Source organism: Bowdeniella massiliensis (assembly GCF_023634005.1).
Taxonomy (GTDB): Bacteria; Actinomycetota; Actinomycetes; order Actinomycetales; family Actinomycetaceae; genus Bowdeniella; species Bowdeniella massiliensis.
The window spans coordinates 1-57,503 of record NZ_JALIQR010000007.1; the positions used below are offsets into that span (position 1 = coordinate 1).

Annotated in this window: 54 protein-coding genes and 2 tRNA genes (1 of these 56 running past the window's edge); 42 read left to right on the forward strand and 14 right to left on the reverse strand. The window is 64.2% G+C overall.

Going from position 1 to position 57,503, the window contains the following annotated elements; genetic code table 11:
• Positions 1-148: 148 nt before the first annotated feature.
• From MUN85_RS05980 to MUN85_RS05990, 3 genes are all read right to left on the reverse strand, one after another.
• Complete coding sequence (locus tag MUN85_RS05980) at positions 149-2,185, reverse strand: M3 family metallopeptidase (protein WP_250505846.1); 2,037 nt, start codon at positions 2,183-2,185, stop codon at positions 149-151.
• A 25-nt stretch (positions 2,186-2,210) separates the two neighbouring features.
• The gene (locus tag MUN85_RS05985; protein ID WP_250505847.1) at positions 2,211-3,221 is read right to left on the reverse strand and encodes a GNAT family N-acetyltransferase; all 1,011 of its coding nucleotides are present in this window, start codon (positions 3,219-3,221) and stop codon (positions 2,211-2,213) included.
• 70 nt (positions 3,222-3,291) lie between these two features.
• On the reverse strand, positions 3,292-3,447 hold the full coding sequence (locus MUN85_RS05990; RefSeq protein ID WP_176780795.1) for a hypothetical protein: 156 nt from the start codon (positions 3,445-3,447) through the stop codon (positions 3,292-3,294).
• A gap of 290 nt (positions 3,448-3,737) precedes the next feature.
• Here MUN85_RS05990 and MUN85_RS05995 point away from each other — a divergent pair, with 290 nt between their 5' ends.
• The gene (locus tag MUN85_RS05995) at positions 3,738-4,172 is read left to right on the forward strand and encodes a hypothetical protein (RefSeq protein ID WP_250505848.1); all 435 of its coding nucleotides are present in this window, start codon (positions 3,738-3,740) and stop codon (positions 4,170-4,172) included.
• Between the two features lie 100 nt (positions 4,173-4,272).
• Here the strand turns inward: MUN85_RS05995 and MUN85_RS06000 are convergent.
• Positions 4,273-4,358 (reverse strand) — tRNA-Leu (locus MUN85_RS06000).
• A 112-nt stretch (positions 4,359-4,470) separates the two neighbouring features.
• On the opposite strand from MUN85_RS06000, the gene MUN85_RS06005 reads away from it, so the two are divergent.
• Together MUN85_RS06005 and MUN85_RS06010 are read left to right on the forward strand one after the other, a co-directional pair.
• Positions 4,471-5,799, forward strand: coding sequence for a M20/M25/M40 family metallo-hydrolase (locus MUN85_RS06005; RefSeq protein WP_250505849.1), 1,329 nt, complete (start codon positions 4,471-4,473; stop codon positions 5,797-5,799).
• Between the two features lie 46 nt (positions 5,800-5,845).
• A complete protein-coding gene (locus MUN85_RS06010; RefSeq protein WP_250505850.1) occupies positions 5,846-6,184 on the forward strand; it encodes a DNA primase in 339 nt (112 codons plus the stop codon).
• Here MUN85_RS06010 and MUN85_RS06015 read toward each other — a convergent pair whose 3' ends face one another.
• Entirely contained in the window at positions 6,185-7,123 is a 939-nt protein-coding gene (locus tag MUN85_RS06015; protein WP_250505851.1) for an aldo/keto reductase, read from the reverse strand.
• A 59-nt stretch (positions 7,124-7,182) separates the two neighbouring features.
• Between MUN85_RS06015 and MUN85_RS06020 the strand changes: the two genes are divergently transcribed.
• From MUN85_RS06020 to MUN85_RS06030, 3 genes are read left to right on the forward strand one after another with little or no spacing between them, the layout of a single operon-like run.
• Complete coding sequence (locus tag MUN85_RS06020; protein WP_250505852.1) at positions 7,183-8,034, forward strand: undecaprenyl-diphosphate phosphatase; 852 nt, start codon at positions 7,183-7,185, stop codon at positions 8,032-8,034.
• Between the two features lie 4 nt (positions 8,035-8,038).
• A complete protein-coding gene (gene mshC / locus MUN85_RS06025; protein WP_250505853.1) occupies positions 8,039-9,304 on the forward strand; it encodes a cysteine--1-D-myo-inosityl 2-amino-2-deoxy-alpha-D-glucopyranoside ligase in 1,266 nt (421 codons plus the stop codon).
• Entirely contained in the window at positions 9,301-9,963 is a 663-nt protein-coding gene (locus tag MUN85_RS06030; protein ID WP_250505854.1) for an HAD family hydrolase, read from the forward strand. Before mshC ends, MUN85_RS06030 begins: the two co-directional genes overlap by 4 nt.
• On the opposite strand, the gene MUN85_RS06035 is transcribed toward MUN85_RS06030, so the two are convergent.
• Positions 9,960-10,868 (reverse strand): RecB family exonuclease, encoded by a 909-nt coding sequence (locus MUN85_RS06035; protein ID WP_250505855.1) that lies wholly within the window; start codon positions 10,866-10,868, stop codon positions 9,960-9,962. The genes MUN85_RS06030 and MUN85_RS06035 overlap by 4 nt on opposite strands.
• A gap of 97 nt (positions 10,869-10,965) precedes the next feature.
• On the opposite strand from MUN85_RS06035, the gene MUN85_RS06040 reads away from it, so the two are divergent.
• The 7 genes from MUN85_RS06040 (at position 10,966) to MUN85_RS12895 (ending at position 17,945) form a co-directional block, all read left to right on the forward strand.
• Complete coding sequence (locus MUN85_RS06040; protein ID WP_348647956.1) at positions 10,966-11,970, forward strand: tRNA (adenine-N1)-methyltransferase; 1,005 nt, start codon at positions 10,966-10,968, stop codon at positions 11,968-11,970.
• 91 nt (positions 11,971-12,061) lie between these two features.
• A complete protein-coding gene (arc, locus tag MUN85_RS06045; RefSeq protein ID WP_250505856.1) occupies positions 12,062-13,615 on the forward strand; it encodes a proteasome ATPase in 1,554 nt (517 codons plus the stop codon).
• Positions 13,616-13,628: 13 nt separating this feature from the next.
• A complete protein-coding gene (gene dop / locus MUN85_RS06050; protein ID WP_250505857.1) occupies positions 13,629-15,170 on the forward strand; it encodes a depupylase/deamidase Dop in 1,542 nt (513 codons plus the stop codon).
• A gap of 9 nt (positions 15,171-15,179) precedes the next feature.
• Positions 15,180-15,359 carry a ubiquitin-like protein Pup gene (locus MUN85_RS06055; protein ID WP_250505858.1) on the forward strand — a complete coding sequence of 60 codons (180 nt, stop codon included), beginning with the start codon at positions 15,180-15,182 and terminating at the stop codon, positions 15,357-15,359.
• Positions 15,356-16,738, forward strand: coding sequence for a Pup--protein ligase (pafA, locus tag MUN85_RS06060; protein WP_250505859.1), 1,383 nt, complete (start codon positions 15,356-15,358; stop codon positions 16,736-16,738). The genes MUN85_RS06055 and pafA overlap by 4 nt, the downstream gene beginning before the upstream one ends.
• Positions 16,729-17,595, forward strand: coding sequence for an FKBP-type peptidyl-prolyl cis-trans isomerase (locus MUN85_RS12890; RefSeq protein ID WP_250505860.1), 867 nt, complete (start codon positions 16,729-16,731; stop codon positions 17,593-17,595). The genes pafA and MUN85_RS12890 overlap by 10 nt, the downstream gene beginning before the upstream one ends.
• Positions 17,592-17,945 carry an ArsC/Spx/MgsR family protein gene (locus MUN85_RS12895; RefSeq protein ID WP_250505861.1) on the forward strand — a complete coding sequence of 118 codons (354 nt, stop codon included), beginning with the start codon at positions 17,592-17,594 and terminating at the stop codon, positions 17,943-17,945. Before MUN85_RS12890 ends, MUN85_RS12895 begins: the two co-directional genes overlap by 4 nt.
• Here the strand turns inward: MUN85_RS12895 and MUN85_RS06075 are convergent.
• Positions 17,942-18,460: a nucleoside/nucleotide kinase family protein gene (locus MUN85_RS06075; RefSeq protein WP_250505862.1), complete on the reverse strand. Its 519-nt coding sequence runs from the start codon at positions 18,458-18,460 to the stop codon at positions 17,942-17,944. The genes MUN85_RS12895 and MUN85_RS06075 overlap by 4 nt on opposite strands.
• A gap of 81 nt (positions 18,461-18,541) precedes the next feature.
• Between MUN85_RS06075 and hisF the strand changes: the two genes are divergently transcribed.
• From hisF to MUN85_RS06130, 11 genes are all read left to right on the forward strand, one after another.
• A complete protein-coding gene (gene hisF / locus MUN85_RS06080; RefSeq protein WP_250505863.1) occupies positions 18,542-19,306 on the forward strand; it encodes an imidazole glycerol phosphate synthase subunit HisF in 765 nt (254 codons plus the stop codon).
• Positions 19,303-19,674, forward strand: coding sequence for a phosphoribosyl-AMP cyclohydrolase (gene hisI, locus MUN85_RS06085; protein WP_250505864.1), 372 nt, complete (start codon positions 19,303-19,305; stop codon positions 19,672-19,674). The genes hisF and hisI overlap by 4 nt, the downstream gene beginning before the upstream one ends.
• On the forward strand, positions 19,671-21,197 hold the full coding sequence (locus MUN85_RS06090; protein ID WP_250505865.1) for a chorismate-binding protein: 1,527 nt from the start codon (positions 19,671-19,673) through the stop codon (positions 21,195-21,197). The genes hisI and MUN85_RS06090 overlap by 4 nt, the downstream gene beginning before the upstream one ends.
• The gene (locus MUN85_RS06095) at positions 21,194-21,769 is read left to right on the forward strand and encodes a Trp biosynthesis-associated membrane protein (RefSeq protein WP_250505866.1); all 576 of its coding nucleotides are present in this window, start codon (positions 21,194-21,196) and stop codon (positions 21,767-21,769) included. The genes MUN85_RS06090 and MUN85_RS06095 overlap by 4 nt, the downstream gene beginning before the upstream one ends.
• Before the next feature lie 28 nt (positions 21,770-21,797).
• Complete coding sequence (locus MUN85_RS06100; protein WP_092564561.1) at positions 21,798-22,052, forward strand: HGxxPAAW family protein; 255 nt, start codon at positions 21,798-21,800, stop codon at positions 22,050-22,052.
• Between the two features lie 27 nt (positions 22,053-22,079).
• Positions 22,080-22,895, forward strand: a complete 816-nt coding sequence (gene trpC / locus MUN85_RS06105; RefSeq protein WP_250505867.1) for an indole-3-glycerol phosphate synthase TrpC — start codon at positions 22,080-22,082, stop codon at positions 22,893-22,895.
• A gap of 26 nt (positions 22,896-22,921) precedes the next feature.
• Complete coding sequence (gene trpB, locus MUN85_RS06110) at positions 22,922-24,163, forward strand: tryptophan synthase subunit beta (protein ID WP_250505868.1); 1,242 nt, start codon at positions 22,922-22,924, stop codon at positions 24,161-24,163.
• Between the two features lie 4 nt (positions 24,164-24,167).
• Positions 24,168-24,962 carry a tryptophan synthase subunit alpha gene (gene trpA / locus MUN85_RS06115; protein ID WP_250505869.1) on the forward strand — a complete coding sequence of 265 codons (795 nt, stop codon included), beginning with the start codon at positions 24,168-24,170 and terminating at the stop codon, positions 24,960-24,962.
• A 41-nt stretch (positions 24,963-25,003) separates the two neighbouring features.
• Positions 25,004-26,434 (forward strand): pyruvate kinase, encoded by a 1,431-nt coding sequence (gene pyk, locus MUN85_RS06120; RefSeq protein WP_250505870.1) that lies wholly within the window; start codon positions 25,004-25,006, stop codon positions 26,432-26,434.
• A gap of 75 nt (positions 26,435-26,509) precedes the next feature.
• A tRNA-Leu gene (locus MUN85_RS06125) sits at positions 26,510-26,591 on the forward strand.
• Positions 26,592-26,623: 32 nt separating this feature from the next.
• Complete coding sequence (locus MUN85_RS06130; protein WP_250505871.1) at positions 26,624-27,295, forward strand: ANTAR domain-containing response regulator; 672 nt, start codon at positions 26,624-26,626, stop codon at positions 27,293-27,295.
• A gap of 47 nt (positions 27,296-27,342) precedes the next feature.
• Here the strand turns inward: MUN85_RS06130 and MUN85_RS06135 are convergent, their stop codons facing one another.
• The gene (locus tag MUN85_RS06135) at positions 27,343-27,783 is read right to left on the reverse strand and encodes a PaaI family thioesterase (RefSeq protein ID WP_250505872.1); all 441 of its coding nucleotides are present in this window, start codon (positions 27,781-27,783) and stop codon (positions 27,343-27,345) included.
• On the opposite strand from MUN85_RS06135, the gene polA reads away from it, so the two are divergent.
• The gene (polA, locus tag MUN85_RS06140) at positions 27,773-30,451 is read left to right on the forward strand and encodes a DNA polymerase I (protein ID WP_250505873.1); all 2,679 of its coding nucleotides are present in this window, start codon (positions 27,773-27,775) and stop codon (positions 30,449-30,451) included. The genes MUN85_RS06135 and polA overlap by 11 nt on opposite strands.
• Here polA and MUN85_RS06145 read toward each other — a convergent pair.
• Positions 30,448-31,248 carry a class I SAM-dependent methyltransferase gene (locus MUN85_RS06145; protein WP_250505874.1) on the reverse strand — a complete coding sequence of 267 codons (801 nt, stop codon included), beginning with the start codon at positions 31,246-31,248 and terminating at the stop codon, positions 30,448-30,450. The genes polA and MUN85_RS06145 overlap by 4 nt on opposite strands.
• A 173-nt stretch (positions 31,249-31,421) precedes the next feature.
• Here MUN85_RS06145 and rpsA point away from each other — a divergent pair, with 173 nt between their 5' ends.
• The 6 genes from rpsA to rarD all read left to right on the forward strand — a co-directional run bounded on the left by rpsA (position 31,422) and on the right by rarD (position 38,637).
• Positions 31,422-32,888 carry a 30S ribosomal protein S1 gene (gene rpsA / locus MUN85_RS06150; RefSeq protein WP_250505875.1) on the forward strand — a complete coding sequence of 489 codons (1,467 nt, stop codon included), beginning with the start codon at positions 31,422-31,424 and terminating at the stop codon, positions 32,886-32,888.
• A gap of 79 nt (positions 32,889-32,967) precedes the next feature.
• On the forward strand, positions 32,968-33,810 hold the full coding sequence (locus tag MUN85_RS12900; RefSeq protein WP_250505876.1) for a siderophore-interacting protein: 843 nt from the start codon (positions 32,968-32,970) through the stop codon (positions 33,808-33,810).
• Between the two features lies 1 nt (position 33,811).
• Positions 33,812-34,450, forward strand: a complete 639-nt coding sequence (gene coaE / locus MUN85_RS06160) for a dephospho-CoA kinase (RefSeq protein WP_250505877.1) — start codon at positions 33,812-33,814, stop codon at positions 34,448-34,450.
• Positions 34,451-34,552: 102 nt separating this feature from the next.
• The gene (locus tag MUN85_RS06165) at positions 34,553-35,557 is read left to right on the forward strand and encodes a TerC family protein (RefSeq protein ID WP_250505878.1); all 1,005 of its coding nucleotides are present in this window, start codon (positions 34,553-34,555) and stop codon (positions 35,555-35,557) included.
• A gap of 25 nt (positions 35,558-35,582) precedes the next feature.
• Positions 35,583-37,676, forward strand: a complete 2,094-nt coding sequence (uvrB, locus tag MUN85_RS06170; protein ID WP_250505879.1) for an excinuclease ABC subunit UvrB — start codon at positions 35,583-35,585, stop codon at positions 37,674-37,676.
• 67 nt (positions 37,677-37,743) lie between these two features.
• Positions 37,744-38,637 (forward strand): EamA family transporter RarD, encoded by an 894-nt coding sequence (gene rarD, locus MUN85_RS06175; protein ID WP_250505880.1) that lies wholly within the window; start codon positions 37,744-37,746, stop codon positions 38,635-38,637.
• Positions 38,638-38,641: 4 nt separating this feature from the next.
• Here rarD and MUN85_RS06180 read toward each other — a convergent pair whose 3' ends face one another.
• Entirely contained in the window at positions 38,642-39,280 is a 639-nt protein-coding gene (locus MUN85_RS06180; RefSeq protein ID WP_092564535.1) for an MBL fold metallo-hydrolase, read from the reverse strand.
• Positions 39,281-39,341: 61 nt separating this feature from the next.
• Here MUN85_RS06180 and MUN85_RS06185 point away from each other — a divergent pair, with 61 nt between their 5' ends.
• The 11 genes from MUN85_RS06185 to MUN85_RS06235 all read left to right on the forward strand — a co-directional run bounded on the left by MUN85_RS06185 (position 39,342) and on the right by MUN85_RS06235 (position 53,836).
• Complete coding sequence (locus MUN85_RS06185; protein ID WP_250505881.1) at positions 39,342-41,780, forward strand: HAD-IC family P-type ATPase; 2,439 nt, start codon at positions 39,342-39,344, stop codon at positions 41,778-41,780.
• Entirely contained in the window at positions 41,777-44,611 is a 2,835-nt protein-coding gene (gene uvrA, locus MUN85_RS06190; protein WP_092564531.1) for an excinuclease ABC subunit UvrA, read from the forward strand. Before MUN85_RS06185 ends, uvrA begins: the two co-directional genes overlap by 4 nt.
• A 180-nt stretch (positions 44,612-44,791) precedes the next feature.
• Positions 44,792-46,828 (forward strand): excinuclease ABC subunit UvrC, encoded by a 2,037-nt coding sequence (uvrC, locus tag MUN85_RS06195; protein ID WP_250505882.1) that lies wholly within the window; start codon positions 44,792-44,794, stop codon positions 46,826-46,828.
• A gap of 39 nt (positions 46,829-46,867) precedes the next feature.
• Entirely contained in the window at positions 46,868-47,803 is a 936-nt protein-coding gene (rapZ, locus tag MUN85_RS06200; protein WP_250505883.1) for an RNase adapter RapZ, read from the forward strand.
• A 9-nt stretch (positions 47,804-47,812) separates the two neighbouring features.
• Positions 47,813-48,814, forward strand: a complete 1,002-nt coding sequence (locus tag MUN85_RS06205) for a gluconeogenesis factor YvcK family protein (protein WP_250505884.1) — start codon at positions 47,813-47,815, stop codon at positions 48,812-48,814.
• Positions 48,815-48,817: 3 nt separating this feature from the next.
• Positions 48,818-49,801 (forward strand): DNA-binding protein WhiA, encoded by a 984-nt coding sequence (gene whiA / locus MUN85_RS06210; protein WP_250505885.1) that lies wholly within the window; start codon positions 48,818-48,820, stop codon positions 49,799-49,801.
• A gap of 166 nt (positions 49,802-49,967) precedes the next feature.
• Positions 49,968-50,972 (forward strand): type I glyceraldehyde-3-phosphate dehydrogenase, encoded by a 1,005-nt coding sequence (gene gap, locus MUN85_RS06215; RefSeq protein ID WP_250505886.1) that lies wholly within the window; start codon positions 49,968-49,970, stop codon positions 50,970-50,972.
• A 108-nt stretch (positions 50,973-51,080) separates the two neighbouring features.
• Positions 51,081-52,271, forward strand: coding sequence for a phosphoglycerate kinase (locus tag MUN85_RS06220; protein ID WP_250505887.1), 1,191 nt, complete (start codon positions 51,081-51,083; stop codon positions 52,269-52,271).
• Positions 52,272-53,060 carry a triose-phosphate isomerase gene (gene tpiA, locus MUN85_RS06225; protein ID WP_250505888.1) on the forward strand — a complete coding sequence of 263 codons (789 nt, stop codon included), beginning with the start codon at positions 52,272-52,274 and terminating at the stop codon, positions 53,058-53,060. It begins immediately after the preceding gene.
• A 165-nt stretch (positions 53,061-53,225) separates the two neighbouring features.
• A complete protein-coding gene (gene secG, locus MUN85_RS06230; RefSeq protein ID WP_092564514.1) occupies positions 53,226-53,471 on the forward strand; it encodes a preprotein translocase subunit SecG in 246 nt (81 codons plus the stop codon).
• Between the two features lie 5 nt (positions 53,472-53,476).
• Positions 53,477-53,836, forward strand: coding sequence for an RNA polymerase-binding protein RbpA (locus MUN85_RS06235; protein ID WP_250505889.1), 360 nt, complete (start codon positions 53,477-53,479; stop codon positions 53,834-53,836).
• On the opposite strand, the gene pgl is transcribed toward MUN85_RS06235, so the two are convergent.
• The 4 genes from pgl to tal form a co-directional block, all read right to left on the reverse strand.
• The gene (gene pgl, locus MUN85_RS06240) at positions 53,833-54,621 is read right to left on the reverse strand and encodes a 6-phosphogluconolactonase (RefSeq protein ID WP_250505890.1); all 789 of its coding nucleotides are present in this window, start codon (positions 54,619-54,621) and stop codon (positions 53,833-53,835) included. The genes MUN85_RS06235 and pgl overlap by 4 nt on opposite strands.
• A complete protein-coding gene (locus MUN85_RS06245; RefSeq protein ID WP_250505891.1) occupies positions 54,621-55,547 on the reverse strand; it encodes a glucose-6-phosphate dehydrogenase assembly protein OpcA in 927 nt (308 codons plus the stop codon). The genes pgl and MUN85_RS06245 overlap by 1 nt, the downstream gene beginning before the upstream one ends.
• 16 nt (positions 55,548-55,563) lie before the next feature.
• On the reverse strand, positions 55,564-57,111 hold the full coding sequence (gene zwf / locus MUN85_RS06250; protein WP_250505892.1) for a glucose-6-phosphate dehydrogenase: 1,548 nt from the start codon (positions 57,109-57,111) through the stop codon (positions 55,564-55,566).
• A gap of 78 nt (positions 57,112-57,189) precedes the next feature.
• Positions 57,190-57,503 carry the 3' portion of a transaldolase gene (tal, locus tag MUN85_RS06255; RefSeq protein ID WP_250505893.1) on the reverse strand. 811 nt of this gene lie beyond the right edge of the window, so the window shows 314 of its 1,125 coding nt (coding positions 812-1,125); its start codon lies off the right edge, out of view; it ends in the stop codon at positions 57,190-57,192.

Here is a 57,503-nt window from a genome sequence, read left to right on the forward strand (position 1 = left end):
GCAACCGCAACGTCATCGAGCGTCGCTACTGCCACATCAAGCAATGGCGCGGACTCGCCACCCGCTACGACAAGCTCGCGATCGTCTACCGCGCGGCCGTGATCCTCAACGCCGTCATCTCCTGGACCCGGCAATTGTCAGACACGCCCTAGGCCAGGCCGCGGCGCGACATGAGTGCGCCGATTTCGGGGTCACGGCCACGGAAGGCGAGGAAGGATTCGCGTGGATCGCGCGAATAGCCGCGCGAGAGTACCTCGGCGGCCAGGTGCGCGCCGGCCTCACGGTTGAGTCCGCCATCGCCCTCACGGGTGGCCTCGGTACGGAACCACTCGGCGGTGTCGGCATCGAGGACCTCGGCCCACACGTAGGAGTAGTAGCCCGCGTCGTAGCCGCCACCGAAGGTGTGGTTGAAGAACGTCGTGCGGTAGCGCGGCGGCACGACGTCGATCCCAAACTCACGCAGCGTCTTCGCCTCGAAGTCTGCCACCTCGGAAACATCGGTGGGAATCTCGTCGGGACCGAGGCGATGCCACGCCTGGTCCAGCAGCGCCGCTCCGAGGTACTCGCTCGTAGCAAATCCTTCGCCGTAGGCGCCCATGGAGGTCAGCGTCTCGATGTAGCTCGCGGGGATTTCCTCGCCCGTTTCGTGGTGGCGTGCGAAGCTCTTGATGACCTCGGGATTCTCCATCCACATTTCGTTGAGCTGGGAGGGGTATTCGACAAAGTCGCGCGGCACCGAGGTGCCGGATTGGCTCGGCCAGCGCACATCGGAGAGCAGGCCGTGCAGCGCGTGCCCGAATTCGTGGAAGCAGGTACGAACCTCGTCCCAGGTGAGCAGCGTCGGGAAGCCCTCTTGCGGCTTCGCAACGTTCAGATCGTTAGTGACGACGGCCTTGCGGTCAAGCAGGTGGGACTGCTCGACGAAGCCGCTCATCCACGCACCGCCGCGCTTGCCCTCGCGGGCGTAATAATCGGCGCTGAACAGTCCGATGCCCTCACCGGCTTCGTTGAAGACCTCCCAGACGCGCGCATCGGGGGTGTGCCCGGTGATGTCCTCTCGGCGGGTGAAGCTCAGGCCGTAGAGCTTATTGGCCGCGAAGAAGACGCCGTTATCGATGACGTTTTCCAGCAGCAGGTACGGCTTGAGTACGGAGTCGTCGAGGTTGAACTTCTCGCCGCGCAGCTTTTCCGAGTAGTAGGACCAGTCAGACACAGCGAATGGCCGCGGATCCTCGCGCGCCATCAGCTCGGCGAGTTCGGCCGATTCGGCCTTGGCATTGCGCGCTGCCGGCGCGGCCATCGCGGTCAGGCGCTCCATGATGGCCTGCGAGGTACCGGCGGCGGCATCCTCGGCGACGTAGTCGGCGTGATGGTCATAGCCCAGCAGCTGGGCGCGCTCGGCGCGGGCGCGGGCAAGGTCCAAGACGATCTGGCGGGTGTCGTTCTCGCCCTGCCAGTTGCGCGACTGCGACGTCTCAAACAGGCGGGCGCGGGTGTCAGAATCGGTGAGCGAGGTAGCCAGCGGCTGCTGCGTCGTGGATTGCAGCGCCACCTTGTAGCTGCCGTCGTCCTGCTTCATCGCATCGAGTTCGGCGTCATCGAGTCCGGCCAGCGCGGTGGCCGAAAAGCTCGGGGAGTGTGCCTCCAGGTCTTTGACGACGCGGCGCCCGAATGCTGCCTGCAGCGAGGCGATGCTCGAGTTCAATTCGCGCAGTCGATCCTGCTTCTCGCCCTCGAGCTCGACGCCGGCCCGGCGGAACCGCTTCAGGTAGGTCTCCAGGAGCCAGGCGGTGTCCGTATCGAGGTCGAGGTTCGCGTCTGCCAGCTGTGTCAGGCGCTCATAGATGCGCTGATCAAGGTAGAACACGTCGCTGTGTTCGGCGAACAGCGGGGAGAATTCCTCCTCCAGGGCATCCAGCTCGTCACCGCCAACGGACGAGAGCTGGGAGAAGAATGCGCTGGCAGCGCGCGTCAGCAGGTCGCCCGACTTTTCAATCGGCTCCAAAACGGTTTCTACTGTGGCCGGAGAAGTGTCGGTCGCGATCTCCTCCCACTGGGCGCGCTGTTCGGCAAAGCCCTCTCGCAGCGCGGGGGCAAAGTGCTCGACGCGGATGGCATCGAAATCAGGCATCCCATAGGGCAGGGAGGACGGCTGGGCAAAAGGATTCTCAGCGGAAAGTGACATAGGTCCTATCGTGCCATGGCTCGCCTCAACGCTCGAACAGAGCACCGCCGGTTTCGCCCTCAGAGTGAAGAATCGCCGCGAGGTTCGGCGGCTCGAAGTGTGGCCCCTTTCCGACCTTGCCGTCCGCCCGCAGCACCGGCTTGCCATCGGGGCCGAGCTTGGTGAGGTTGGACCTGTGGATCTCGCCGATCACCGAATCGAGCGGAATATTAGCCAGGATCGCCATGCCATAGATGACGTAGGTGAGATCTCCCAGCGCGTCGGCCGTCGCGATGAGGTCGGCGTTCGTGGGACCGACGTCGATCGTTTCGAAGGCGGAGCGAACGGTCTCGGCGGCTTCGCGACCCCGCACCGCTTCGATAAGTTCGCAGAACTCTTCAGCAATGAGTCGTAGTCGCATCGCCATATCCGGATGATCGACGGCCGCGGCTCCTTTGCCAATCACCATCGAGTAGACCCGGTGGAATTCCACCACCATGTCGTGCACGGTGGCGGGTCGAGGTCGGGTGCCTGCGAGAAAGTCGCTCGCCGTAAGTGAGCCGATCCAACCGTCATGCTGCTCACCCTTCTGAGAGATCAAGCCGGGAACAACGGCGTGCATCGTGAATCCGAGACGGCGGGCAAGCGCTAGGGAAGCGAGGTTCGCGGACCGAATCTGGATGTGGACTGTAGCCAGCTCGAGGTCGTTGAAAGCGTGCGCAAGCAGCGCTGTCGCGGCCTCCGTAAGGAAACCGCGGCCACGAAAATCGCGGTGAGCCCAATACCCAATCTCCGCTACGTTGCCGTTCCTCTTGTGGAGGTCGATGGCGCCAACGAGCTGGCCATCGTGGGTGGTGATGAGGAAAACGGGCAGTCCGTCGGCAGCGCTCTGGGCGACGATGTCGGTGACGAAATACTCAGCATCGGCGCGGGTATATGGCTCGGGAACGGCCGTAAATCGTGCGATGTCCGGATCGCTGCAGGCCTCAATGATTGCGTCGCGATCGGTCATCGTTGGGGGTCGAAGAATCAACCGAGTGGTGCGCAGCTCCGTCATGACTGAAGACTAGGGCAGGGCGCAGGCATAGCAAAAGCGCGGACGAATCTCGTCCGCGCTTGTTGCCTACTTAGGCAGCCATCGTGAGGATCTCGACGTCCTCGAGGTTCGACCACTCGATTCCGAAGGGCTCTCGCCAGCCGCGTACGGCGTCTTCGATCGCGTGGTAGTCGATCCCGGAGGCGGTCCGACCGGTCAAATGGTCCACGATAGTAAGTTTGCTCATCTTCATCATTCCTTCAGTCACATGAGTCATGGGCACACACCTCCGTGGTGCGTGCTGCAACCGGTACCGTCACGGTTTGACGGGGCAGCCGGTCAGCCAGTTGGCCTCGGCAGCACGGTGGGCTTCCGAACGAACCAAAATCGGCGCCAAGGCAACTTTACAAGATTACCAGATGAGCGATATGTGAGCAACTATGTCGCTAGGGTTAACAGTGGCATAGCCGCTTCAGCACAGAGGAATTGTCAATGCGAAGGCGAAAGAAGGACCATCAATAACTCTCCGAGTTTCCCGTGGCCAAGCTCCAGGTCGACTACGGAGTCGGCGCCGTGCTCTGGTTCAAAGGAGGCCTGGTGGAGATCTCCGATCCCGAACTCCGCAAACGATTTTATGACTGGGGCGAGTTCTTTCTCGACCATTACGACATCGACGCGGGCTGGCCGACGAGGGACCACGCCGCGCGCCACTTTAAAAACGCGGCGGAAATTCTTACCGACCTACAAGAGCTCTACAGCGACTGGGCGATCTACCACGCGATCTGGGAAGAGTGGTATCGGGACGAGAATGAACCTGGGGAGCTAACCCCAACGAGTACCCAAGCGTATGCGCAGATCGGCAACTCCTACTACGTATTTGGTGAGCGTCGCAGGAAACGCTGGGCGAAGATCAGCTCGCGCCGCCGGAGGGTTTGGTCGTGGCTGCGTTTGCGGTGGCAAGGCCGCGGTTGATTGGAGAAACCACCACGCGCCTCGGGTAGTGGTGAATAGACCAGGGCGGACATCTGACGAAAAAAGGTCCCAAATAGAATTTGGGACCTTCATTCTTTTGTGCGCGGAGGGGGACTTGAACCCCCACCTTCTAATACGAAGACTAGCACCTCAAGCTAGCGCGTCTACCTATTCCGCCACCCGCGCGGGTTGCTTTTGCTGTCGTAACAGCGAGATTGAATCTAGCACGTTCGAGCCGCCGCTGCGAAATTCTGATCGCGTGATGCCCGCCACCAAGTGAGCCGGTTAAGCTGGCCCAATGGCAGACACGAACGTGAACATCCCTCGACCCGAAGACGAGGTCGTCGAGATTTGTCGCAAGCTCATCCAGATCGATACCTCGAACTTCGGTACGAACGAGGGGATCGTTGAGCGTCCTGCCGCAGAATACGTCGCCGAACTCCTTGAGGAGGTCGGAGTAGAAACCAGGATTCTTGAGTCTTCAAAGGGGCGTACGTCAGTCTTTGCTCGCCTCGAAGGAGAGGATCCGAGCCGCCCAGCATTAGTGTTGCACGGCCATACGGATGTCGTTCCGGCGGCTGCCGAGGACTGGCAAGTCCACCCGTTCTCGGGAGAAGTCCGAGACGGGCTCATTTGGGGTCGTGGCGCGGTCGACATGAAGAACATGGTGGCGATGATGATCGCGGTCGTGCGCTACCTTCGCCGCAAGAAAATCAAACCTGCTCGCGACGTCATCCTCGCGTTTTTTGCTGACGAAGAGGCCGGCTCCAAATGGGGCGGACACTGGATCGTTGATCATCATCCGGAGATCTTCGACGGCGCCACCGAGGCGATCGGTGAGGTAGGCGGCTATTCGACGATGGTCGCCGGTAAGCGTGTCTATCTTCTGCAAACCGCGGAAAAGGGCCTGCAGTGGCTCAACCTTGTCGCCTCGGGGCGTGCCGGTCATGGCTCGCAGATCAACGAGGACAATGCCATCACGCACCTTGCGGGAGCGATCCATCGGATCGGGAATCATGCCTGGCCGCTGCACCTGACAGACACGGTTCGCCAGCTCCTCGATGGGGTTGCCGAATTAACCGGCACTACGTGGGACGAAGAGGACGAGTCGACCATCTGGCCGCTCATTGATGCCCTCGGACCGGCAAAGACCTTCGTGGGAGCCACCCTGCGCACCGGGGCGAATCCAACTCAGCTCGGCGCCGGTTACAAAGCCAACGTCATTCCGACGACCGCAACGGCCACGATCGATGTCAGGCCTATCCCGGGAACCGAGGAAGACATGATGGCCACCCTCAAGCGCCTGGCGGGCCCCGACGTCGAGATTGTGCCCGAGACGCAGGATATAGGGCTCGAGGTCCCCTTCAAGGGAGACCTCGTTGACACGATGGTCGACATGATCTCGCGGCACGATCCGGAAGCAACCGTGCTGCCGTACATGCTTTCTGCCGGTACCGACAATAAGTCGCTGTCGCTGCTCGGGATCAAAGGGTATGGCTTTACGCCACTCCAGCTTCCCGTCGATCTCGACTTCCCGGCCATGTTCCACGGGGTGGATGAGCGGGTTCCGATCTCCGCTTTGGAGTTCGGTTGCCGAGTCCTGCTCGACCTGCTGCAAGAGGCTTAGGCTAATAGTTCTCGCAAATGTCGATCACCGGCGATAGGCTCGAGACATGGCTACTGACCCTCGTGCAGCACTCGATCGACTGATCGCCGCCTTTGAAGCCCACTACCACGCTGCCGTGGCAGCGCAGGATCCGGATGCCGCCTCGGTCACGAGCGCCGCGAACACGTTGGAAGACGCGTTCCTCACCTACGATGACGCGCTGATGACGACCTTCGACGTTGACGTTCCGCTGGATACCTACAGCAATGACGATGACGATGACGATGACTACTACGACGATGACGAGGGAGAGTTCGATGACGACGATGACGACGACTTCGACGACGATCTCGACTTCGATGACGATGACGACGATGATCTCGAGATCATCGTCGAAAAGAAGTAGCTAGTCGAACGTAGCCTCGCTCAGGGCCGCGTAAATCTGGTCCGGAAGCTCAAAATCGGTCGTGAGGAGCGGCCGGAATTGTGCTGCCGTCCGGGGACCGACAATGAGGGAGCTCACCGCTGGGTGGCAGCGCGCCCAGGCGGCCGCGACTTGGAGCGGTTGCACATCTAGGCCTTGGGCTGCCGTGGCGACGGCTTCCACGATCCCCGCGTAGGTGCCCGATAGGTAGGGCTCGACATAGGCCGCGAGGTGCGTCGAGGCGGCCCGCGAATCGGCCGGAATAGTGTGGCGGTACTTTCCGGTGAGCACGCCGCGACCAAGGCCCGCGCAGCCGACGAAACCCAAGCCCAGCGCTTCACACAGCTCGAAGAGATCGTCTTCGGGGTCGCGCTGTAGCAGTGAATACTCCGCCTGGATGAGCGAGAGTGGAACCTCGGGGCCCATCATCCCGGCGAGGTAGCCGATCTGCCACGGCGCAAAGTTCGATACCCCCACGTAGTGGGCGCGGCCGCTCGTGACCGCCTGCGTCAAAGCGCCTGCAACCTCGGCGAGCGGAGTGAGCGAGTCCGGGGCTTGAACCATGAAAATGTCGACGGTCTCCACACCGAGGCGCGCGAGTGAATCGTCGAGCGAGGTCAGCAACGTCCGCCGGGAGGTATCGAGGCGGGCACCGCCGCCGCGCGCAGGAGAGACGCCGGCCTTCGTCATGAGGATGACGTCGCGGCGATCAACGACATCGTCAAGAAGCTCACCAATGAGTTCTTCGGCGTGTCCCTGGCCATAGCCGGGTGCGGTATCGAGCAGCGAACCGCCGGCGTCGACAAACTCGGTCAGGAGATCTTTGGCCTCGTGCTCATCGGTATCGGAGCCCCACGTCATCGTCCCTAACGTCGTGGCCGATACTCGCAGACCCGTGTGACCAAGCTGTCGCTGTTCCATAGAAACTTACGGTAGCGCCAATGCAGAATTCGTGCGTCGCTGCCCTACGCTTAGGGATCATGAGCTGGATCGAAGCGATCATCCTTGGACTCGTTCAGGGACTGACAGAATTCTTGCCGATTTCCTCATCCGCGCACCTGCGGATCGTCGGCGACCTGCTGGGGGGAAGGGATCCCGGCGCGGCCTTCACCGCGATCACTCAGATCGGTACCGAGGCCGCCGTCGTGCTGTATTTCCGGCACAAGATCTGGGCCGTCATCAAGGCGTGGGCCGGAGCACTGCCGATTGGGCCGTGGAAGAACACCGTGCCGAAGTCCGATCCGGATGCCCGCATGGGGTGGTACGTGATCTTTGGTTCGATCCCGATCGTCGTGCTCGGTGTGCTGCTGGAGAGCTGGATCGATACGAACTTCCGGCACCTGTACATCACGGCCGCTATGCTCGCAGGTTTCGGCATCCTCATGGGGGTCGCCGACAGATTCTCCAAGCGAACGAAGGAGCTGGAAGAACTCAACCCGCGCGACGCCGCGATCTTCGGTTTCGCGCAAGCACTCGCGCTGGTGCCCGGCGTCTCCCGCTCCGGCGGCACCATCACCGCGGGGCTCTTCATGGGTTATTCGCGCAAAGCTGCCGCCAACTACTCCTTCCTGCTCGCGATCCCCGCGGTCATGGGCTCCGGCTTCTACAAGCTGTTCAAAGATGGGCTCAGTGAGGACGCTGCCGTCGGGCTCGGCCCGACCCTGCTGGCCACCGCCGTCGCCTTCGTCGTCGCCTACTTCATCATCGTGTGGTTCTTGAAGCTCATTCAGACCCACTCCTTCATGCCGTTCGTCATCTATCGGGTCGCCCTCGCGGTCCTCGTGGTCATCTTGGTAGCGGCAGGGGCCATTCACGCCTACCCGGTAGGCTAGGGCCGTGGATTCATGGCTCTCTCCGAAAGTTCCTCAGCTTCGTCATGAGGCCCCCGGGCCCGTTCGACTGGGGCCCGACGGGCTCACCCCCGAAGGCGATGTCCGCCTCTACGTATGCGGTATCACGCCCTATGACGCGACCCATCTTGGTCATGCGGCAACGTATCTGACGTTCGATTCCCTCGTGCGCACTCTGCGTGGCGGTGGCTACAACGTGACCTACGTTCAAAACGTCACCGATATCGACGACCCGCTGCTGGAGCGCGCCGCGAAGATCGGGGTGGATTGGCGCGAGTTGGCCACGAGCCAGATCGATCTGTTCCGCTCGGATATGACGAATCTTCGGGTCCTCGCCCCCGACCACTACGTCGGTGCGGTCGAATCGGTGGACCTGGTCGTCAGCGCCGTTGCGCGCATCTCCGACACCTATGGGCTTCCCAGTGGCGAGGACGGAGCCGATGACGTGTATGCCGAGGTCACCGCTGATCCGCGTTTTGGTGAGGTCTCCGGCTTCAGCCGCGACGAGATGCTGGAGGTGTTCGCCGAGCGCGGTGGTGACCCGGAACGCGCTGGCAAGCATGACGAGCTCGACCCGCTGCTGTGGCGCGGTGCCCGTCAGGGAGAGCCGTCCTGGGATGGCAAGGACCTGGGGGAGGGGCGCCCGGGCTGGCATATCGAATGCGCGGCGATCGGCGAACACTACCTGGGTGGCGCGCCGACGATCGTCGGCGGCGGATCGGACCTAATCTTCCCGCATCACGAAATGTCGGCGATGCACCTGCGCGCGCTGGGCCATGAGGAGCCTGCTCTCTACCTGCACGCCGGAATGATCGGCTACGAGGGGGAGAAGATGAGCAAATCGCTCGGCAACCTCGTGCTCGTCTCCAAGCTCGTGGATCAAGGGGTTGACCCACGCGTCGTTCGCCTTGCCATGCTCGACCATCATTACGCCTATGATCACCACTGGACCGACGCTGATCTGACGCGAGCGACGGAACGGTTGCAGGCCTACCAGGACGCGATCGCTGCACGCGCGCCCGGTGCGGCGATGACGGCCCTCGTCGTCCACGACTGTATGACCGATGACCTCGATACACCCGGCGCGCTGTGGGCTCTTGATGCCTGGGCCGCCGGGGATGCGCCGCGCATGACCGAGGGCGACGAGACCGAAGAACTCGCGGACCTCGTCACAACCGTCGACGCGCTGCTGGGAATCTGTCTGATTGGTGGCCCGTTCGATACGACCTGCGGCTGCGTCGAATCCCTATGACCGAGCTCGCCGCCCTCCTGTGGGACATGGATGGCACGCTCATCGACTCCGAACGCTACTGGTTCAAGGCCGAAGCAGATCTCGTCCACGCCGGGGGCGGCACCTGGTCTCGCGAGCAGGCCGATGAGTGCGTCGGCAAGCAGCTGCAGTTCACCGCTCGACAGGTCAAGGAAGCTGGCGGACTGAGCGACGACGTGGCAGACATTTCGCGTCTACTCATCGAGACGATGGCGAGCTACATCCGTACCGATGGCGTGCCATATCGCAACGGCGCGGAAGAACTCGTAACTCAGGCGCGAGCGGCGGGGCTGAAACTCGCCCTCGTCACGCTCGCCGTCGGGCCCTATGTGGAGGCCGTCTGGGACGGCCTGCAGGGCTTCGATGTGTGTATTTCGGGCGATGCCGTCACGCGGCAAAAACCGGATCCGGAGGCGTACCTGTCGGCGATGGCGCAGCTGGGCTTAGAGGCACACCAGTGCGTGGCGCTGGAAGACTCGCCGACCGGAGTGAAGGCCGCGGCAGCTTCGGGTGCCACGACGATCTTCGTCCCGCAAGCAGAAGGTGCCGAGCGCCCTGAGGGAGTCTACGAATTCACGTCGTTAGGCGAGGTGGCGCTTGAGACGATCGAGCGTCTGCACGCCGGGCACCACGCTTCTTAGACTTCTGGACCGGACGGTTCATCGCTGGGACGCATCGGCGCTGGATCCGACGGGGGCTGCGCCGGGGCTGGCGCCTCGGATTGCTCAGCTGTGCGCGCTGTGAGCAAGCGAGAAATCCCGCCCGGTGGCAGCGGCAAGATATCGCCGCCGAATTCGGGGCAGAATTTCTGGAATGAGCACCAGGGGCACAGTGGCGTCCGCTTGGGTCGAAACTCACCTGCCAGAGCGGCAGCCTCGATATTGGCCCAGATCGATAAGATCTCGCGCTCCATCGCAAGCAGGTCGTCTTCCCACGGATCGAGGGTGAGGATTTGGCCGTCGGCGAGATACACGAGCTGGAGCCGGGCCGGGATTTTTCCACTAATCCGCCACACCATGAGCGCATAGAACCGCATTTGAAACAGCGCCTCGGAGGTGTATTGCGGCTTGGGAGATTTGCCGGACTTATAGTCCACAATCCGCATGCGGCCATCGGGCGCAACATCAACGCGGTCGATGAAGCCGCGTACGAGGATTCCATCTCCTACTGCCACTTCGACGAAGCGTTCGCGGGCCGCCGGCGCCAGGTTCGCGGGGTTTTCGATCCGGAAGTAGTTCTCGATAAGCGAGCGGGCTTCGGCCAGCCAGGTCGCGAGCTCGCCCGGGGTGTCGAACAAGGTCTCGATATGCGGATTTCTCCCGCGCAGCTCCTCCCACTGGATTGGCAGTAGTGACAGGGCGTGCTCGGGGGTGCGCTCGCTGGCAGGAGCGTCGTAAAGGCGCTCCAAGACAGCGTGGACAAGCGTGCCTTTCGCTGCGGCCGGTGAGGGCGGCTCAGGAAGCCGGTCAACCGTTCGATAGCGAAACAGGAGTGGACACTGCAAAAAGTCCTTGGCGCGTGAGGGGGAGAGTGCGGAACGAGACATGCAGCCACCTTATCCCCGCCGCGGGGCCACCTTCGGTACCGACTGCCGGCAGCCCGGTGTTCGGGCTGGGGCGGATTGTCTAGTAGCGTGACCAGTTGTGACGAATTCTCCCGAACTCGATATGGTCTCGCGCCGCGGCCCGATCCGTGCCGGCGAGCGCGTACAACTGACGGATTACAAAGGAAAAATGCACACCATCGTCTTGCACGAGGACGGGCATTTCCACTCCCATCGCGGCACTTTTTCTCATAACGAGATCATTGGCTGCGACGACGGTGCCGTCATTACGACCTCAATCGGCTATGACTATCTCGTCTTACGGCCATTGTTGAGCGATTACGTTCTGGGAATGCCGCGCGGTGCCGCCGTCATTTACCCCAAGGATGCGGCACAGATTATCGGTCAGGCCGACATTTATCCCGGAGCTCGCGTGGTCGAAGCCGGGGTCGGATCCGGTGCGCTGTCCATGAGTTTGCTGCGCGCGGTGGGCGAACAGGGATCGTTGATTTCGGTGGAACGCCGCGAAGATTTCGCCGAGATCGCCAAGCTCAACGTCGAATCGTGGTTCGGAGCGCCGCACCCCGCGTGGGATCTGCGTCTCGGGGACCTCGCCGATGTGCTGCTTTCGCTTCCCGAGCGCAGCGTTGATCGCCTCATCATGGACATGCTCGCGCCCTGGGAGAACATCGAGGCGGCATCCCACGCACTCATCCCGGGTGGACTGGTGCTGGCCTATGTCGCCACGACCACACAACTATCGCGATTCGTCGAAGAGTTGCGCGACACCGATGCCTATACGGAACCGCGAGCATGGGAGACGATGCTGCGCACCTGGCATCTTGAAGGACTGGCGGTCCGGCCCGATCACCGGATGGTGGGACACACCGGATTCCTTGTCACCGCTCGAAAGCTCGCGCCCGGCACCACCACGCCGCGCCGGCATCGACGTCCAGCCAAGGGAGCCTACGCCGGCGAAGGGGTGTGGGATCCAGCAGAACTTGGCGAACGCCCGGTTTCCGAACGCAAGATTCGGCGCGTGACCAGAGATTTGAAAGCGCGCGAAAAGTTCTTAGAAAAACTCCGCGACGAAGGCGAACGTTAGCCAATTCACCGCGAGCATAGCGGCCCAATTTTTGCCCGAGGCATAGGCTGGTTATTATCGGGACCTTTAGCGTTCGCGAGGAGGAGGCAACATGGCAAATTTCACCGAAGCCAGAGTTCAGGAACTCCAACAGGAGGCGATTTCGCTCGCGCACAAAAACGAGCGTCTATCCGCCGCGTTAGCGACCGCCCGACGACGCCTGGAAGAACTCCAGGAACAACTCGACACCCTAACCCGTCCGCCTGGATCCTATGGCGTGTTCCTCGAAGCCGATATGGCGGCCCGGGAAGCCGACGTCATGCTCGGCGGCCGCCGGATGCGACTACCCGTTGTGCCCACTATGCCGCTCGGCGCCATCCGGCGGGGCCAGCTGGTCCGGCTGAACGAGCAGATGCTAGTTATCAGCGCTGCCGGCTATGAGACCACGGGCGCCCTGGTCTACGTTCGCGAAGTCCTTTCCGATGGCCGCATTGTCGCCACGAGCCGCGCTGATGATTCGATCGTGCTGATCCCCTCGGGCGAGCTTGCCACCACCCGGGTGCGGGTCGGAGACGTCCTGCTCGCCGACCTGAAAAGCGGCACGGCGCTCGAGATTATCCAGCTGTCCGAACTCGATGACCTCCTGCTGGAAGAAGAACCCGATGTCGACTACAGCGACATTGGTGGCTTGAACGAGCAGATCATGGAAATTCGCGACGCCATCGAGCTGCCCTTCGCGCACCCCGATACGTTCCGCGAACACGGACTGCGCCCACCCAAGGGCGTCTTGCTCTACGGACCGCCCGGATGCGGCAAGACGCTCATCGCCAAGGCGGTTGCCACCTCCCTTGCCCGCACGACGCGCGCCGAAGGGGACAAGGCCTACTTCCTGAACATCAAGGGCCCCGAACTGCTCGATAAGTACGTCGGAGAAACCGAGCGCCACATTCGCACGATCTTTGCCCGTGCGAGGGAAAAGGCCTCCAGCGGGATGCCGGTCGTGGTCTTTTTCGACGAGATGGAATCCCTGTTCCGTACCCGCGGCTCCGGGGTGTCCTCGGATGTGGAAACCACGATCGTGCCGCAGCTGCTCGCCGAGATCGATGGCGTCGAGCAACTCGATAACGTCGTCGTCATTGGCGCCTCCAACCGCGAGGACATGATCGACCCCGCGATCCTGCGCCCGGGACGACTCGACGTCAAGATCCGCGTCAACCGGCCGGACCGCGAAGGCACGGCGGACATTTTCTACAAGTACCTCACCGAATCTTTGCCGTATCACGAGGACGAGATCTCACGCTACGGCGGCATCAGTGGCGTGATCAAGCACCTTACTCAGGTCGCGGTTGATCGCATTTTTGCCACCGAGGACTCCGAGAAAATGTTCATCGTGACATTCGCCGACGGCTCGCGCCACACTATGTACTTCAAGGACTTCGTCTCCGGTGCGCTCGTTGCCAATATCGTCGATCGCGTCAAGAAGGCCGCCGTCAAGGACTACCTGGCCAGCGGCGAGCGCGGCATCCGCACCTCCCACATGCATGCCGCCCTCACGCAGGAAAAGCAGGAACACGATGCCTTGCGGGCCACGACCGATCCCGAGGAATGGGCACGCGTGCTTGGCCGTGCCGGTGCTCGCGTGACCGACGTGGCAACCGCCGAATAGCCCAAGGAGCACCATGACCGTGATTCGCCCGATGGGCATCGAAACCGAGTACGGGATCGCTGAGGCCGGGGTCCAGGCCAACGTCATTGAGCTGTCGAACGCCATCGTCAGCGCCTACGCCGACGCCGTGCCCCATGCCACGTGGGACTATCGCGGAGAAGATCCGCTCTCCGATGCCCGCGGCTACCGGCTGCCGCGCAGCGCCGCCGATCCTTCCATGCTGACCGATGACCCGAACAGCGCGGCCCCTTCCGGGCCGGGCGCGCACGTGACGAAGACGCTGGAGGGGGCCGGCCGCTCCGGTCCTGCCAACGCTGTGCTCACCAACGGCGCCCGCCTCTACGTCGATCATGCTCACCCCGAGTACTCCTCGCCCGAGGTCCTCACTCCGCTCGACGTCGTGACCTATGACCGCGCCGGCGATCTCATCATGCAGCGGGCCACCGAGCTCGCCGCGCGCTCCGGGCGCGAGATCCAGATCTATAAGAACAACGTTGACGGCAAGGGCGCCAGCTACGGCTGCCACGAGAACTACCTCATCTCCCGCGACCTGCCCTTCGGCGATGTCGTCCAGCACCTGACGACGTTTTTCGCTGTCCGCCCGCTGATCTGCGGTGCCGGACGCGTCGGCATCGGCCAAAAAAGCGAAGAGGCCGGATTCCAGATCTCCCAGCGCGCCGATTACATCGAAAACGAGGTCGGGCTCGAAACGACGTTCAACCGCCCGATCATCAACACCCGCGACGAGCCGCACTGCGATGCCCGGCGCTGGCGGCGCCTGCACGTCATCGTCGGCGATGCCAACACCTTCGACGTCTCCACCTACGCCAAGGTGGGGGTCACCTCCCTCGTGCTGTGGTTCCTGGAGCGCGGCTCGGTTCCACTCGACCTGGATGCGCTGACGCTGTCCGCACCCGTGTTCGACGTCTATGGTGTCTCCCGCGAGCCCCTCAGTCACACGCTGTCGACGGCTTCCGGCAGGTACACCGCGCTCGATATTCATCGGATCTTCCGCGATCTGATCGCATCAGCCCTTCAGGCTGATGGGCTCGCCGATGATGCCACCGATGAGGTCCTTCGCACCTGGAGCCGCCTGCTCGACGGACTCGGCTCCGACCTATCGGAGGTTGAGACCGATATCGAATGGGTCGGAAAACTCCACCTGCTGGAGCGTATGCGCGAGCGCGGGGGACTTGCCTGGGATCATCCAAAGCTCGCCGCCCTCGACCTGCAGTTCGCAAACGTCAACCCCGCGGTATCGATCTCGGCGGCCCTCGCGCGCGCCGGCAAGGTGCGCCGGCTCGTCTCGGAAGAGGCCATCGCCAATGCGGCGGTCGAGCCGCCGAAGGACACCCGCGCCTACCTGCGCGGCCAGCTCATTAAGAATCACCCCGGCGAGATCCACTCCGCCTCCTGGTCCTCGCTCATCGCCCGCAATCCACATGATGATGCCCTCATGCGCATCACCATGCCGGACCCTTACGGTGGGAGCTATCACCGGATTGGCGAGCTGCCGGAGGCGGACCTCGCTACCATCGTTGACACATTAACCTAGGGATTTTCCATGCGTCGTGAATACCTCAGGCCGCAATCATCGGCCGCCGAAACCGAAGAAGAAGAACTCACCGTCACGCCCAGCGCCCAGACGGAGAGCGTCGATGACCTGCTCGACGAGATCGATACCGTGCTGGAAGCCAACGCCGAATCCTTCGTCCAGGGCTTTGTCCAAAAAGGCGGACAGTGACCGATCGTCGTATCTACGGGATCGAAACCGAATTCGGGATCACCTGCGCGCACCTCGCCGAGGGGGAGCCCCCCGTCGGCGCCGAAGAGGCTGCGCTGCTGCTGTTTCGACCCGTGCAGGATCGTGGTCGGTCCACCAACGTGTTCCTGCCCAATGGGGGACGACTCTACCTCGACGTCGGCGCCCACCCGGAATATGCGACCGCGGAGTGTGACCGGCTCGAGGATATCCTCGCCCAAGATCGGGCCGGAACGACGCTCATGGCGGACCTCGCCCGGACCGCGAACCAGCGCCTAGCCGCCGACGAGATCCCCGGCGCGATCCACCTGTTTCGCAATAACGCGGACTCGCGCGGGAATTCCTATGGCTGCCACGAAAACTACCTCGTGCGCCGCACGCCGCGCTTTCGCGAGATGATCGAATCGCTTCTGGCATTCTTCGTCACCCGCCAGATCGTCGTCGGCTCCGGGTATCTCAAACTCAAGCGCGGGCGGGCGACCTACGGGTTTTCCCAGCGCGCCGACCAGACGTGGGACGCGGTCTCCTCTGCAACGACACGCTCCCGCCCGATCATCAACACGCGCGATGAACCGCACGCCGACGCCGATCGCTACCGGCGGTTGCACGTCATCGTCGGGGATACCAACGTCAGCGAGGCCGCGACGTGCGCGAAGGTCGCCGTCACCGAGCTGCTGCTCACCCTTGCCGAGCGCGGCCAGCTGCCACGAATCGAACTGCTCGACCCGATGCGCGCGATCCGCGAGGTCTGCCAGGATCTTTCCGGAAAGGTGCGCTGCGACGTCGTGGGCGGGCGCGCGATGACCGCCGTCGATATCCAACGCACCTACCTCGAGGCGATCACGAGTGCCGACCTCGAACTGACGCGGCTGCACCGCTACGCGGTGGATCTGTGGCAGCGCGGCCTCGATGCGATTGCGAGCGGGGACCACGCCGGCGTCGAGACGGAACTCGACTGGGCGGTGAAGAAGAAGTTGCTGGACCGCCTCGCGGCGCGCGGCCACCGCCTCGAGTCCTTTGAGGCCTCGCGGCTCATGCTCGCCTATCACGACGTCACCGACGCGGGGATCGCGCCGCGGATGGAAGAGCGCGGCATGCTCACGCGGTTGACGACCACGGCCGACGTCGATGACGCGCTCGTCAACCCGCCGGCCACCACGCGCGCGAAGGTGCGCGGCGCCTTCATCGCGGCGGCCGAAAAACACCGCCGCGACCACACCGTTGATTGGACGCATATCCGGCTGAACGACGCCGCCCACAAGGCGATCCGGCTCGATGACCCGTTTGCGGCCAGCGATGAGCGCGTTGTGGCCCTCATCGCCGATATGCGCGGACCGGAAGTCGAGGTGCCGTGGTGCTAGCGCGTAGCCGAATCATTGCCGCGCTCCTTGCCGCGGGCCTCGTGCTCGCCGGCTGCAGCGAGCAAAGCGTCGATAAGGAACCGACCGCTCAGGTCCAATCGGTCGTCGTGGAGGGCTCGCTCGGGTCGATCCCGGCCGTCTCGCTACCCGACGGAATGAACGTCACCAACCGCGAAGAGCTGCAGGCGATCCCAGGCTTTGGGCGCGAACTCGGCGCGGGCGATACCGCGATCCTCACCGTGACGACCTTCGATGGTGAGGGCACGCTCATTGAGGGCCCGGCGCTCGGCACCCCCAAGATCGTGACGATCGATCGCGACGGCGTCGGCGAGGTGCTCGCCAAGACGCTCGTCGGCAAACACGAGGGCAGCCGCATCGTGCTGCTCGAGCCCGTCCAGGTCAAAGGTAAGAACACGACGCTCGTGACGGTGATCGATATCCTGCCGACGGTTGCCGAGGGCACGGTCCCCGAGCCCGTGGCCGGGATGCCCGAGGTCGAACTCGTCAACGATCGCCAGCAGGCCCTCGCCATGGGGGAGGAGCCCGCCCCAGCCGATCTGAAGGTCGCCCCGCTCATCGTGGGGCAGGGCGCCCAGGTGCTGGAGGGCCAGCGCGTCCTCGTCACCTTTGCCTCGACGCACTGGTCCACGGGCGAACTGATCGACGCGACCGAGCCCGCCACGCCGATCGCGGTGAACCTCAACGACGTCGTGCCAGGTATGCGCGCCGGGATCCTGGATCAGCGGGTCGGCTCGCGCGTGCTGCTCGTCATCCCGCCCGATCAGGCCTCCGGTACGGATACCGTCGTCATGGTCGTCGATATCCTCGCCGCCTACACGCCCGAGGAGGGCCAGTGAACGAGACGACGATCTACCACAATGCCGCCTGCTCCAAATCGCGCGCGGCGATGGCCGAGCTTGCTGGCCGCGAGGTGCGGGTCATCAACTACCTCGCGACGCCACCGAGCCGGGACGAACTTCTCGAACTCCTCTCGATTCTCGTCGATGAGCCGAGCGCCCTCGTTCGGCGCGACGCCGCTTTCACGGCCGCGGGGCTGACCGGCGCCGACGTTGAATCCGCCGAGCAGGTCGCTACCGTGCTCGCCGAGCATCCCGAGCTGATGGAGCGCCCGGTCATCGTGGCGCGCGGGCGGGCCATCATCGGCCGCCCCACCTCCCGCGTGCGCGAATTCCTCGCCGAGGGTTAATCGTCCTCGCCGATGACGATGAGATTCGGCAGCCAGCCGTAGCTCAGCGCCTCGTGCTGCGCCTCCCAGGCCTCCCGCATATCCGACCAGTCATAGGCATCGCGCTGGCTGATCCGGCGCGTGCGGGTGACAACCGAGGCCCGCGCGATGATGGCGGCGTCGAGGATAGCCGGATCGGCCGCGGCGGCGGCAAATTCCCGGCTCGCCGCGCCACAACCGTCGAGGATCAGCACCTGCCCAGCAGCACTTACCCGCTCATCGCTCACGCGCCCCAGATGCCAGTCGTAGGGCTGGTAGTCAAAACGCCCGTCGGCCCGGAACCGGGCGGCGCACTCACCGCCGCGACGCACCCCACCGGCCAGGTCACGCCAGCCGTAGGACAGCAGATCGAGGGAAAGGATGACGACGGTAAGGCCGCTCGAGCGCAGCTGCGCGGCCAGCGCCGCAGCGATCGTCGATTTGCCGGCACCCGTCGCGCCATCGACGGCAATGATCGCGCGAGGGGGCTGAAGCATGACCCTAGGCTAGCGGCGCGCGCCAGCAGACAGAAACGAGACCGGTTAGAGCCCGATTGCCGGCCCCGGTAGGCTTACGGCATGGCGCCAGCTATCCGAATCATCCCCTGCCTTGACGTGCTCGAGGGTCGGGTTGTCAAAGGTGTGAACTTTACCGACCTGAAGGACGCGGGTGATCCCGTCGAGCTCGCGCGCGCCTATGACGCCGCGGGCGCCGACGAGCTCACCTTCCTCGATATCTCCGCCTCCGCTGAGGGCCGTGGCACGACGCGCGAGGTCGTGCAAGCCACCGCCGAACAGGTCTTCGTGCCCTTGACGGTTGGCGGCGGCGTGCGCAGCGTTGCCGACGTCGCCGAGCTGCTCGCCTGCGGCGCCGACAAGATCGGCATCAATACCGCGGCGATCACGCGCCCGGAGCTGCTGACCGAGATCGCCACCCGCTTCGGCTCCCAGGTCATTACGCTGTCGGTCGATGCGCGCGCCAATAGCGAAATGCCCTCCGGCTACGAGGTCACGACCCACGGCGGTCGCACGAGCGCGGGCCTGGATGCGATCGCGTGGGCGAAAGAAGCCGCCGAGCGCGGCGCCGGCGAGATCCTGCTGAATTCCATGGACGCCGACGGCACGCGCGCCGGTTTCGACCTGCCCATGCTGCGCGCGGTCCGCGAGGCCGTGCGCCTGCCGCTCATCGCCTCAGGCGGTGCCGGCAGCGTCGAGCACTGCGTGGCCGCCGTCCGCGCCGGCGCCGATGCCATTCTCGCCGCCTCCGTCTTCCACTACGGCGAACTCACCATCGGCGACGTCAAGGCCGGCCTTGCCGACGCCGGATTCGAGGTGCGCTCATGACCGACAGCGATGCCCTGCCCGAGGAGCTACACGCCCGCGTCCGATTCGATCGCGACGGCCTCATCCCGGCCGTCATCCAGTCCGTCGACGACGGCTCGGTCCTCATGGTCGGCTATATGGACGACGTGGCCCTAGCCCGCACCCTGTCCAGCGGGCGCGTCTGGTTTTATTCCCGCAGCCGCCAGGAATACTGGCGCAAGGGCGATACCTCCGGGAACGTCCAATACGTGCGCGCGGCCGCGCTCGATTGCGACGGCGATACCCTGCTCGTCCAGGTCACCCAGGTCGGTGGGGCGTGCCACACCGGAACCGACACGTGTTTTTCCGGCCGCGAGCTTCCCGTCATCCAGGGTGAGGAGGACGCATGAGGTGGGGGAGCACTGTTCCTGACCGCGCCGGTTTCCACGAGGCTGCTGAAGGTGCGCGCGCGGTGCCGATCGTGCGCCGCATGCTTGCCGAGGACCTCACGCCAAGCGCCGTCTACCGCGCCTTCGGTGGTGAGGTCGGCACGTTCATCTTGGAGTCGGCCGAGCACGGCGAATGGGGCCGCTGGTCCTTCGTCGGAGTCAACTGCCCGGCCTTCCTCATCGCCCATGACGAGACCGCGCACTGGCGGGGCCGCATCCCGGCTGGCCTGACACCAAGCGGCCCGGCGATTGAGCTAATTCGCGAAGCCTCGAGCGTGCTGCGCCACGCGCCGCTGCCGGAGGACTACCCGCCGTTTACCGGCGGCCTCGTTGGCGCCCTCGGCTGGGAGATCGTGCGCAGCTTTGAAGACCTGCCGCCGCGCACCGAGCCCGATGTCCCCGTGCCCGATGTCGCGCTGGCCCTTGCCACCGACGTCATCGCTTTTGACCACCGCAGCGGGGAGATCTGGCTCATCGCCTGCGCTATCAACTTCGATGGCAGCGACGAGCGCGCCGATGCAGCCTATGACGATGCGCTCAGCCGCCTCGATACGATGGCGGCGACCCTAGCGGCGCCGCGCGCCGGCGTTCCCATCCCGCGCGTCATCGCTGAGGACCATGCGGCCCCCGAGCCGACTTTCAGCATGACCGAGGACGAATTCGTCGATATCGTCGAACGCGCCCACCAGGCCATCATCGACGGCGAAGTCTTCCAGATCGTCCTGTCCCAGCGCGCGAGCCTTGCCTGCCCGGCCGACCCGCTCGAGGTCTACCGGGTCCTACGGGCGACGAACCCCTCGCCCTACATGTACATTCTCGCGCTGCCGAGGGCCGATGGCGGCGTCTTCCACATCGTGGGGTCCTCGCCCGAAACGCTCGTCGAGGTCCGCGGCCGCGGCGTGCGCACCTTCCCGATCGCGGGCTCGCGGCCGCGCGGCCAGAGCTCGGCAGCCGATCGGGCACTAGCGGAGGAACTCCTCGCCGATCCCAAGGAAGTCGCCGAGCACGTCATGCTCGTGGACCTCGCCCGCAATGACCTCAACCGCGTCTGCGAGCCCGGGACCGTCAGCGTCGAGGACTACATGGCGATCAAACGCTATTCGCACATCATGCACCTGACCTCCACGGTTACCGGAAAGCTGGCTGAAGACGTCTCCGCCATCGATGCGCTGGCCGCGGCCTTTCCCGCCGGTACGCTCTCGGGCGCCCCGAAGGTGCGAGCGATGCAGCTCATCGATGAATTGGAACCGACCCGGCGCGGAATCTACGGGGGCGTCGTCGGCTACATCGACCTGCAAGGCAATCTCGACATGGCGATCGCGATCCGCACGGCCGTCATCGTTTCCGCCACCGCCTACGTCCAGGCGGGCGCGGGCATCGTCGCGGATTCCGTGCCGCAATCCGAACACGCCGAATGCCGCACGAAGGCCGCCGCTGCACTGGCGGCCGTCTCGCGCGCTGCGAGTTTGGTGGCCACGTCATGAGACTGACCCGCGCCCAGGTCGCCACCGGCCTCGTCGTCCTTGGCATCGCGCTGCTCGCCGGCAGTGCGCTCGGCTGGCTGCGGGCTGAAGTCATCTCGGTTGCTGGCACGACGAAGACCACCCTTACCGGCTTCCAGCTCATGCCCATCGGCCCAGCCGCTGCCCTCGCGCTTGCCGCGGCGGGGATTGCGCTGGCCCTGACGAAGAAGGTCGGCGCTCGCATCGTGTGCGGGATTGCGGCCGTAGCTGCGGGCGCCTGCACGTGGGCATTTGGCTCGATGCTTTTCGCCACCCCCGAGGACCTTACGCGGCTGTACAGCTCGCTATCCTCGGGCACCGGTGAGGTCACGACGATCCAGACGCTGCCCACCATCTGGGTGGGCACGCTGCTAGCAATCCTGGCCGTTGCACTCGCTTTGGCCGGACTCGTGCTCGCGGCCCGCTGGCCCAGCTCGGTCAGCCGCTATGACATCACCGCCGTTCCGACGGATTCCCCCATGTCGCCCGATCCCCGCGTGCGTGCCATCGACGATTGGGACGCGTTGGAACGTGGCGAAGATCCAACGCAATAACAGGTAAGCTTGCCGCCAGGAGGACCCCATGAACCGAACGTATTCCCTGCCCCCCGCCGCGCCCTACGCCAATCATGGCCATACCCGCGCCTCGTGGATTTTTGTCGCGCTCGTGCTGCTCGGCGCCCTCGTAGTATCCATCGGTATGGTGCTGTACTCGCTGCCGACGCAGATCGTTGGCGGCGTGATCATCGTCGCCGCCGCCGTGCTCGGCATTGGCTTTCGCGCCGCCGGCAAGGGCCAACCGCGCACCGTTGTGACGCGGGACTGGTACGAGGACTAGGCTCGCGCCGTCGTCCAAGGAGTGCACATGTCGGTTCTAGATGAGATCATCGTCGGCGTTCGCGAGGATGTCGCCGCGCGCGAAGCGCGCGTGAGCTTGGCGGAGCTGAAGGACCAGGCCGAGCGGCGCGATAGCGCCATTGACGTCCAGGCCTGCCTTTCCCAGCGCGACGCCGCGGTCTCCATCATCGCGGAGGTCAAGCGCCGCTCCCCGTCGAAGGGTGCGCTCGCCGATATCCCAGATCCGGCGGCACTCGCCCGCGCCTATGAGGCAGGTGGCGCCACCGCCATCTCCGTGCTCACCGAAGAACGTCGTTTTGGGGGATCGCTTCAGGACTTCGCGGCCGTGCGCGCGGCTGTCGACGTGCCGCTGCTGCGCAAGGACTTCATCGTCACGCCCTACCAGATTTGGGAGGCGCGAGCCTACGGCGCGGACATGGTCCTGCTCATCGTCGCGGCACTGGAACAGGGCGTGCTCACCTCGCTCATCGAACGCGTCCACTCCCTTGGCATGACGGCCCTCGTCGAAGCGCACGATCGCGTCGAGGCGATGCGCGCGGCCGCGGCTGGTGCCCGCGTCATCGGCGTCAATGCCCGAAACCTGCACACCCTGCAGGTCGAACGCGCCACCTTCGCCGAAGTCCGCGAGGTCATCGACGATTCGATCATCACGATCGCCGAATCCGGTGTGCGCAGCCCCGCCGACGTGTGGGAATACGCCAAGGCCGGTGCCGACGCGGTCCTCGTGGGGGAGGCCCTCGTGCGCGATGGCGATCCCCGCAAGGCCGTCGCCGACATGGTCTCCATCACCAAGCATCCCGCCACCCACCAGCAGTGGAACTAATCCCCACCGAGGAAAAGGACTCCTTCGTGTCTGAGCCATCCCTGTCGAACCAAACCGGGCCCTACTTCGGCGAGTTTGGTGGTCGATTCGTGCCCGAGGCGCTCATCGCTGCTCTCGACGATTTGACGGTGGCGTGGGAGAAGGCGAAGGAGGATCCCTCCTTCCGCATTGAGCTATCCGACCTGCACCGCGACTATGTGCACCGCCCCTCGCTGCTGACGGAAGTCCCGCGCTTTGCCAAGCACTGCGGTAACGCCCGAGTCTTTTTGAAGCGCGAAGATCTCAACCACACGGGCAGCCACAAGATCAATAACGTCCTTGGCCAGGCCCTGCTCACCAGAGCCATCGGCAAGACCCGCGTCATCGCCGAGACGGGCGCCGGCCAGCACGGCGTCGCAACGGCAACCGCAGCCGCGCTGCTGGGCCTGAGCTGCCGAATCTACATGGGCCGCGAGGACATGCGCCGCCAGGCGCTGAATGTCGCACGGATGCGGCTGCTTGGCGCCGAGGTCGTCGGCGTGGACGCCGGCAGCGCGACGCTGAAGGACGCGATCAACGAAGCCTTCCGTGACTGGGTCACCAACGTCGCGACGACGAACTACATTTTCGGCACGGCCGCCGGCCCCCATCCCTTCCCGGCGATGGTGCGAGACCTGCAAAAGATCATCGGCGAGGAAACCCGCGAGCAGATCCTTGAGCGCACCGGGCGCCTGCCCGATGTCGCCGTCGCGTGCATCGGCGGCGGCTCCAACGCCATCGGCATGTTCCATGCCTTCCTCGACGACGCCGACGTCCAGCTGCTCGGGATCGAAGCCGCGGGCGACGGCGTTGACACGGGCCGGCACGCCGCCTCCATCGCCGGCGGTTCCCTCGGCATCCTGCACGGCGCCAAGATGTATCTCATGCAAGACGAGTTCGGCCAAACGATCGAATCCCACTCCATTTCCGCCGGACTCGACTACCCGGGGGTCGGCCCCGAGCACGCCCACCTGCACGCCATCGGCCGCGCCACCTACTGGCCAGCGACCGACGCCGAGGCGATGGCAGCCTTCCAGCTCCTGTCGCGCACCGAAGGCATCATCCCCGCCATCGAGTCGGCGCACGCCCTGGCGGGCGCCATGCGCTGGGGTCAGGAACACGCCAGTGGCGACTACGCCGACGGTGCCGAGCCCATCATTGTCGTGAACCTTTCGGGCCGCGGCGATAAGGACGTGGCAACCGCGGCGAGCTATTTCGATCTCGTCGAAGACGACCTGCGACAGGAGTAAGACCGTGACCTCGCCCACCACCGCCGCCATCGCGAAGCGCAATGCGGACGGCGATGCCGCGCTCATCGGCTACCTCACCGCTGGCTACCCCGACGTCGATACGACGGTGCGCGCCGGCAAAGAGCTGATCGCGGCCGGCTTCGACATTTTAGAAATCGGCCTGCCGTATTCCGATCCCGGGATGGATGGCGCCGTCATCCAGCACACCGGGGCCGCCGCGCTTGCCGCCGGCACGCGTACCAACCACGTCCTGTCCATCGTCGAGCAGCTCGCCGCCACCGGCGCGCCGATCCTCGTCATGACCTACTACAACCCGATCTTCCGCTACGGCGAACAGCGCTTCGCGCGCGATCTCGCGGCCGCCGGGGCAGCGGGCACCATCACCCCGGACCTCATCCCCGATGAGGCCGGCGCGTGGATCGAGGCGACGGACGAGTTCGACCTGGATCGCATCTTCCTCGTCGCTCCCTCCTCCACCCCCGAACGCCTCGCGATGACCGCCCAACACTGCCGCGGCTTCGTCTACGCCGCCTCGACGATGGGCGTCACGGGAGAGCGGCGCGTGGTCGACTCGACGGCCGAAGAGCTTGTCGCGCGCACACGCGAGGCGACCGACACGCCCGTGTGCGTCGGCCTCGGTGTGTCTTCTGGCACGCAAGCGCGCGAAATTGGATCCTTTGCCGACGGCGTCATCGTCGGCTCGGCGCTGCTGCGCGCGCTAGATGACGGCATGGATCGCCTCGGCGATCTCGCGAGCGATCTCGCTGCCGGTTGTCGCGGCGCCCGCCAGCAGCGATAAAGTCCCACTGCATCATCACCCACACCCCTTAGACTGGAGCCATGCGTAGAGCCAAAATCGTTTGCACGATTGGTCCGGCAACGGAAACCCCGGAAAAAGTCCAAGAACTGGTCGACGCGGGAATGGATGTGGCGCGGATCAACCGCTCCCACGGAACCGCCGAAGAACACGAACTCGTCTATGCGAATGTCCGCGCAGCCGCCCAAACCTCCGGCCGCGCGGTCGCCGTTCTCGTCGACCTGCAGGGACCGAAGATCCGCCTCGGCGCCTTCGAGTCCGGCCCGGTGTTTTTGGAAGAAGGCGAGACCTTCACCATCACGACCCGCGACATTATCGGCACCCAGGAGATTTGTTCCACCACCTTCAAGGGCCTGCCGGGCGATTGCCGCCCAGGTGACCCCCTGTTGATCGACGACGGCAAGGTCGCCCTGCGCGTCCTTTCCGTCACCGATACCGACGTCGTGACCCGCGTCGAGGTCCCCGGCCCGGTCTCCAACCACAAGGGCATCAACCTGCCCGGCGTCGCCGTCTCCGTGCCGGCGCTGTCCGATAAGGACAAGGAAGACCTGCGCTGGGCGCTGAACATCGGCGCCGACTTCATCGCGCTGTCCTTTGTTCGCAGCGCGCGCGATATCGAAGACGTCCACGAGATCATGGACGAGGTCGGCCGCCGCGTGCCGGTGCTCGCCAAGATCGAAAAGCCGCAGGCCGTATCCAACCTGACCGAGATCGTCGACTCCTTCGACGGCATCATGGTCGCGCGCGGTGACCTCGGCGTGGAACTCCCGCTGGAAGAAGTCCCGCTGGTGCAAAAGCGCGCCATCGAGCTCGCGCGCCGCTTCGCCAAGCCCGTCATCGTCGCCACCCAGGTGCTCGAGTCGATGATCACCAACCCGCGCCCGACGCGCGCGGAAGCCTCCGACTGCGCCAACGCCATCCTCGATGGCGCCGACGCCGTCATGCTCTCCGGTGAAACCTCCGTCGGGGAATACCCGATCGAGGCCGTGCGCACGATGGCCCGCATCATCGAAAACACCGAGGAAAACGGCGGCGACCGTATCGCCCCGCTGACCTCGGCGCCGCACACCCGCTCCGGCGTCATCACCAAGGCCGCCGCCGATATCGGCGAAATGATCGAGTGCAAGTACCTCGTGACCTTCACCCAGTCCGGCGATACGGCCCGCCGCATGTCCCGGCTGCGCTCCCCGATCCCACTGCTGGCCTTCACGCCGCTGGAATCGACCCGCAACTCGCTTGCATTGTCCTGGGGCGTGTATACCTACAAGGTGCCCGCCGTCTCGCACACCGATGACATGGTCGAGCAGGTAGATTACTACCTGCAGGAGTCGGGCCTCGGCGAAAACGGCGATCGAGTCGTCATCGTCGCCGGCATGCCGCCCGGCACTGTCGGCTCGACGAACTCCATCCGCGTTCACAAGATCGGCGAAGTTCATCTCCCCAATCAACAGTGAGTGACGCGTCACGTTATTGGATGGGCCATGACGAAACCCCACGGTGGTAGTGTTAACTGGCTAATCTGATAGCGAGCTCCTGTGGTGGAATCGGTAGACACACTGCACTCAAAATGCAGCGCTGAGAGGCGTGAGGGTTCGAGTCCCTCCGGGAGCACCCAATCCGGGAACCGCGTGAAAGAAATGAACATGAGCGAGACGAACGAGGATAGTAACACTCCGACGATTGAGTTCGACGACGTCGCCGAAGTGCAGGGTGAAACCGAGCAGCACAAGCGCACGCCGCGCCGCGTTGTCGTGGCCGAAGACGAGCCGCTGATCCGCCTGGACATTGTCGAGTCCCTGACGGATGCGGGCTACGAGGTCGTGGGCGAAGCGGGTGACGGCGCCAAGGCCGTCGAACTGGCAAACGAGCTGGAGCCGGACGTCGTCGTCATGGACATCAAGATGCCCGAGATGGACGGCATTACCGCCGCCGAGCGCATCCTGAAGGACCGCATCTGCGCCGTCGTGATGCTCACCGCGTTCTCCCAAACGGAGCTCGTGGAGCGAGCCCGCGACGCCGGCGCACTGGCCTACGTCGTTAAGCCGTTCAACCCCTCGGATCTGCTGCCCGCGATCGAGATCGCGGTCTCGCGCTTCAACGAGATTCAGTCGCTGGAGTCCGAGGTTGCTGACCTGACCGACCGGTTCGAAACCCGCAAGCGCGTGGACCGTGCCAAGGGCCTGCTCATGAGCAAGATGGGCCTGACCGAGCCGGAATCCTTCCGCTGGATCCAAAAGACCTCGATGGATCGCCGCCTGACGATGCGCGAGGTTGCCGACGCCGTCATCGAACAGATCGGCTCCAAGAAGTCCTAGCTTCTGCTGCGCGCCCCGCTGGCCATCACGGCCCGCGGGGCGCTGTTTTATGCCGTGAAGACGACGCTCAGCTGAGCGAGCGCGATGAGCGCGCCGCCGTCAGCGCGGTCCTGCTCAACCGCGCGGATCTCGATGCGGTAGGTCGCGAGCCGAGACGAAGCCGAGAGCAACGAAACATAGCCTGCGACGCGGCCCTCGCGAGCCCCGGACAGATGCTTGATGGATAGATCGACGCCGACAGGTCGCCGTCCCGGGTAATCCAGGAAGGCCGCAACCGAGCCCGCTTGTTCCGCCAAAGCCGCGCTCGCGCCGCCGTGCAGGAGTCCAAAGGGTTGGGTGTTTCCAGCAACGGGCATGCTCATCACACAACGCAGCTGGCTTTCGGGATCCACAGCGACGCCATCGAGACGCATCTGCATGGTGGCTGCGAGTGTTCCCAGGTCGATCACGTCCGCGGGGGGCTCTAGGCTGGGGGGCATGAGCGACATTCGTAGACTTCTCCTCATTGACGGGCATTCGATGGCCTTTAGAGCCTTTTATGCCCTTCCTGTCGACAATTTTGCCACGTCGACGGGCCAGCACACGAACGCGGTGCATGGCTTCATCTCAATGCTGCTCAAGCTCATCGCCGAGGAGAAGCCCAGCCACATTGCAGTCGCCTTCGATGTCGGCTCCGAGACCTTCCGTACCCGCGAATACTCCGAGTACAAGGGAACTAGGGACAAAGCCCCCGAGGAGTTCCCTAGCCAGATCCCGCTCATCAAGGAAGTCCTCGACGCCTTGCGGATCCGCCACCTCGAGGTGCCGGACTTCGAAGCCGACGACATCGTGGCCACCTTGAAGACAGAGGCCGAAGACGAAAGCTTCGATGAAGTCCTGATCTGTTCGGGCGACCGGGACACACTCCAGCTGGTGACCGAGACAACCACGGTGCTCTACCCAACCAAGGGCGTCTCCGTGCTCACTCGTTTCACCCCCCAGGCGGTCGAAGACAAGTACGGTGTGCCACCCGCGCGCTACCCAGAACTCGCGGCGCTCGTGGGGGAGACCTCGGATAACCTTCCCGGGGTGCCAGGCGTCGGCCCGAAGACCGCTGCCAAGTGGATCGCGCAGTACGACGGCCTGACGAACATCATTGCTCGCGCCGATGAGATCGGCGGCAAGGCCGGCCAGTCCTTCCGGGACAACATCGATAACGTCCTGCGCAATCGCAAGCTCAATCATCTCCTGACCGACATGGACCTCGCGGTCTCGCTGCCGGACCTCGTGACCGAACCCGTGAACCGGGAAGCAGTTCACGGCGTCTTCGATGCCTTGGAGTTCACCACCCTGCGCGAGCGCGTCTTTGCCATGCTGCCCGCCGATTCGGCCGCACCGGACCAGGACGAGAGCACCGAGCTGTCCTTCGATATTGCCCCGTGGGCAGACGATGGCGACCTCGCCGCATTCCTGCAGGCCCATGCGGAAGGCGAGGACGCGCAGCGCATTGCGCTCATCTTGGATGATGGCGCGACGGATGTCGAACGCCTCGCGCTCGCCACCCGCACCCATGCTCTTGTCCTCGAGCTTGCCGCCCTGCCCGCAGGTGAGGATGCCGTCCTTGCGGCGTTTTTGTCCGGGCCGGCGCCAAAAATCGCCCACGACGCGAAGTCCATGTGGCATCGCCTCACCGAGCGCGGCTATGACCTGAAGTCGGTCGTCTTCGATACGGATATCGCCGCCTACCTCATTCACCCGGATCAGCGCCGCCACACTCTTGTCGATCTGGCCCAGCGCTACCTTGATCGCGATGTCGCCTCCGATGCGGCCGCCTCCGGCCAGCTTGCCTTCGACCTCGAATCAGATGCCACGATCGATACGCTCGCTCGCCAGGCCCTCGCAGTTGCCGAACTTGAGGTCCAGTTGACCGGCGCGCTGGAAGACCGGGGGCTGTCCCACCTCATGACGAAGCTCGAGCTTCCCGTCCAGCGCATCCTGCAGGACATGGAGGCCACCGGCATCGCCGTGTCGGAGACCGTCTTCAACGAGCTTTACGATCAGCTGGATGCCGACGTCAAGCAGGCAGCCGATGACGCCTACGCCGCCATCGGCCAAGAGATCAACCTTTCCAGCCCGAAGCAACTGCAAAAGGTCCTCTTTGAGGACCTCGATATGCCGAAGACGAAACGCACTAAGACCGGCTGGACCACGGACGCCGAAGCACTATCGGATCTTTTCGAGAAGACCGCGCACCCTTTCCTGGCCGCACTGCTCGCGCATCGGGACCGCATCAAGCTCCGCCAGATCGTGGAAACCCTGCGCAGCGCTCGCGCCGCTGACGGGCGGATCCACACGACGTTCCAACAGACGGTCGCGGCCACGGGGCGGTTATCCTCGACCGACCCCAACCTGCAAAACATCCCCGCCCGGTCCGAGGATGGACTGCGCATCCGAGAAGCGTTCGTCGTCGGCGAGGGCTACGAGACCCTCATGACCGTCGACTACTCCCAGATCGAAATGCGGATCATGGCCCACCTGTCCCAGGATGCTGGCCTCATCGAAGCCTTCCGAGAGGGCGAGGACCTGCACAACTACGTCGGCGCGCGAGTTTTTGATGTGCCGATCGATGAGGTCACTGCCCAGATGCGTAGCCGCGTCAAAGCAATGAGCTACGGACTTGCTTACGGACTGTCCTCCTTCGGGCTCTCCCGCCAGCTCGGCATCGAGGTCGGCGAAGCCAAGGCTCTCATGGACGACTACTTCGATCGCTTCGGCGGTGTGCGCGACTACCTGCGCACAGTCGTCGAGCAGGCCCGGCGTACCGGCTACACCGAGACGATGTTCGGACGTCGCCGCTACCTGCCCGATCTCACGAGCGATAACCGCCAGCGCCGCGACATGGCCGAACGCGCGGCATTGAATGCGCCCATCCAGGGCAGCGCCGCCGACATCATCAAGATCGCGATGATTGCAATCGAGGATGCGCTTGAAAGAGAAAAGCTCGATTCTCGCATGCTGTTGCAGGTCCACGATGAACTCGTCCTGGAGATCGCGCCGGGCGAGCTTAAGCGAGTGGAAGCCCTGGTGCGTGAGCACATGGCGGGCGCCGCAAAACTTGATGTGCCACTCGACGTCTCCGTCGGGATCGGTCCCTCGTGGCGGGAAGCCGGTCACTAACGAAGTTGTGCGGAAATCAGGAGCGTGCCGGGGAACATCTCGGCACGCTCCTTGCTCCATCCCGCCCACGTTGTCTCGATATCGGGAGCAAACCGCGGCTCCTTCAGGTCCTCGATAACGAAGCCCGCGGCTGCCAGGGCAGCCGCGTGATCCTCCAGGGTGTGGTGAAACTCGGCGTAGGTGGCGACCTCACCTCGCATCTCGACGTAGGGACGACGATCAAAGTAGGAGCGACGCATCGCTGGGGCCGCCACGTCTGCTGGATCGTCTGAAAAAACCCAGCGCATCGGGTGCGCCGTAGTAAACACCCAGCGCGATCCCGGCTTCAGTACTCGGGCGACCTCCGAATACAGTGCCGCCAGATCCGAGACGAATGCCACGGCCCCGAAGGCAGAAAATGCCAGATCAAACGTATCCGCGGCAAAGGGCAGCTGCGTCGCATCGGCGGCAATGAGCGGGGGAGCAGGCGCTTTGATTCTTGCGGCCAGTTCGATCCCTTCCCGGATCATCCCTGCCGCCACATCGATACCGACGGCCTTCGCTCCGAGCGAGGAAAGGTAGCGGGTGCCCTGGCCGAGCCCGCACCCGATCTCAATAACCTGCCTGCCGGCGAGCGTGCTCGGGTCACCGAGCCAGCGAACCTCAGCCTCATCCCATCCCTCCGGCCCCCAGATCAGTCGGTCGATGGTTAAGTGTTCGAGATTCTCGCGAGCATACTCGGGCGCTCCCTGATCCCAGTACTCGTGACTGAATTTGGTTCCTGGGGCGATCTCGCGATAGCCGGATTGAGACTCCATACAGCACACGCTAGGTGAATTGTTGCCAAAACGTGATCCGTTTATCGGCGTTATTGGGCATAATTGGTTGCCCACACTTCGTCACCGTGAGTAGACTCGCCTACGGCGACGACTGCGTTGCCACAACATTGTCCACCAATACCTACAATTGTCCGTATCGGAGTCATCACTCAATGACCACCACCTCCACCACCCCTTCGACCCCCCAGGTCGCTGTTAACGATATCGGCTCGGAAGAAGAACTACTTTCCGAGATCGATAAGACCATCAAGTACTTCAATGACGGGGATATCGTCGAAGGCACAGTCGTCAAGGTCGACCGCGACGAGGTTCTCCTCGACATCGGCTACAAGACCGAAGGTGTCATCCTCTCCCGCGAACTCTCGATCAAGCACGACATCGACCCGGATGAGGTCGTTGAGGTCGGCGACAAGATCGAAGCCCTAGTCCTCCAGAAGGAAGACAAAGAAGGCCGTCTGCTGCTGTCCAAGAAGCGCGCTCAGTACGAGCGTGCCTGGGGCACGATCGAAAAGGTCAAGGAAGAAAACGGCGTCGTCACCGGTACCGTCATTGAGGTCGTCAAGGGCGGCCTGATCCTGGACATCGGCCTGCGTGGCTTCCTGCCCGCATCCCTCGTCGAGATGCGTCGCGTGCGCGATCTGCAGCCCTACATCGGCCGCGAGATCGAAGCCAAGATCATCGAACTGGACAAGAACCGCAACAACGTCGTGCTCTCGCGCCGCGCGTGGCTTGAGCAGACCCAGTCCGAGGTTCGCTCCCACTTCCTGCAGACCCTGCAAAAGGGCCAGGTCCGCTCGGGCGTGGTCTCCTCGATCGTCAACTTCGGTGCGTTCGTGGATCTCGGTGGCGTCGACGGCCTCGTCCACGTCTCCGAACTGTCCTGGAAGCACATCGACCACCCGACCGAAATCGTCGAGGTCGGCCAGGAAGTCACCGTCGAGGTGCTCGACGTCGACATGGATCGCGAGCGCGTCTCCCTGTCGCTGAAGTCCACCCAGGAAGATCCGTGGCGTCTGTTCGCCCGCACCCACGCCATTGGCCAGGTTGTGCCGGGTAAGGTCACCAAGCTCGTTCCCTTCGGTGCGTTCGTCCGCGTCGAGGACGGCATCGAGGGCCTCGTGCACATCTCCGAACTGGCGGTGCGCCACGTCGAGGTGCCTGAGCAGGTCGCGAAGGTCGGCGATGAGCTCTTCGTCAAGGTCATCGACATTGATCTGGACCGCCGCCGCATCTCGCTGTCGCTCAAGCAGGCCAACGAGGGCGTCGACCCGAACTCCGATGACTTCGATCCGTCGCTGTACGGCATGGCTGCGGAGTACGACGAGCAGGGCAACTACAAGTACCCCGAGGGCTTCGACCCCGAGACCAACGAATGGCTCGAAGGCTACGAAGCCCAGCGCGAGGCTTGGGAAGCGCAGTACGCGCAGGCCCAGGCTCGCTGGGAAGCCCACAAGGCTCAGGTCGCCAAGGCGATGGAAGACGACGCTGAGGCTTCGGCTGAAGGCGACACCTCCGTGCCGGCTCCGGCCTCCTACACCGCAGCTCCGGCCGATGCCGGCGGCACCCTGGCCTCTGATGAGGCACTTGCCGCGCTGCGTGAGAAGCTCACCGGTCACTAAGACCCGATAGCTGCACAGTTCCGCCCGCCCAGCCACTCGGCTGCGGCGGGCGGTTCGCTGTTACCGATAGACTGCGAACGTGTCGATCCCTCTTTCCAGCAGTCCGATTACTCGGGACAAAGTACGCCACGACTTTCGGGCCCGGCCCGTCACCGTCGCGGCCGTCTCACGCATCACGACGAACATGATTCGCGTGACATTCCAAGGGCCAGACCTCCTGGATTTCGCGTCCTTCGGGCCGCACGACCACCTCAAACTCGTGATTCCGGACGACACCGGCACCGCACCCGAGCCGCGGATCATCGATGGCCGACTCGAGCGGCCCTTTGACGGCATCCTGCGCGACTACACGCCCCGCTTTTACTCCACCGCCATCCGCCCGCCCGAGCTCATGATAGATTTCTTCGACCACGACGATCCGGGCCCCGCCACCGCCTGGGCCCGCAGGGCCCGGCCCGGCCAAATGACGTGGATTCTTGGACCGCGGGGCTCCGCGCTCGTGCCTAATGGCGCCGAGGAACTCCTGTTGTTCGCTGACGAGACGGCGCTGCCATCGATCGCGCGATGGATCGAGATGAGTCCGGGGCTCGACATCACCGCACACGTCATTGCCCGCGGCGGCGACCGAGCCTACCTCGACTACCTGCCCGGGGCGGCTGATCCTTCCCTGGCGGCCGATCCCGAGGCTCCGGGCGCCCCCGCCATCGTGTGGCACGAGGATCCGGCATCCCTGCTTGCTGCGGCCCGCGCCATCACCACCGTGGCCCCCACGACCTTCGTCTGGGCTGGGGGAGAGGCTGGCCTGCTTGCCGAGCTGCGCCGCCACCTGCGCACCATCACCGAGCGCCCCCAACTATCGATCGTTGGCTATTGGCGCGCTGGCGAAGCCAACTACGATCACCACGCGCCCCTGCCGGATTAGCATGCCCGCTCTACGTATCGGACTGACCGGTGGAATCGCCGCCGGCAAATCGACCGTGGCCTCCCACCTGGTCCGCCGCGGCGCGATCCTCATCGACTATGACGTGCTGGCGCGTGAGGTCGTTGCACCGGGAAGTCAGGGCCTGGAGTACATTGTTGAGCGATTCGGACCCAAGGTCCTCACTGCTAGCGGAGATCTCGACCGGGGGGCCCTTGCCGCACTCGTCTTTTCCGATCCGCAGGCGCGCGCGGATCTGAACGACATCACTCACCCCCTCATCCGCCAGCGGGCACGCGACCTAGATGCGGCCGCGCAGCCAGATGCCATTACGGTCCACGACGTTCCCCTGCTCGCGGAATCCTCGATGGCAGGTTTCTTCGACGTCATCATCACCGTCGAAGCCGATGAGGAAACCCGCCTGGGCCGCCTCATGACAACGCGCGGGATGACGCGAGAAGACGCACTCGCGCGCATCCGAGCCCAAGCAAGCGATGCGCAGCGGCGCGCCATTGCGACCTACGTCATCGACTCAACGCTGCCACGTGACGCGATGCTCACCGCGGTCGATGAGTTGTGGCGCGAGCTTAGTGCCCAGTCACGTTATGATGACCGACGAGGGGAGTATTCCCGCGACCGGTAGTCCGTCATCACAGCGCGCGAGGCAGCGTGCTCGGACCCGGAGCCAGACCAGGCGGAAGAGACCTCGCCCGGTTTCCCGTCCCCTCAACCGAAAGGCTCCCCCTTGGGTTCTGCACACTTATCTTGGACTTTTGAGGCCATCGCGCTTGGCGTCATGTGCGCCGTCATCATCTTCGACCTCCTGTGGGTGGTGCGCCGTCCACACATCCCGACGATGCGCGAATGCACAATCTGGGTCTCGATCTACGTCTCGGCCGCGCTGATCTTCGGTGGCGTGCTTTACCTCGTCGCCAACGCCCAGGTCGCCACCGAGTTTTACGCTGGTTGGCTCACCGAGTACTCGCTGAGCGTCGATAACCTCTTCATTTTCGTCATCATCCTGTCGCGCTTTAAGGTGCCGCCGAACCGTCAGCAGGAGGTCCTGATGATTGGCATCATCATCGCGCTGGTCTTGCGCGGCATCATGATCCTCATCGGTGCCGCCGTCATCTCGCGATTCTCCTGGGTGTTCTTCATCTTCGGCATCTTCCTCATCTGGACCGCGATTTCCCTCATCCGCTCCCATGGCGAGGATGAGAGCGACTACAAGGAAAACTTCGCGATCCGGGCGCTGCGCCGCGTCCTACCGATCCACGATCAGTACGATGGCATGAAGCTGCGCACGGTTGTCGACGGCAAGAAGCTGTGGACCCCGATGCTCGTCGTCATCCTGGCGCTCGGTTCCACGGACCTACTTTTCGCTCTCGACTCGATCCCCGCGATCTTCGGTCTGACGAAGGACCCGTTCGTCGTCTTTTCCACCAACCTGTTCGCGCTCATGGGGCTGCGTCAGCTCTACTTCCTGCTTGGCGGCTTGCTTGATCGGCTCATCTACCTGCCCTACGGGCTCGCGTTCATCCTCGGCTTCATCGGCGTCAAGCTCATCTTCGAGGCAATGCACACGAACTCGCTGTCCTTCATCAACGGTGGCCAGCCCTTTGACTGGGCACCCCACGTACCGATCTCCGTCTCGCTCGGGGTCATTGCCGGCGCACTGCTAATTACGACGGTGGCCTCGCTCATGGCATCACGCCGAGAGAAGAAGAACCCGAGCCTGTCCGACCGGTAGCAGCGCCGTCAACTACCCTGGGAGCATGCGCCCAGTTTCCGACATCGTTCGCACTCCCAACCGGCTCGAGGTTATCTCCGACTTCACGCCGTCCGGCGACCAGCCGAGCGCGATCAAAGAGCTCACCGAGCGCATCAATGCGGGCGAGAAGGACATGGTCCTGCTCGGCGCGACGGGCACCGGTAAGTCGGCGACGGCCGCGTGGTTGATCGAGCAGGTCCAGCGTCCGACGCTCATCATGGCGCCGAATAAGACGCTGGCCGCTCAGCTCGCCGCGGAACTTCGCGAGCTGCTGCCTAATAACGCGGTCGAATATTTCGTTTCCTACTACGACTACTACCAGCCTGAGGCCTACGTCCCGCAGACCGATACCTATATCGAAAAGGACTCATCGATCAACGACGAGGTCGAGCGGCTGCGGCACTCGGCCACGAACTCGCTGTTGACCCGCCGCGATGTCGTCGTCGTTGCCTCGGTCTCGTGCATCTATGGCCTTGGTACGCCGCAGGAGTACGTCGACCGAATGGTGCCGTTGCACGTGGGAATGCAGATCGATCGCGACGATCTGCTGCGCCAATTCGTCAGCATGCAATATACCCGCAACGATCTCGCCTTCACACGCGGCACCTTCCGGGTCCGCGGCGACACGATCGAGATCATCCCCGTCTACGAGGAACTCGCGATCCGCATCGAGATGTTCGGCGATGAGATCGACGCCCTCGCGACGCTGCACCCGCTCACGGGCGACGTCGTGGCAGAAACCGAGCAGGTCTTCCTCTTCCCGGCCTCCCACTACGTTGCGGGCCCGGAACGCATGGAACGCGCCATGAAGGACATCGAGGCCGAGCTCGCCGAGCGGCTCGCCGAACTTGAGACGCAGGGCAAGCTGCTGGAAGCCCAGCGGCTGCGGATGCGCACCACCTACGACCTGGAAATGATGCGCACGGTCGGTACGTGCGCCGGAATTGAGAACTACTCGCGCCATATCGACGGCCGTGGTCCAGGCACGGCGCCGCACACGCTACTGGACTACTTCCCGGAGGACTTCCTGCTCGTCATCGACGAGTCGCACGTGACGGTCCCGCAGATCGGGGCAATGTTCGAAGGCGATGCTTCGCGCAAGCGCACCCTCGTGGACCATGGCTTCCGGCTGCCGAGCGCGCTCGATAACCGCCCGCTGCGCTGGGACGAGTTCCTCGAGCGGATCGGCCAAACCGTCTACATGTCCGCTACTCCCGGTGACTACGAGCTCGGCCAGGCCGACGGCGTCGTGGAACAGATCATTCGCCCCACCGGGCTGGTCGACCCGAAGGTCGTCGTCAAGCCCACCGAGGGGCAGATCGACGATCTGCTCGGTGAGATCACGGCCCGCGTCGAACGTGATGAGCGCGTGCTCGTGACGACCCTGACGAAGAAGATGGCGGAGGACCTCACCGACTACCTGCTCGATAAGGGCGTGAAGGTCCAGTACCTGCACTCGGATGTCGACACGCTGCGCCGCGTCGAGCTGCTGCGTGAGCTGCGCCTTGGCCAGTTCGATGTTCTCGTCGGTATCAACCTGCTGCGCGAGGGCCTCGACCTGCCCGAGGTCTCACTCGTCGCGATCCTGGACGCCGACAAAGAGGGCTTCTTGCGATCGGCCAAGTCCCTCATCCAGACGATCGGGCGCGCCGCTCGTAACGTCACCGGTGAAGTCCATATGTACGCCGACAAGGTTACCGAGGCGATGCGGGTCGCGATCGATGAAACCGAGCGGCGCCGAGCCAAACAGATCGCCTACAACACCGAACACGGCATCGACCCGCAGCCGCTGCGCAAGAAGATCGCCGACGTTACCGACATGCTCGCCCGCGAGGACATTGACACGGCTGAGCTGCTCGCCGGTGGCTATCGCGGAGCCGGCAGCGGGCCGAGCGCCGCGGAGCGAAAGAAGGCGGGCTCCAAGGTCCGCGAACGCGTCGTGACCGAGTCCGAAGGGGATCTTGTCACGCTCATCGAGGACCTATCGGAGCAGATGCGCGGGGCCGCAGCCGAGTTGCAGTTCGAGCTCGCGGCGCGGTTGCGCGATGAGATCTCGGACCTGAAAAAGGAGCTGCGTCAGATGAGGGCCGCGCAGTGAGCGGGCGGGGTGATCTGATGTGAGCCCCGCGACGGCGTCGACCTCGCCCCACTTCTCGCGGGGCGTCATGGCGTCAATTGGCGCCTCGGTCCTGTTTGGCGTCCTCGCCTTCTACTCCGACCTCCTTGCTAGTTTTCTTGGCGGCTGGGAGATCTTTGGCTGGCGGCTGCTGCTCACGTTTCCCGCCCTAACCGCCGCCATGGTGCTCTCCGGCAGGTGGCCGCGCATCGTCCGGTTCGTCACGACGTTGACGCACTCGTGGTGGCGCATCCCCGTGCTCGTGATCAACGCGGCGCTGCTCACCGCCCAGATGGTGCTCTTTACCTGGGCTCCGGGCGCCGGGCGCACCGCAGAGCTCTCACTCGGCTATTTCCTCATGCCGCTAGTGATGATTGTCATCGGCCGTGTGGGTTTTCGCGAATCGATCACCCGCGGCCAGGGCGTCGCGACCGGGCTCGCTGCGCTTGGCGTCGGATACGAGATCGTGCGCTCCGGGGGGCTGGGGTGGGTGACCCTTGTCGTCGCGATCGGCTATCCCGCCTACTTCGTCCTGCGGCGCCTTGCGTCGATGGCGTCCTCGTCGGCGCTGTGGGCCGAGATGGGGCTCATGGTGCCGCTGTCGATCATCATCGTGGGAAATCCCGGCTCGCTGAGTGCCGTCGCAAGCTGGCAGGCCGTCGCTTTCATCGTGGGATTGGGAGTGCTGTCCGCAGGGGCGATGGCGATCTACACCGGGGCCCAGATCTGGCTGCCGTTCGCGCTGTTCGGGCTGCTGAGCTACCTCGAACCGGTCCTGCTCGTCATCGTCGCTTTTACGTTGCTCGGGGAATCGATCGAGCCCGCAGAGTTACCGACCTATGGCCTGATCTGGCTCGCCGTCGCCGTGCTCGCGATCGAAGCGAGCATGCGCATCGTGCGGCGCCGGCGCCGCCACCACCTGTGGTGGCCCGACGAGAGCTGAGTCGCTACCAGCCGCGTTCGCGCCAGGCTGGAATGCTACCGCGTTCGGCGCCAAGCGTCGTCGCATCGCCGTGACCGGGCAGCACGACTGCCTCATCGGGGAGCTTCGCGAAAATCTTGGCCTCGACATCGGCGAGCAGCCGGTCGAAATCCTCCCGTGAGTTTGTCTTGCCAACGCCACCAGGAAACAGCGAGTCCCCGGAGATCACGACCGGTGGGTGAGTGAGCGGCTTGAGGATGAGGGCGATGCCGCCCTCGGTGTGCCCCACGAGCTCGATGACGTCCATGATGACGCGGCCGTGGCGGATCTGGTCGCCATCGGCAAGCGGATGCTGGACAACTCCGGTCGCGTCCTGGATCGCTTGGGCGTCGTTAACGCCAGCAAATGCTTTGGAGGCCGTGCGGGCGGCGACGGCGCCGAGCGCCTTGATGTGATCGGCGTGCCGATGGGTGGTGATGATGCGTTCGACGCGGACGTTGCCGAAATCGTCCTGGCAGGCATCGACGATTGCCTCGACATCGTCGGCGGCGTCGATAATGATGACGCGACCGGACTCGGTATCGCGCACGAGGTAGACGTTGTTGTCCATCGAACCGACCACGAGTCGCGTGATGGTGACTTCGGTGCTCTCCACTATGACCATGTGCCTATTGTGGCCGTCCTCACGGCGGGCCGCCAGTGGGCGCGGGACCTAAGCTAAGGGCATGAACACCAGCACAGGGGGCGTGTCAGTCCTGTCCGGGCTGACCGGTGCCGAGGTCTCCGCCCAGATTCAAGCCGGTCACACGAACCGGGCGGCGACGCCGCATGGCCGCACGACAGGCGAGATCCTCCGGTCGAATATCTTTACGGTTTTTAACGCGATCCTCGCGGTGGCCGTCGTCATTGTGCTGCTCGTGGGGCAGTGGCAGGATGCCGTCTTCGGTGTCGTCCTCATCGTCAACACTGCGATCGGCACGATCGCCGAGATTCGAGCCAAGCGAGTGCTCGATAACGTTGCGATCCTGGACGCTCCCACCGCCCGCGTGATCCGAGATGGTGCGGGTGTCACAATTCCCGCGCAAGATATCGTCCTTGGCGACCTCGTCGAGGTCAAACTGGGTGATCAGATTCCCGTCGATGGGCGGGTCGCGCACACCGAGAATCTGCGGGTTGATGAGTCGATTCTGACAGGGGAGTCCGACGAACTGTATAAGCACACCGGGGACAAGGTGCTCTCGGGCTCAGCCGTCGTTGCTGGAAGTGCGCTGATTGAGGCACATCGCATCGGCCCCGATTCCTATGCGAATCAGCTGGCTGCGCAGGTACGTAGCTACCGCAAGGTGCGCTCCGAACTCGCCGATGGCATCGACTACATTCTGACGCGGCTGTCGTGGATCATCGTGCCGCTGGCGCTGCTCGTCATGTTCTCCCAACTGCGGGCGCACGGCAGCGTGGGCGAAGCGATCGATTCGGGCCAGTGGAAGCCCGCTGTGGTGCTCGGGGTCGCTGCCGTCGTCGGGATGATTCCCCAGGGTCTCGTATTGCTTACCTCAATGAACTTCGCCGTCGCCGGCGCGAAGCTGGCACGCCGCGGCGCGATTGTTCAGGAGCTGCCGGCCGTCGAAGTTCTTGCTCGAGTCGATACCTTATGCCTTGATAAGACCGGCACGCTGACGACCGGCGCCATGGCGGTGCGGTATCTCGACGATGACGGGAAACCGCTCGATACTGCCGAACGCAGCGCGCTTGCTGCCCTGTGTGCCGACCGCGGCAACGCGACGGCGGAGGCGCTCGACGATTATGTCCGCACGTTGCCGGAGCAAGACGACCTACCGACATGTGATTACGCCGCATTTGATTCCACCCGGAAATTTGGTTCCATCCGGGTGGGGGAGACGACCTATGCGCTGGGCGCGCCCGACGTGCTGTTGGCAGGCGATGAGGTGGCTCGGGCACGGGGCATCGCGGCCGAGGGTTACCGCGTCGTCGCCTTTGCCAGCGCCGCCGCGCACGAGTCTGCGGGGGCCGCTCGGCCAGACTTCCAGCTGCGGGCGCTTATTGTCATCGGTGAGGAACTGCGTCCCGATGCGCATGAGACCTTCGCCTACCTCACGGAGCAGGGGATCAGGCTGCTCGTCATCTCGGGTGACCACCCGGCCACGGCCGGTGCGGTGGCCGCGAACGTCGGGATCGCCGATCGCCACCCGCGGGTGCGGGATGCGCGCTCGCTACCGTATCCCGCGGGGGAAACCCCCACGGACGCGGAACGGGCTGAGCTGGCTGCTGCCCTGAAGGACGTTGACGTCCTCGGACGCGTGACGCCGGAGCAGAAGCGGGACATCGTCGTGGCGCTGCAATCCGAAGAGCACGTGGTCGGAATGACGGGCGATGGCGTGAACGACTCGCTGGCGCTGAAGGAAGCCGACCTCGGCATCGCGATCGACAACGGCGCCCGCGCGACAAAGGCCGTGGCCCGACTCGTCCTGCTGTCCGGTAAGTTTTCCGTACTGCCGCACGTCCTGGCCGAGGGCAGGCGAGTCATGGCCAATATGGAACGCGTCTCCGCGCTGTTCTTAACGAAAACGATGTATGCGATCCTGCTCGCGGTAGCGACGTCGGGCCTCGCCTTTACCTATCCGTTCTTGCCGCGGCACCTGACGATCATTGGTTCGGTGTCGATCGGGATTCCTGCGTTCGTCCTCGCGCTCGCCCCAAATACGCGCCGCTACCGACCAGGGTTCCTCAGGCGCGTCGTCAGCCTCGCCGCCCCGGCGGGGGCAGTTATTGCGGTCGCAGTGCTGGTGGTGCAGGGCCTGGCCTTGGACCCACCCTTCGCGCTGACGCGCGAGCAGGCCTTTGCCGCAACGATGCTCACCACACTGATCATCGCACTCACGCTGCTTGGGCTGTTCTGCCAACCACTGACAACGAGCGCAGGCAGGCCGACGTGGCGGGCAGGTCTCCTCGCCGCCATGGTCGCTGCCGTGTTAGCGATTTTGGCGATTCCGCCGCTGCGGAGATTCGCAGCTCTGGATCTCCCGCCGTGGCAAGGCTGGGGCCTGGTGATCGGCGTCGGTGTCGTCGGCGCAATCCTCGTGTGGCGACTCTCGCATAGAACACGTGTGCGAAATGGCGATGGTGCGCCTACGATCAAGGGGTGAGTGATCGGCTTATTGTTCAGGGCGCCCGGGAACATAATCTCACCGGCGTCGATCTCGACCTGCCTCGCGACGAACTCATCGTCTTTACCGGATTGTCCGGCTCGGGAAAATCCTCCCTCGCCTTCGATACGATCTTCGCCGAAGGCCAGCGACGCTACGTCGAGTCATTGTCGAGCTATGCTCGCCAGTTCCTCGGGCAAATGGACAAACCCGATGTTGACTTCATTGAGGGACTCTCGCCCGCGGTTTCGATCGATCAGAAATCAACGAGCCGCAATCCGCGCTCGACGGTTGGCACCATCACCGAGGTATACGACTACCTCCGTCTCCTCTTCGCCCGGGCGGGCATCCAACACTGTCCCCAGTGCGGTGAGCGAATCGTCGCGCAGACCCCACAGCAGATCGTTGACCGGCTGCTGGCAGAGGACGAGGGGACACGCTTTCAGATCCTTGCGCCCGTCATCCGCGGTCGTAAGGGTGAATACTCCGAGCTCTTCCGCGAACTGCAATCGCGCGGGTTCGCGCGCGCCATCGTTGATGGTGAGGCCATCCGCCTGGATGCGCCCCCGACGCTAGAAAAGAAACTCAAGCACGACATCGATGTAGTGATCGATCGTCTCGCGGCTAAGCCGAGTATCAAGAATCGCCTGACGGACTCAATCGAAACGGCGCTCGAACTCGCCGATGGCCTGGTCGTTGCTGATTTTGTTGACCGAGATGAGGCGGACCCGGAGCGTCGTCGGCGATTCAGCGAAAAGCGCGCCTGCCCTAACGATCACGTCCTTACTCTGGAGGAAATCGAACCACGGACGTTCTCGTTCAACGCCCCCTACGGTGCTTGCCCGGACTGCACCGGTATCGGCTCGCGACTGGAAGTCGATCCCGAGCTTGTCATCCCAGATCCGGAACTGAGCCTCGAAGGCGGCGCTATTACGCCGTGGATGCGCGGCTCGAGCGAATACCACCTTAGGCTGATGCGAGCACTCGGCGATGACATGGGATTCTCGGTTGATACGCCGTGGCGTGATCTGCCGAAGAAGGTCCAGCAGGCGCTGCTCTACGGTCGCAATCACAAGGTCCACGTGCGCTATCGCAACCGGTGGGGTCGCGAGCGGCAGTACTCCACGGGATTTGAGGGCGTGGTGACCTTCATTGAGCGTAAACACGCGGAAACCGAGTCGGAGAACTCCCGTGAACGCTACGAGGGTTACATGCGCGAAGTCCCGTGCCCGACCTGCGGTGGCGCCCGCTTGAAACCCGAAGTCCTCGCCGTCACGATCGGTGGGAAATCGATCGCCGATGTGACGGGAATGTCGATCGAAAATGCGCGGGACTTCCTTGCGACCCTCGACCTCACTGGCAGGGAAGCGGCTATTGCCGGGCAGGTTCTCAAGGAGATCAACGCCCGCCTCGGCTTCCTCGTCGACGTTGGCTTGACATACCTGACGCTCTCGCGTTCGGCCGGCACGCTCTCCGGCGGTGAGGCCCAGCGTATCCGTCTGGCTACTCAGATTGGCTCCGGCCTGGTCGGCGTCCTCTACGTCCTCGACGAGCCCTCGATCGGGTTGCATCAGCGTGATAATCGCAAGCTCATCGATACCCTGACGCGGTTGCGCGATCTCGGCAACACTCTCATCGTTGTCGAACATGACGAAGACACCATCCGCACCGCCGATTGGGTCGTGGACATCGGTCCGGGTGCTGGCGAACATGGCGGTCGCATCGTCCACTCGGGAACCTACGCCGGCCTGCTGAAGGCCAAGGAGTCCGTCACAGGGGACTATCTTGCCGGGAGGCGAGCCATTGAAACCCCGACCAAGCGTCGCGAGGTCGATCCCGAACGCGAGCTCACGGTCACCGGTGCGCGCGAGAATAACCTGAAGGACGTCACCGTCTCGTTCCCGCTGTCGACACTCATCGCGGTCACAGGTGTCTCCGGTTCCGGCAAGTCAACACTGGTCAACTCCATTTTGTACCGCGTCCTTGCCCGGGAATTGAACAAGAATCGGACGCCTGCGGGTCGCCACACTCGGGTCACTGGGGTGGAGCATCTCGATAAGGTCGTCCACGTCGATCAGTCACCCATTGGCCGGACACCGCGCTCGAACCCTGCGACATACACGGGAGTGTGGGACCACGTCCGTAAACTCTTCGCCCAAACCCCTGAAGCTCAGGTCCGTGGCTACGGACCGGGCCGGTTCTCGTTCAACGTCAAGGGTGGGCGCTGTGAAGCCTGCAGTGGTGACGGCACGATCAAGATCGAAATGAACTTCTTGCCCGATGTCTACGTCCCGTGCGAAGTCTGTAATGGAGCGCGCTATAACCGCGAAACCTTGGAGATTCGGTTCAAGGGAAAGAACGTGGCCGAAGTCCTCGATATGCCGATCAGTGAGGCTGCGGATTTCTTCGCCAATGTTCCCGCGATCGCGCGTCATCTCACGACGCTCACGGACGTCGGGCTTGGTTACGTCCGGCTAGGGCAATCCGCGCCGACCCTGTCGGGCGGCGAGGCGCAGCGCGTCAAGCTCGCATCCGAGTTGCACCGACGCTCCAACGGCCGCTCGATCTATGTGCTCGACGAGCCAACCACGGGCCTCCACTTCGAGGACATCCGCAAGCTGCTCCTCGTGCTCCAGTCCCTCGTCGATAAAGGCAACACGGTCATCGTCATCGAGCACAATCTCGACGTCATTAAGAACGCCGACTGGGTGATTGACATGGGTCCGGAGGGCGGAGATGGTGGCGGCCAAGTCATTGCCGAAGGAACACCTGAGGACGTCGCCAAGGTGAAGACGTCCTACACCGGTCAGTACCTGAAGGAGATTCTCTAGGGGTTCTCACCCTGAGAGCTCCTCGATAACGCGCGAGGATGGATGCCGCGACAGGTGGCCACCGTCCTCGCTCATCGTTGGCGATGACCGTGCGGAAGCGGCCTGTCCGCAGCTTCCGCCGCCGGAGGACTTCTACGGTATGCCTCCGCAATAGTCGAGCAGCTGTCATAGGCTTGACGGGTGCCCGATCCCGCAACCTATCGCCCGAAACCAAGCCATATTCCGACTTCGCCCGGCGTCTACCGGTTTTCCGATGCCGACGGGCGGGTGCTGTACGTGGGCAAGGCGAAGAACCTGCGGGCACGTCTCTCCAGCTATTTCCAAGACCCGAGCGGTCTAAACCCGCGCATCCGCACGATGGTCTATTCGGCGAGCGCCGTTAAATGGACCGTCGTCACCAGCGAGATCGAGGCACTCACTCTCGAGTACGCGTGGATTAAGGAGTTCGAGCCGCGGTTCAACGTCATGTACCGCGACGATAAGTCCTATCCATATCTCGCTGTGTCGCTCAGCGAGCACATTCCGCGGGTCTATGTCACGCGGCAGGCGAAGCGGCGCGGTACTCGCTATTTCGGTCCCTACACGAAGGTATGGGCCGTCCGGGAAACCCTCGACATGCTGTTGAGAGTCTTTCCTGTTCGCACGTGCACCGCTGGCGTGTACCGCCGAGCCGCAGCGAGCGGGAGGCCCTGTCTGCTCGGTTATATCGACAAGTGTTCGGCACCCTGCGTTGGGCGCATCAGCCCCGACGACCACCGTGCCCTTGTCGACTCCCTGTGTGACTTCATGGCCGGACGAACTCAGGGCATCACGGAGCGGCTGCACGCCGAGATGCTCGAAGCTGCTGCGGCCGAGGAGTTTGAAAAGGCCGCAGCCCGACGCGACGATCTCACGGCTCTTGCCGCCGTTGCGGAGAAAAACACGCTCGTCCTGGCAGAAAACGTCGATGCCGATGTCTACGCCCTAGAAGTCGATGAACTTGAGGCCGCGGTCCAAGTGTTCTACGTACGTGCCGGTCGCGTGCGTGGTCACCGCGGCTGGGTTACGGACCGTATCGATGAGGCCTCCCCGGAGGAACTCATCGAACGACTCCTGACCCAGATGTATGGCGAACGCGCTGATGTATCGCTGCGCCCACGCCGTACAAAGCGCAGTGTCGATGACATCGACCACCTGTCAATCGACGCCATCCCACCAGAAATCCTCGTGCCGGTTCTTCCCACCGATTCAGCAACGATGACACGCTGGCTGGGGGAGTTGCGTGGCGCCAAAGTGCGGCTACGTGTGCCTGAGCGTGGCGCCAAGCGCACCCTGATGGAAACCGTCCACGCCAATGCAGAAGCCGCACTGAAACTCCACCGCACCAAGCGGGCCGGTGACCTGACTGCGCGCTCGGCAGCGCTGGAAGAACTGCAAGATAATCTCGACCTGATCGAGGCACCCTTACGGATCGAATGTTTCGACGTCTCCCATACCCAGGGCACCAACCAGGTCGCGTCGATGGTCGTTTTCGAGGACGCCCTCCCGCGCAAGGCGGACTACCGCCACTTCATTATTCGCGGTGAGAACGGCGATGGTGCCGCGGATGACACCGCAGCGATGAGCGAAGTGCTGCGGCGCAGGTTCTCCCGACTCGCCGCGACGATAGGGGAGCAGTCACCGACCGAAAACGACGGTGAGCCAACCGATGACATTCCGACCTCAGGTGCCGTTGACCCGGAGACGGGACGGCCACAACGTTTCGCCTACCGACCCCAACTGGTGGTGGTCGACGGCGGGCTCCCGCAGGTTAACGCGGCCCAGCGCACCTTGGACGAGCTGGGGGTCGACATCCCCATCATTGGGCTCGCCAAGCGTCTCGAAGAGGTCTGGATTCCAGGGGAGAACTTCCCCCTCATCCTGCCGCGCACCTCGGCAGCGCTCTATCTGTTGCAACACCTGCGCGATGAATCTCACCGGTTCGCGATCTCTTTCCACCGCAAGCGCCGCTCCGGCGCCATGACCCGATCTGCGCTCGATAATATCCCTGGGCTCGGCCCCTCCCGCCAAGCCGCGCTGCTCAAGCACTTCGGCTCAGTCAAAGCCATCCGAGCCGCAAGCCTGGCCGAACTCCAGGAGGTCGACGGCGTAGGACCGGCACTTGCCGCCGCGATTGCTGCTGCCCTGGCCCCACCGCCAGCTGACAGCCAGGCATCCGATCACACAACCTCGAGCTGACACGCCCCAGCGGGGCGTCCCTCATGAGAAACTGAAGCCATGAGCTCCACGCCTCCGCCCACGGTTCCGCATGGTATCCCTGTCCTTGACGAAGAAACGGAGCTGCCACGCTCCGAGCGTCCCGAGATCCTCATTATCTCGGGCATGTCGGGCGCTGGACGCACCCGCGCCGCAGCGGCATTGGAAGATCTCGACTGGTATGTGATCGATAACCTGCCGCCCCGCATGCTCATGCCGCTCGCCGTCATGATGCGCTCCGGGGACGGCATTCACCGTCTCGCCGCCGTCGTTGACGTTCGCTCTGGCGAGTTCTTCGCCGAGCTCGTCAATGTGCTGGACGAACTCCGCCGCAACTCGATCGACTACCGCATCATCTTCCTCGATGCCTCCGATGCCGAACTTGTGCGACGGTTCGAAACCGTCCGACGTCCCCACCCGTTGCAGGGCCCCGGCCGCATCATGGACGGCATCGAAAATGAGCGGATCGTCCTGGAGCAAATGCGCAATCGCGCCGACGTCGTCATCGATACAACGGAGCTATCCGTCCACGATCTGGCCCACAAGATGCGCGAAGTCGTCGCCTCCGACGATGCCGAACGGCCGTTGCACATCACCGTGATGTCCTTTGGGTTCAAATATGGACTGCCCCTCGACGCCGATCACGTCGTCGACATGAGGTTTTTAGCAAACCCGTACTGGGTGAGCGAGCTGCGCCACCTCACCGGCCGAGATAAGGAAGTCTCCGATTACGTCCTCGGCCTTCCCGGCGCCAAGGAATTTGCGACGAGCTACGTGGGCACGTTGACCCCGGTTCTCGACGGTTATCAAAACGAACTCAAGCCCTATGTCACGATCGCGGTCGGCTGCACCGGCGGCAAGCACCGCTCGGTCGCGATGAGCGAGGAAATCTCGCGTCAGCTGCGGGATTCGGGCTTCGCGGTCCGCACGATCCACCGCGACCTCGGGCGAGAATAGGGGCGAGCAATGCCCCGCACACTACGCGCCGTCGCGCTTGGCGGCGGACACGGACTTTCCGCAACGCTGCGCGCCCTGCGATTCCTCTCCGAAGACATCACGGCCGTCGTCACCGTCGCAGACGATGGCGGCTCATCGGGCCGGTTACGTGACGAATTTGGTTGCCTGCCGCCCGGCGATCTGCGGATGGCCCTCGCCGCGCTGTGCGAAGGCAATGAGTGGGGCCGGACGTGGCGCGACGTCTTGCAACACCGATTTGCCTCCGACGGTCCCTTAGGCGGTCACGCGGTCGGCAACCTCCTCATTGCCGCGCTGTGGGAGAAACTCGGCGACGAGGTCGCGGGTCTTGATCTGGTCGGCCGCCTCCTCGGTGCTGGCGGCCGGGTCCTGCCCATGAGCGCGATCCCACTCGTCATCGAAGCCGATCTCCATATTGAGCCGACAGCCGACAGTGTCGAAGGCGCGTCGGAACCTGCCGCTCCCCGAACGATCCGCGGCCAGGTCACGGTCGCCGAAGCCCGTGGCCGCCTCGATAATGTTCACCTCGTGCCTAACAATCCACCGGTGCGGCCCGAGGTGCTGCAGGCTCTCGAGGCCGCCGACCTCATCATCCTTGGCCCCGGATCCTGGTACACCTCGGTCCTGCCGCATCTCCTCGTGCCAGATCTCGCAGCGGCGATTCGCAGCGCCAAGGCCCGCCGCATGATTGTGATGAACCTTGCGCCCCAAGATCAGGAAACAGCTGGCCTAACGCCCGCCGACCACCTGCGAGTGCTGCAGGATCATGACGCTGCCTTGCGGTGCGACACCGTCATCGCCGATCCGCTAGCCGTCGCCGATCCCGATGATCTGGTCCACAGTGCGCACGCGATGGGCGGCCGAGTCGTCTTCCGTCAGGTACGCTCAGCCGAGCGGGCCGATGTGCACGACCCGCTGCGTCTTGCCGCCGCCATTCGCGACGCCTACGAAGGCAGCCTCGGCGATGTGGCACCGAACCTGGATGAGGAGTAACGGATGAGTCTGACGATGGATGTCAAAGACGAGCTCGCTCGAGTAAGCGTTGACGCCACCGCCGACCGCAAGGCCGAAACCGCCGCGACGATCCGGTTCGCCGGCGGGCTGCACAAGATCGGCTCCAATATCGTCATCGAAGCTGAGCTCGACACGGGCATTGCCGCTCGTCGGGTACGACAGGCGATCTTCGAGCTGTACGGTCACACCTCCGAAGTCATCGTCGTCGACGGTGGGGGACTGCGTCGCGGGCGCCGCTACGTCGTGCGCGTCATTCAGGGCGGCAGCGAACTCGCGCGCCTCACCGGGTTGATCAATGCCTACGGCCGACCGGTGCGCGGCTTGCCGCCGGCCATCGTCTCAGGAGCGCAGAGCCAAGCGGTCGCCGCATGGCGGGGTGCCTTCCTCGCTCACGGCTCGCTCACCGAACCCGGCCGGTCGGCCTCCCTGGAGGTCACCTGCCCCGGTCCCGAGGCCGCGCTCGCCCTCGTTGGCGCGGCGCGCCGGCTCAACGTCACCGCCAAGGCGCGCGAGGTGCGCGGCGTCGATCGCGTCGTCGTGCGTGACGGCGAAGCGATCTCCACGCTGCTGCGCGTCATGGGGGCGGGCACTGCCGCTGCCGAATGGGATGAGAGGCGCAAACGTCGAGAAATTCGCGGTGACGTCAACCGCCTGTCGAACTTCGATGATGCGAATCTGCGCCGCTCCACCCGCGCCGCCGTCGCGGCCTCCGCCCGGGTGGCCCGTGCCTTTGAAATACTCGGTGCCGATGGCGTGCCCGATCACCTCGAGCAGGCTGGCCGCCTCCGGCTCGCCCACCGCGAAGCCTCCCTGGAGGACCTCGGCCAGGCCGCCGATCCGCCCCTGACCAAGGACGCGGTCGCCGGGCGAATTCGGCGATTGCTCGCACTGGCCGACAAGAAAGCCGCTCAGCTCGGTATCGATGACACGATGAGCGTCCTGACCGAGGACATGCTCGAGGACTGAGCCCCAAGCCCTTGGACCATGGTCCCTTAGCGATCGGGGCCGCGGCCTGGTAGCGTTTAACCTGCCGGCTGGTCCGGACTTGGCCGGCCGGGAATGCACGAGCATCTCCCGATACGATCGACTTTTCGTGCGTCTGATATAACGGCGCACATGTTGGAGGATCACAGTGACCATCCGCGTCGGCATTAACGGCTTTGGCCGCATCGGCCGCAACTTCTTCCGTGCAGCACGCGCTGCCGGTGCAGACTTCGAGATCGTGGCCGTGAACGATCTCACCGATAACCACACTCTTGCTCACCTGCTGAAGTACGACTCCATCTTGGGCCGTCTCGATGCAGACGTGACCTACGACGAGGATTCCATCACCGTCGACGGCCAGCGCATTGTGGCCCTCGCCGAGCGCGACCCGGCCAACCTGCCCTGGGGCGACCTCGATGTCGACATCGTCATCGAGTCCACCGGCTTCTTCACCGACGCCGAGAAGGCCAAGGCCCACATCGAGGCCGGCGCCAAGAAGGTCATCATCTCCGCTCCGGCGAAGAATGAGGACGCCACCTTCGTCATGGGTGTCAACGATCAGGATTACGATCCCGAGAAGGACACCATCATCTCGAACGCTTCCTGCACCACGAACTGCCTGGCCCCGATGGCCAAGGTTCTGGACGAGGAGTTCGGCATCGAGCGTGGCCTCATGACCACCATCCACGCCTACACCGGTGACCAGAAGATCCACGACGCGCCCCACAAGGACCTGCGTCGCGCCCGCGCCGCGGCCGTGAACATCGTTCCGACCTCCACCGGCGCCGCCAAGGCGGTCTCCCTGGTGCTGCCGCAGCTCAAGGGCAAGCTCGATGGCTACGCCCTGCGCGTGCCGGTCATCACCGGCTCCGCCACCGACCTCACCTTCACCGCGTCCAAGGACGTGACCGTCGAAAAGGTCAACGCCGCCATCAAGAAGGCCGCCGAGGGCCCGCTCAAGGGCATCCTGGCCTACTCCGAAGAGCCGCTGGTCTCCACCGATATCGTGACCGACCCGCACTCCTCGATCTTCGACGCTGGCCTCACCAAGGTCATCGGCAACGAGGTCAAGGTCGTCTCGTGGTACGACAACGAGTGGGGTTACTCCAACCGCCTCGTCGACCTCACCAACCTCGTTGGTGAGAAGCTCTAACGAGCTCTGCCACTAGCTCAGCCGCTAGGACGTGCGAAGCGCCCGCGAGCCGGCCACCGGCGCGCGGGCGCTTTGACATGAGCCCCACTTCCCACATTGGAGTGAATCGTGAAAACCATTGACACCCTCGGAGACCTGGCCGGCAAGACCGTCCTCGTTCGCTCCGACTTCAACGTACCGCTCGACGGCACCACCATCACTGACGACGGCCGTATCCGCGCCGCTCTGCCGACCCTGCGTCGCCTGCTGGATGCGGGCGCCAAGGTCGTTATCATGGCGCACCTGGGCCGTCCCAAGGGTGAGGTCAACCCCGAGTTCTCGCTTGCCCCCGTGGCAACGCGCCTCTCGGAGCTCGCCGGTGTTCCGGTGACTCTTGCCTCCGACGTCGTCGGTGATGGCGCCAAGGACGCGATCGCGGCCGCGGGAGCCGGCGAAATCGTGCTGCTGGAAAATATCCGCTTCGACGCGCGCGAAACGTCCAAGGACGATGCCGAGCGCGAAGAGCTCGCTACCGAACTCGCCGCCCTTGCCGATGCCTTCGTCTCGGATGGCTTCGGCGTCGTTCACCGCAAGCAGGCCTCCGTCTACGACATCGCCAAGAAGCTGCCGAGCGCTGCCGGCGAACTTGTCGTAAAGGAAATCGAATCCCTGCGCCGCGCGACCCACAACCCGGAGCGCCCCTACGCCGTCGTCCTTGGCGGCTCCAAGGTCTCCGACAAGCTGGGCGTCATCGCGAACCTGCTTGATAAGGCCGACATCCTGCTCATCGGTGGCGGCATGGCTTTCACCTTCCTGAAGGCCAAGGGCTACGAGGTTGGAACCTCGCTGCTCGAAGCGGACCAACTCGACACCGTCAAGGGCTACATCGAGCGTGCCGCCGAGAAGGGCGTGGACCTCGTCCTGCCCGTCGACGTGGTTGTTGCTCCGGAGTTCTCGAAGGACGCCGAGGCGACCGTCGTGCCCGCCGATCAGATCCCGGCCGACCAGATGGGCCTGGACATCGGACCGAAGTCGCAGGAACTGTATGCGCAGAAGATCGCCTCGTCTAAGACCGTGGCGTGGAATGGCCCGATGGGCGTCTTCGAATTCGATAAGTTCGCGGACGGCACCCGCGCCGTTGCACGCGCCCTGTCCGAGGGGGAGATGTTCTCCGTCGTCGGCGGCGGCGACTCCGCTGCGGCCGTGCGCCTGCTCGGCTTTGACGAGGACACGTTCTCGCACATTTCCACGGGTGGCGGCGCCTCCCTGGAGCTCCTCGAGGGCAAGACCCTGCCCGGCATCGACGTATTGGAGAAGTAAATGACTCGCACCCCGCTCATGGCTGGCAACTGGAAGATGAACCTCGATCACTACGAGGCCGTCGCGCTCGTGCAAAAGCTCGATTGGACGCTGAAGGATGCCAAGCACGACTACGAGACCGTCGAGGTCGCCGTTATCCCACCCTTTACCGATATCCGCTCCGTGCAGACCATCGTGGACGCCGACAAGATGGGAATCGTCTTCGGCGCCCAGGATGTCTCCGAGCACGAATCGGGCGCCTACACCGGTGAGATCTCGGCCGCGATGCTCTCGCGCCTCGGCTGCACCTACGTCGTCATCGGTCACTCCGAGCGCCGCCAGTACCACGGTGAGGATGACGCCCTCATTGGCCGTAAGGCCAAGGCCGTCCTGAAGGCCGGCATGACGCCGATCATCTGCTGCGGTGAGGGCCTGGATGTGCGGAAGGAAGGCCGCCAGGTCGACTACACGCTCGCCCAGATCGACGGCGCCTACGCGGACCTCGACGCCGATGAGGCGAAGAAGACGGTCATCGCCTACGAGCCTGTGTGGGCTATCGGCACCGGTGAGGTCGCGACCCCCGAGGACGCGCAGGAAGTGTGCGGAGCGATCCGCGCCCGCCTTGCAGAGCTCTACGATCAGGAGACCGCCGACGCGGTCCGCATCCTGTACGGCGGCTCGGTCAAGTCCTCCAACGTCGCGGAGATCATGGCCAAGGACGACGTCGACGGTGCACTTGTCGGCGGCGCATCCCTGAAGGCCGAAGAGTTCGCGGCGATCGCGCGCTTCAAGGAGCACGCGGGAGCCTAAGCGCTGCCAGCTAGCGCATTAGCGTGAGGCTGCGGGCCGGGTGAGACGAATCGCCCGGCCCGCAGCTGTACGCGCGGGCAGATCATGCCTTATTGTTGATCTTTGGGTCTACGCTCGCCTTCGGGCTGCCCATTGGACGAACGAACAGTAGAAACGGGTCTCATCGTGACCGCACTGCGGATTATCTTGGACATCTTCCTGGTGATCACCAGCCTCTTTTTGATTTTGACGATCCTCATGCACAAGGGTCGCGGCGGTGGCATGTCCGACATGTTTGGCGGCGGGCTGTCCAGCTCCTTTGCGTCCTCCGGTGTCGCGGAGCGTAACCTCAACCGCATCACCATCGGGGTTGCGCTGGCGTGGACGATCACCATCATGCTGATCGGTATCGTCACGCGATACGCGGGGTAGGGCCCGTGACGTCGACGAACTCTATCCGCGGATTTCGCGTCGGCTCTTACACCAGCCACGAAAACGATGCCGGCCAGCCGCTAGCCCAGCGCTTCAGCGTCCAGTATTTTTGCGCCAGCGGCCACGTCACGGAGCCGTCCTTCTCGATCGATGCCGATCCGGAAGAAATCCCCGAGGAATGGACCTGCACCAGCTGCGGGCTACCGGCCGGCCGCGACGCGAGTGCGCCCCCGGCTCCGCCCAAGAACGTGCCGTTTAAGACGCACCTGGACTACCTCATGGAGCGGCGCAGCACCGATGAGTGCGAGGAACTGCTCGCCGAGGCCCTCGAGGGGCTTCGTAAACGTCGCGGCACCGCCCGCTAACGCTCCTTGGCCCCGCCAGCTTCGATGAGCTGGCGGGCGCTCACGTCACTGAGCACCGTTGTACGGTCGGTCAGGGCCAGGCGCGCCGGCACCTCAAGAGCCGCGGCGCTGGAAGGCGCGGGAACATTGACGCGCGTCTGCTCGCCATCAAGGCTGGCGCCGGCTAGCAAAGCTGCCGCTGCAGCATGCTTCTCTTGCCCGGCAAACAGCAGGACGATTTCGGCTGCAGCGCGCAGCCTCGAACCACTCATCGTCACGCGCTGTGGCGGCGGCTTGGGGGAGTCGAGCTCGGCCAGAGCGTCTGCCGAATCCTCAAGGACCTGCTCGTGGCCAGGAAACAGCGACGCGATATGGCCATCGGGGCCCATCCCGAGAAATACGATGTCAAATTCGACGCCGGCGAGCTCACGAGCATAGCTCGCGGCCGCGTCCTCGGGCGAGGCAGCCTCCTCGGGGCCTGGCACGAGGTGCAGGGTGGCACCGCTGAGCGCGCCCGCCATTGCATCAAGCGCCTGGCCCGAGTTACGGTCCTCGTCGCTGCGCCCGACGAATCGTTCATCGCCCCACCACAGGTGCACGCCCGCAAGGTCCTGCGGCAGCCGCGCGGCGAAGCGCTCGCTCGTCAGGTTGGCGAGCATTGCGATACCGAGGCTCCCGCCCGTCAGGACGAGATCGGCGCGGCCGCGCGCGCCAAGCGCGCGGTGCATGGCGGCAAGGAGTCGGTCGGTGGCGGCCTGGCTGACCGCTTCGGGGCCGTCGAAGGCACACCAGGTAACGTTCGCCATTAGCGTTCCACCATCGCAATCCCGCGAGTCACAACCTGGGCGTACATATCATCCGGATCCAATCGCCGAAGGTCCTCGGTCAGGCAGTCGGCAACGGAGCGCCGGGGCAGGTTCACGCGCTGATCTTGCCGGTTGGGGTGGGATAGCGTCGCCACGGACTCGCCGTCGGGCCGGCGGATGACGAGCTCGCCGTCAGCGCGCTGCAGGACGACCTCGGTCAGGGTGCGGGCGCCGTCGACGGCTTCGAGCTCGACGGTGATATCGAGTTGGACAGCGAGCCACCCGGCCATGAGGTGCATGGCGGGCTGGTCGAGGTTGCCACGAACCTTGGCGGCCGTGATCTCACCGTGGGGGCGTTCCTGCACAAGGGTGACCGCCAGGGCGCGCCAGAGCGTGATGCCGGCCCAGGCGAGGTCGGTGTCGCCGGGGTGGTAGTTCAGCGCGAGGCGCTCGAGATAGTCCACGGGGTTGTCGTTGTGACGCGAGTCCGTGATGCGGCGCGTGGCGAGGTTGCCGAGCGGGTGCTCCTGGGGGGAGTCCGGCCCGACCTCCGGCCACCACACGACGACGGGCGTGTCCGCGAGCAGCAGCGGCATGACGAGGGTGTCGAGGTCCTCGCACGCGCCGCCCTTGGGGTACAGGACGACGACCTCGGAGGCGCCCTCATCCTCGCCGACGTGAATCTCGGCATCGAGGCGGGAATCGCAGGAGGCTTCGGCCTGCTCATCGTGAACGATGACGACGACGCGGCACGGGTGGGCGCGGGAGGTCGCCGCGGCCGTCGCGATGGCGTCTTCGACGTCATCGGCGTGGGGCGCTACCGCGAGCAGGGTCAGGACCCGGCCGAGGGTGACGGAGCCGGCGTCGACCTTAATGGTGTTGAGCTCGACTGCGATATCGACGGTGTTGGTGTTTTCAAGTTTCATCGTGCCTCGTCCTTCCCTACGGGATGCGCCAGGTGCGGCCATCGTTGGCGAGCATGAGATCGGCGGAATCTGGCCCCCACAACCCCGGGCGATAGTCCTCGGGCGGGCCTTGCTTCGCCCAGTGCTTGACCACCGGGTCGAGGATCTTCCAGCTGAGCTCGACCTCGCTTTGGCGCGGGAAGAGCGGCGCATCGCCACGCAGCACGTCCAGGATCAATCGCTCGTAGGCCTCCGGGGAGTTCTCGGTGAACGCCTCGCCGTAGTCGAAGTCCATCGTGACATCGCGGATCTGCATCGCTGTGCCCGGCACCTTGGAGCCGAAGCGGATCGTCACGCCCTCATCGGGCTGGATACGAATGACGAGGGCGTTTTGCGCCTGCTCCGAGACGTCGGTGTTGTCAAAGGGCATGTGCGCATTGTGCTTAAACACGAGCGCAATCTCCGTGACGCGCTTACCCAGCCGCTTGCCCGTGCGCAGGTAAAACGGCACGCCCGCCCAGCGCCGGGTATTGATGTCCACGCGCATCGCGGCGTAGGTCTCCGTCGTGGAATCATCGGGCACGCCCTCTTCATCGACGTAGGCCGTCACGAGTTCGCCCGCCTGGCGGCCGGCGACGTAGCGACCGCGGGCCGTGTGGGCCGACAGATCGCTCGGCAGGGTGACGCTTGCGAGCACCTTTTCCTTTTCCGTGTGCAGCGCAGCGGCCGAGAAGTTAATGGGCTCCTCCATTGCCGTGAGGGCCAGCAGCTGCAGCAGGTGGTTTTGGATGACGTCGCGTGCGGCACCGATGCCGTCGTAGTACCCGGCGCGCGATCCAATCCCGATGGTCTCGGCCATCGTGATCTGGACGTGGTCGACGTAGTGCGAGGACCACAGCGGTTCCCAAATTGAGTTGGCAAAGCGCATCGCGAGGATGTTCTGAACGGTTTCCTTGCCGAGGTAGTGATCGATGCGGAAGATCGACTCCTCGGGAAAGACCTTGCGGATCGTCTCGTTCAGCTCGATCGCGCTGGCAAGATCATGACCGAAGGGCTTTTCGATGACGACTCGGCGCCAGGCCCCGGACTCGCGGGTGCCTTCGGGCGCATCATCGTTCACGAGACCGGACTTCGCGAGGTTTTCGCACACTGGCCCGAACCAGTCGGGCGGGATCGAGAGGTAGAAGGCGTGGTTGCCGCCGGTGCCGAAGTGCTCGTCCAGTTCGGTCACGACGTCGGCGAGCTTATGGAAGGAGTCCAGATCGTCGAAGGAGCCTTCGACAAAGCGCATCCCCTCGGCGAGGTGATCGAAGGTGGCTTGGTCAAAGGGGGTGCGCGCGTGTTCGCGGATCTGCTCTTCGACGAAGGCCACGAAGCTCTCCCGGCCCCAGTCGCGCCGGGCAAAGCCCGTCAGGGCGAAAGCTGGGTGCAGCAGGCCACGGTTGGCAAGATCGTAGATTGCGGGCAGAAGTTTTTTGCGGGCGAGATCGCCCGTGATCCCGAACATCACCATGCCGCACGGCCCCGATATGCGTGGCAGGCGTCGATCGTCGGGGTTGATGAGGGGGTTGTGCCAGTCGGCCATCGATTCTCCTAGTGGCAAAGCAGGGGCAGACGAATCGCTCGGGCGGGGCGCGTGATAGCCCCGCCCGAGCGGTGGGAGTTAGGCGGAGGCGTCGTCGATGCCGACCTGGACGGCCGCAATCAATTCGTCCCAGGAGTCCTCGAACTTCTTCACGCCTTCGGCTTCGAGTTCACTAAAGACGTCCTCGAGCTCGATGCCGAGCTTGTCGAGGGAGGCCAGGACCTCCTCGGCGTCGGCGATATTCGGCGTGACGGTGTCCTCCGGAATCTCGGTCAGCTCGCCGACGGCCTTGAGCGTGTCGCGCGGCATCGTGTTGACCGTGTCAGGAGCGACGAGGCCGACGACGTACTTCGTCGCCTCATAGCTCGGGTCCTTCACGCCCGTGGAGGCCC

Excerpts from the sequence above, each read along its gene's own strand:
- rarD (WP_250505880.1), top strand. The coding sequence starts at position 37,744 with ATGGCGTCAATTGGCGCCTCGGTCCTGTTTGGCGTCCTCGCCTTCTAC.
- MUN85_RS06100 (WP_092564561.1), top strand. The coding sequence starts at position 21,798 with ATGAACCGAACGTATTCCCTGCCCCCCGCCGCGCCCTACGCCAATCAT.
- hisF (WP_250505863.1), top strand. The coding sequence starts at position 18,542 with ATGGCGCCAGCTATCCGAATCATCCCCTGCCTTGACGTGCTCGAGGGT.
- MUN85_RS06010 (WP_250505850.1), top strand. The coding sequence starts at position 5,846 with ATGGCTACTGACCCTCGTGCAGCACTCGATCGACTGATCGCCGCCTTT.
- MUN85_RS06185 (WP_250505881.1), top strand. The coding sequence starts at position 39,342 with ATGAACACCAGCACAGGGGGCGTGTCAGTCCTGTCCGGGCTGACCGGT.
- MUN85_RS06015 (WP_250505851.1), bottom strand. The coding sequence starts at position 7,123 with ATGGAACAGCGACAGCTTGGTCACACGGGTCTGCGAGTATCGGCCACG.
- MUN85_RS06030 (WP_250505854.1), top strand. The coding sequence starts at position 9,301 with ATGACCGAGCTCGCCGCCCTCCTGTGGGACATGGATGGCACGCTCATC.
- MUN85_RS05990 (WP_176780795.1), bottom strand. The coding sequence starts at position 3,447 with ATGAGCAAACTTACTATCGTGGACCATTTGACCGGTCGGACCGCCTCC.
- MUN85_RS05985 (WP_250505847.1), bottom strand. The coding sequence starts at position 3,221 with ATGACGGAGCTGCGCACCACTCGGTTGATTCTTCGACCCCCAACGATG.
- pyk (WP_250505870.1), top strand. The coding sequence starts at position 25,004 with ATGCGTAGAGCCAAAATCGTTTGCACGATTGGTCCGGCAACGGAAACC.
- MUN85_RS06035 (WP_250505855.1), bottom strand. The coding sequence starts at position 10,868 with ATGTCTCGTTCCGCACTCTCCCCCTCACGCGCCAAGGACTTTTTGCAG.
- MUN85_RS06075 (WP_250505862.1), bottom strand. The coding sequence starts at position 18,460 with ATGCTTCAGCCCCCTCGCGCGATCATTGCCGTCGATGGCGCGACGGGT.
- MUN85_RS06205 (WP_250505884.1), top strand. The coding sequence starts at position 47,813 with ATGCCCCGCACACTACGCGCCGTCGCGCTTGGCGGCGGACACGGACTT.
- polA (WP_250505873.1), top strand. The coding sequence starts at position 27,773 with ATGAGCGACATTCGTAGACTTCTCCTCATTGACGGGCATTCGATGGCC.
- tpiA (WP_250505888.1), top strand. The coding sequence starts at position 52,272 with ATGACTCGCACCCCGCTCATGGCTGGCAACTGGAAGATGAACCTCGAT.
- dop (WP_250505857.1), top strand. The coding sequence starts at position 13,629 with ATGACCGTGATTCGCCCGATGGGCATCGAAACCGAGTACGGGATCGCT.
- MUN85_RS06005 (WP_250505849.1), top strand. The coding sequence starts at position 4,471 with ATGGCAGACACGAACGTGAACATCCCTCGACCCGAAGACGAGGTCGTC.
- trpC (WP_250505867.1), top strand. The coding sequence starts at position 22,080 with ATGTCGGTTCTAGATGAGATCATCGTCGGCGTTCGCGAGGATGTCGCC.
- MUN85_RS06180 (WP_092564535.1), bottom strand. The coding sequence starts at position 39,280 with ATGGTCATAGTGGAGAGCACCGAAGTCACCATCACGCGACTCGTGGTC.
- hisI (WP_250505864.1), top strand. The coding sequence starts at position 19,303 with ATGACCGACAGCGATGCCCTGCCCGAGGAGCTACACGCCCGCGTCCGA.
- MUN85_RS06090 (WP_250505865.1), top strand. The coding sequence starts at position 19,671 with ATGAGGTGGGGGAGCACTGTTCCTGACCGCGCCGGTTTCCACGAGGCT.
- MUN85_RS06245 (WP_250505891.1), bottom strand. The coding sequence starts at position 55,547 with ATGAAACTTGAAAACACCAACACCGTCGATATCGCAGTCGAGCTCAAC.
- uvrB (WP_250505879.1), top strand. The coding sequence starts at position 35,583 with ATGCGCCCAGTTTCCGACATCGTTCGCACTCCCAACCGGCTCGAGGTT.
- MUN85_RS06130 (WP_250505871.1), top strand. The coding sequence starts at position 26,624 with ATGAGCGAGACGAACGAGGATAGTAACACTCCGACGATTGAGTTCGAC.
- zwf (WP_250505892.1), bottom strand. The coding sequence starts at position 57,111 with ATGGCCGACTGGCACAACCCCCTCATCAACCCCGACGATCGACGCCTG.
- pgl (WP_250505890.1), bottom strand. The coding sequence starts at position 54,621 with ATGGCGAACGTTACCTGGTGTGCCTTCGACGGCCCCGAAGCGGTCAGC.
- MUN85_RS06020 (WP_250505852.1), top strand. The coding sequence starts at position 7,183 with ATGAGCTGGATCGAAGCGATCATCCTTGGACTCGTTCAGGGACTGACA.
- MUN85_RS06095 (WP_250505866.1), top strand. The coding sequence starts at position 21,194 with ATGAGACTGACCCGCGCCCAGGTCGCCACCGGCCTCGTCGTCCTTGGC.
- arc (WP_250505856.1), top strand. The coding sequence starts at position 12,062 with ATGGCAAATTTCACCGAAGCCAGAGTTCAGGAACTCCAACAGGAGGCG.
- MUN85_RS06135 (WP_250505872.1), bottom strand. The coding sequence starts at position 27,783 with ATGTCGCTCATGCCCCCCAGCCTAGAGCCCCCCGCGGACGTGATCGAC.
- rapZ (WP_250505883.1), top strand. The coding sequence starts at position 46,868 with ATGAGCTCCACGCCTCCGCCCACGGTTCCGCATGGTATCCCTGTCCTT.
- rpsA (WP_250505875.1), top strand. The coding sequence starts at position 31,422 with ATGACCACCACCTCCACCACCCCTTCGACCCCCCAGGTCGCTGTTAAC.
- MUN85_RS06145 (WP_250505874.1), bottom strand. The coding sequence starts at position 31,248 with ATGGAGTCTCAATCCGGCTATCGCGAGATCGCCCCAGGAACCAAATTC.
- MUN85_RS05980 (WP_250505846.1), bottom strand. The coding sequence starts at position 2,185 with ATGTCACTTTCCGCTGAGAATCCTTTTGCCCAGCCGTCCTCCCTGCCC.
- MUN85_RS06055 (WP_250505858.1), top strand. The coding sequence starts at position 15,180 with ATGCGTCGTGAATACCTCAGGCCGCAATCATCGGCCGCCGAAACCGAA.
- coaE (WP_250505877.1), top strand. The coding sequence starts at position 33,812 with ATGCCCGCTCTACGTATCGGACTGACCGGTGGAATCGCCGCCGGCAAA.
- whiA (WP_250505885.1), top strand. The coding sequence starts at position 48,818 with ATGAGTCTGACGATGGATGTCAAAGACGAGCTCGCTCGAGTAAGCGTT.